General features: G+C 71.0%; 39 protein-coding genes and 3 pseudogenes (1 of these 42 only partly in view). 32 read left to right on the top strand and 10 right to left on the bottom strand.

What is annotated here, in order from left to right; translation table 11 throughout:
* Both betA and E4N62_RS42030 read left to right on the top strand, forming a co-directional pair.
* Positions 1-948: the 3' portion of a choline dehydrogenase gene (betA, locus tag E4N62_RS42025; RefSeq protein WP_230223331.1), read on the top strand. The gene continues 723 nt to the left of window position 1, outside the view; only the last 948 of its 1,671 coding nucleotides appear in the window; its start codon lies beyond the left edge, outside the window; it ends in the stop codon at positions 946-948.
* Between the two features lie 3 nt (positions 949-951).
* The gene (locus tag E4N62_RS42030) at positions 952-1,788 is read left to right on the top strand and encodes a 5,10-methylenetetrahydrofolate reductase (protein ID WP_230223333.1); all 837 of its coding nucleotides are present in this window, start codon (positions 952-954) and stop codon (positions 1,786-1,788) included.
* 80 nt (positions 1,789-1,868) lie between these two features.
* Here E4N62_RS42030 and purU read toward each other — a convergent pair whose 3' ends face one another.
* Positions 1,869-2,744: a formyltetrahydrofolate deformylase gene (gene purU, locus E4N62_RS42035; RefSeq protein WP_184902962.1), complete on the bottom strand. Its 876-nt coding sequence runs from the start codon at positions 2,742-2,744 to the stop codon at positions 1,869-1,871.
* A gap of 223 nt (positions 2,745-2,967) precedes the next feature.
* Here purU and E4N62_RS42040 point away from each other — a divergent pair, with 223 nt between their 5' ends.
* From E4N62_RS42040 to folP, 10 genes and pseudogenes are all read left to right on the top strand, one after another.
* Entirely contained in the window at positions 2,968-4,437 is a 1,470-nt protein-coding gene (locus tag E4N62_RS42040; RefSeq protein ID WP_230223336.1) for an aldehyde dehydrogenase family protein, read from the top strand.
* A gap of 20 nt (positions 4,438-4,457) precedes the next feature.
* Positions 4,458-5,546, top strand: coding sequence for a glycine betaine/L-proline ABC transporter ATP-binding protein (locus tag E4N62_RS42045; protein WP_230223337.1), 1,089 nt, complete (start codon positions 4,458-4,460; stop codon positions 5,544-5,546).
* A pseudogene (locus E4N62_RS42050) lies at positions 5,543-7,560 on the top strand (ABC transporter permease). The gene E4N62_RS42045 and the pseudogene E4N62_RS42050 overlap by 4 nt, the downstream one beginning before the upstream one ends.
* A 12-nt stretch (positions 7,561-7,572) precedes the next feature.
* Positions 7,573-8,550: an ABC transporter substrate-binding protein gene (locus E4N62_RS42055; protein ID WP_230223339.1), complete on the top strand. Its 978-nt coding sequence runs from the start codon at positions 7,573-7,575 to the stop codon at positions 8,548-8,550.
* A 236-nt stretch (positions 8,551-8,786) separates the two neighbouring features.
* On the top strand, positions 8,787-11,225 hold the full coding sequence (locus E4N62_RS42060; RefSeq protein ID WP_230223341.1) for an FAD-dependent oxidoreductase: 2,439 nt from the start codon (positions 8,787-8,789) through the stop codon (positions 11,223-11,225).
* 37 nt (positions 11,226-11,262) lie between these two features.
* Positions 11,263-12,123 carry a bifunctional methylenetetrahydrofolate dehydrogenase/methenyltetrahydrofolate cyclohydrolase gene (locus tag E4N62_RS42065; protein ID WP_230223343.1) on the top strand — a complete coding sequence of 287 codons (861 nt, stop codon included), beginning with the start codon at positions 11,263-11,265 and terminating at the stop codon, positions 12,121-12,123.
* Positions 12,124-12,181: 58 nt separating this feature from the next.
* Positions 12,182-13,414 (top strand): sarcosine oxidase subunit beta family protein, encoded by a 1,233-nt coding sequence (locus E4N62_RS42070; protein ID WP_230223345.1) that lies wholly within the window; start codon positions 12,182-12,184, stop codon positions 13,412-13,414.
* An 11-nt stretch (positions 13,415-13,425) separates the two neighbouring features.
* On the top strand, positions 13,426-16,707 hold the full coding sequence (locus tag E4N62_RS42075) for a sarcosine oxidase subunit delta family protein (RefSeq protein ID WP_230223347.1): 3,282 nt from the start codon (positions 13,426-13,428) through the stop codon (positions 16,705-16,707).
* The gene (locus E4N62_RS42080; protein WP_230223349.1) at positions 16,700-17,302 is read left to right on the top strand and encodes a sarcosine oxidase subunit gamma; all 603 of its coding nucleotides are present in this window, start codon (positions 16,700-16,702) and stop codon (positions 17,300-17,302) included. Before E4N62_RS42075 ends, E4N62_RS42080 begins: the two co-directional genes overlap by 8 nt.
* A gap of 167 nt (positions 17,303-17,469) precedes the next feature.
* Positions 17,470-18,318, top strand: coding sequence for a dihydropteroate synthase (gene folP, locus E4N62_RS42085; protein WP_230223407.1), 849 nt, complete (start codon positions 17,470-17,472; stop codon positions 18,316-18,318).
* Here folP and E4N62_RS42090 read toward each other — a convergent pair.
* Positions 18,306-19,103, bottom strand: a complete 798-nt coding sequence (locus tag E4N62_RS42090) for an IclR family transcriptional regulator (RefSeq protein WP_230223350.1) — start codon at positions 19,101-19,103, stop codon at positions 18,306-18,308. The genes folP and E4N62_RS42090 overlap by 13 nt on opposite strands.
* A gap of 323 nt (positions 19,104-19,426) precedes the next feature.
* Between E4N62_RS42090 and E4N62_RS42095 the strand changes: the two genes are divergently transcribed.
* The 7 genes from E4N62_RS42095 (at position 19,427) to fdhD (ending at position 27,282) form a co-directional block, all read left to right on the top strand.
* The gene (locus tag E4N62_RS42095) at positions 19,427-20,512 is read left to right on the top strand and encodes an S-(hydroxymethyl)mycothiol dehydrogenase (RefSeq protein WP_184902983.1); all 1,086 of its coding nucleotides are present in this window, start codon (positions 19,427-19,429) and stop codon (positions 20,510-20,512) included.
* Complete coding sequence (locus E4N62_RS42100; RefSeq protein ID WP_230223352.1) at positions 20,509-21,141, top strand: MBL fold metallo-hydrolase; 633 nt, start codon at positions 20,509-20,511, stop codon at positions 21,139-21,141. Before E4N62_RS42095 ends, E4N62_RS42100 begins: the two co-directional genes overlap by 4 nt.
* 40 nt (positions 21,142-21,181) lie before the next feature.
* Positions 21,182-22,315, top strand: a complete 1,134-nt coding sequence (locus E4N62_RS42105; RefSeq protein ID WP_230223354.1) for an aromatic ring-hydroxylating dioxygenase subunit alpha — start codon at positions 21,182-21,184, stop codon at positions 22,313-22,315.
* A gap of 103 nt (positions 22,316-22,418) precedes the next feature.
* On the top strand, positions 22,419-23,600 hold the full coding sequence (locus tag E4N62_RS42110) for an NAD(P)/FAD-dependent oxidoreductase (protein WP_230223357.1): 1,182 nt from the start codon (positions 22,419-22,421) through the stop codon (positions 23,598-23,600).
* A gap of 64 nt (positions 23,601-23,664) precedes the next feature.
* Positions 23,665-24,924, top strand: coding sequence for a serine hydroxymethyltransferase (glyA, locus tag E4N62_RS42115; protein ID WP_230223358.1), 1,260 nt, complete (start codon positions 23,665-23,667; stop codon positions 24,922-24,924).
* Positions 24,925-24,991: 67 nt separating this feature from the next.
* Positions 24,992-26,374, top strand: a complete 1,383-nt coding sequence (locus E4N62_RS42120) for an L-serine ammonia-lyase (protein WP_230223360.1) — start codon at positions 24,992-24,994, stop codon at positions 26,372-26,374.
* 50 nt (positions 26,375-26,424) lie between these two features.
* Positions 26,425-27,282 (top strand): formate dehydrogenase accessory sulfurtransferase FdhD, encoded by an 858-nt coding sequence (gene fdhD / locus E4N62_RS42125; protein WP_230223362.1) that lies wholly within the window; start codon positions 26,425-26,427, stop codon positions 27,280-27,282.
* A gap of 86 nt (positions 27,283-27,368) precedes the next feature.
* Here the strand turns inward: fdhD and E4N62_RS42130 are convergent, their stop codons facing one another.
* On the bottom strand, positions 27,369-28,178 hold the full coding sequence (locus tag E4N62_RS42130) for an SAM-dependent methyltransferase (RefSeq protein ID WP_374117217.1): 810 nt from the start codon (positions 28,176-28,178) through the stop codon (positions 27,369-27,371).
* A 246-nt stretch (positions 28,179-28,424) separates the two neighbouring features.
* On the opposite strand from E4N62_RS42130, the gene E4N62_RS42135 reads away from it, so the two are divergent.
* Positions 28,425-31,637, top strand: a complete 3,213-nt coding sequence (locus tag E4N62_RS42135; protein ID WP_230223366.1) for a glycoside hydrolase N-terminal domain-containing protein — start codon at positions 28,425-28,427, stop codon at positions 31,635-31,637.
* A 13-nt stretch (positions 31,638-31,650) separates the two neighbouring features.
* On the opposite strand, the gene E4N62_RS42140 is transcribed toward E4N62_RS42135, so the two are convergent.
* Positions 31,651-31,938, bottom strand: a complete 288-nt coding sequence (locus E4N62_RS42140; RefSeq protein WP_230223369.1) for a hypothetical protein — start codon at positions 31,936-31,938, stop codon at positions 31,651-31,653.
* A 180-nt stretch (positions 31,939-32,118) separates the two neighbouring features.
* Here E4N62_RS42140 and E4N62_RS42145 point away from each other — a divergent pair, with 180 nt between their 5' ends.
* Positions 32,119-33,141 (top strand): sulfotransferase, encoded by a 1,023-nt coding sequence (locus E4N62_RS42145; RefSeq protein WP_230223371.1) that lies wholly within the window; start codon positions 32,119-32,121, stop codon positions 33,139-33,141.
* Between the two features lie 187 nt (positions 33,142-33,328).
* Entirely contained in the window at positions 33,329-33,883 is a 555-nt protein-coding gene (locus E4N62_RS42150) for a hypothetical protein (RefSeq protein ID WP_230223373.1), read from the top strand.
* Between the two features lie 283 nt (positions 33,884-34,166).
* On the opposite strand, the gene E4N62_RS42155 is transcribed toward E4N62_RS42150, so the two are convergent.
* Positions 34,167-35,261 (bottom strand): protein kinase family protein, encoded by a 1,095-nt coding sequence (locus tag E4N62_RS42155; RefSeq protein ID WP_230223375.1) that lies wholly within the window; start codon positions 35,259-35,261, stop codon positions 34,167-34,169.
* 2 nt (positions 35,262-35,263) lie between these two features.
* Positions 35,264-35,947, bottom strand: a complete 684-nt coding sequence (locus E4N62_RS42160; protein ID WP_230223377.1) for a hypothetical protein — start codon at positions 35,945-35,947, stop codon at positions 35,264-35,266.
* Between the two features lie 184 nt (positions 35,948-36,131).
* On the opposite strand from E4N62_RS42160, the pseudogene E4N62_RS42165 reads away from it, so the two are divergent.
* Together E4N62_RS42165 and E4N62_RS42170 are read left to right on the top strand one after the other, a co-directional pair.
* A pseudogene (locus E4N62_RS42165) lies at positions 36,132-36,694 on the top strand (snapalysin family zinc-dependent metalloprotease).
* Between the two features lie 275 nt (positions 36,695-36,969).
* On the top strand, positions 36,970-37,404 hold the full coding sequence (locus E4N62_RS42170) for a cupin domain-containing protein (protein WP_230223379.1): 435 nt from the start codon (positions 36,970-36,972) through the stop codon (positions 37,402-37,404).
* A 6-nt stretch (positions 37,405-37,410) separates the two neighbouring features.
* On the opposite strand, the gene E4N62_RS42175 is transcribed toward E4N62_RS42170, so the two are convergent.
* Positions 37,411-38,205 (bottom strand): methyltransferase domain-containing protein, encoded by a 795-nt coding sequence (locus tag E4N62_RS42175; protein ID WP_230223381.1) that lies wholly within the window; start codon positions 38,203-38,205, stop codon positions 37,411-37,413.
* Positions 38,206-38,393: 188 nt separating this feature from the next.
* On the opposite strand from E4N62_RS42175, the gene E4N62_RS42180 reads away from it, so the two are divergent.
* On the top strand, positions 38,394-39,278 hold the full coding sequence (locus E4N62_RS42180; protein WP_230223383.1) for an LLM class flavin-dependent oxidoreductase: 885 nt from the start codon (positions 38,394-38,396) through the stop codon (positions 39,276-39,278).
* Between the two features lie 70 nt (positions 39,279-39,348).
* A complete protein-coding gene (locus E4N62_RS42185; protein WP_230223385.1) occupies positions 39,349-40,299 on the top strand; it encodes an LLM class F420-dependent oxidoreductase in 951 nt (316 codons plus the stop codon).
* Positions 40,300-40,349: 50 nt separating this feature from the next.
* Here E4N62_RS42185 and E4N62_RS42190 read toward each other — a convergent pair whose 3' ends face one another.
* Positions 40,350-41,555, bottom strand: a complete 1,206-nt coding sequence (locus E4N62_RS42190) for a hypothetical protein (RefSeq protein WP_230223387.1) — start codon at positions 41,553-41,555, stop codon at positions 40,350-40,352.
* 224 nt (positions 41,556-41,779) lie between these two features.
* Here E4N62_RS42190 and E4N62_RS42195 point away from each other — a divergent pair, with 224 nt between their 5' ends.
* A complete protein-coding gene (locus E4N62_RS42195; RefSeq protein WP_230223389.1) occupies positions 41,780-42,961 on the top strand; it encodes a hypothetical protein in 1,182 nt (393 codons plus the stop codon).
* A 33-nt stretch (positions 42,962-42,994) separates the two neighbouring features.
* Here E4N62_RS42195 and E4N62_RS42200 read toward each other — a convergent pair whose 3' ends face one another.
* Positions 42,995-43,375 carry a hypothetical protein gene (locus tag E4N62_RS42200; RefSeq protein WP_230223391.1) on the bottom strand — a complete coding sequence of 127 codons (381 nt, stop codon included), beginning with the start codon at positions 43,373-43,375 and terminating at the stop codon, positions 42,995-42,997.
* Here E4N62_RS42200 and E4N62_RS42205 point away from each other — a divergent pair.
* Both E4N62_RS42205 and E4N62_RS42210 read left to right on the top strand, forming a co-directional pair.
* Entirely contained in the window at positions 43,329-44,180 is an 852-nt protein-coding gene (locus tag E4N62_RS42205) for a sigma factor-like helix-turn-helix DNA-binding protein (RefSeq protein WP_374117215.1), read from the top strand. The two genes, E4N62_RS42200 and E4N62_RS42205, sit on opposite strands and share 47 nt — an antisense overlap.
* 118 nt (positions 44,181-44,298) lie before the next feature.
* Positions 44,299-45,577, top strand: a pseudogene (locus E4N62_RS42210) (IS701 family transposase).
* Positions 45,578-45,708: 131 nt separating this feature from the next.
* Here the strand turns inward: E4N62_RS42210 and E4N62_RS42215 are convergent.
* Positions 45,709-46,143, bottom strand: coding sequence for a VOC family protein (locus tag E4N62_RS42215; protein WP_184903024.1), 435 nt, complete (start codon positions 46,141-46,143; stop codon positions 45,709-45,711).
* A gap of 73 nt (positions 46,144-46,216) precedes the next feature.
* Here E4N62_RS42215 and E4N62_RS42220 point away from each other — a divergent pair, with 73 nt between their 5' ends.
* The 3 genes from E4N62_RS42220 to E4N62_RS42230 all read left to right on the top strand — a co-directional run bounded on the left by E4N62_RS42220 (position 46,217) and on the right by E4N62_RS42230 (position 48,877).
* Positions 46,217-46,678: a pyridoxamine 5'-phosphate oxidase family protein gene (locus E4N62_RS42220; protein ID WP_230223395.1), complete on the top strand. Its 462-nt coding sequence runs from the start codon at positions 46,217-46,219 to the stop codon at positions 46,676-46,678.
* A gap of 103 nt (positions 46,679-46,781) precedes the next feature.
* Complete coding sequence (locus E4N62_RS42225; protein ID WP_230223397.1) at positions 46,782-47,621, top strand: endonuclease/exonuclease/phosphatase family protein; 840 nt, start codon at positions 46,782-46,784, stop codon at positions 47,619-47,621.
* A gap of 77 nt (positions 47,622-47,698) precedes the next feature.
* The gene (locus E4N62_RS42230) at positions 47,699-48,877 is read left to right on the top strand and encodes an IS701 family transposase (protein ID WP_230223399.1); all 1,179 of its coding nucleotides are present in this window, start codon (positions 47,699-47,701) and stop codon (positions 48,875-48,877) included.
* The last annotated feature ends 406 nt before the right edge of the window (positions 48,878-49,283 follow it).

Genomic DNA, 49,283 nt, shown 5'->3' on the forward strand with positions numbered 1-49,283 from the left:
CGCGGCAAGGGCGCCCCGAAGCGGGTCCGCGCCAAGGAGGTCATCCTCTGCGGCGGCGCGATCAACTCCCCGCAGCTGCTCCAGCTCTCCGGCGTGGGCAACGCGGAGGAACTGCGGGCGCTGGGCATCGACGTCGTACACGATCTCCCGGGTGTCGGCGAGAACATGCAGGACCACCTGGAGGTCTACATCCAGTACGCCTGCAAGCAACCCGTCTCCATGCAGCCGTACCTGGCGAAATGGCGTGCGCCCTTCATCGGGCTCCAGTGGCTCTTCCGCAAGGGCCCGGCCGCCACCAACCACTTCGAGGCCGGCGGATTCGCCCGCAGCAACGAGGACGTCGACTACCCCAACCTGATGTTCCACTTCCTGCCGATCGCGGTCCGTTACGACGGCTCGGTGCCGGCGGGCGGTCACGGCTACCAGGTGCACGTCGGGCCCATGTACTCGGACGCCATCGGCTCGGTGAAGATCAAGAGCAAGGATCCGCGACAGCACCCCGCGCTGCGCTTCAACTACCTCTCCACCGAGCAGGACCGCCGCGAGTGGGTCGAGGCGATCCGGGTGGCCCGCAAGCTCCTCAACCAGCCCGCGCTCGCCCCCTACAACGACGGGGAGGTCTCGCCCGGACCGTCCGTCGAGTCGGACGAGGAGATCCTCGCCTGGGTCGCCAAGGACGGCGAGACAGCCCTGCACCCGTCCTGCACCTGCAAGATGGGCACCGACGAGATGTCCGTCGTGGACCCCACCAGCATGCGCGTGCACGGCGTGGAGGGTCTGCGCGTGGTGGACGCCTCCGTCATGCCCTACGTCACCAACGGCAACATCTACGCACCGGTGATGATGATCGCCGAGAAGGCCGCCGACCTGATCCTCGGCAAGGAGCCGCTGGCGCCCTCGAAGGCCGCGTACTACCGCCACCGCGACGTCCACAAGCAGGCGGAGTAGACGTTGGGCGCCGGGGGGCTGCGCACCCTGCTGAAGACGGTGCGCTACGAGGTGCTGCCCGCGAAGGCCACCGAGGAGAAGGTCCTCGCCCATGTCCCGCGCGACGTCGTCGTCACCGTGACGGCCTCGCCGGTCAAGGGCCTGGAACCCACCCTCGACCTCGCGGGCCGGCTCGCCGCGCACGGCTACCGGGTCGTCCCGCACGTCCCCGCCCGGCTCCTGCGGGACGACCTGCACCTGAAGGAGGTCGCGGGCCGGCTGCGCGAGGCGGGCGTGGACGACGTGTTCGTGCCCGCGGGCGACGCCGACCCGCCGGCCGGGCCCTACGGCGGGGCGCTGCCGGTGCTGCGCCGGTTGAGCGAGCTGGGCGGGCCGTTCAGCCATGTCGGCGTCACCGGCTATCCCGAGAGCCATCCGCTCATCCACGACGACATCACCGTCCAGGCGATGTGGGACAAGCGCGAGCACGCCACGTACATCGTGAGCAACCTCTGCTTCGACCCGCGGGTGCTCGGCGACTGGCTCGTCCGCGTACGGCGCCGGGAGGTGACCCTGCCGGTCCATGTGGGCGTCGCCGGGCCCGTGCAGCGCGCGAAGCTGCTGGCGATGGCGACGAAGATCGGTGTGGGGGAGTCCACCCGCTTCCTCACCCAGCACGCGTCGTGGTTCGTGCGCTTCGCCGCGCCCGGCGGCTACTCGCCCGAGAAGCTGCTCACGCGCGCGGAGAACGCCCTCACCGACCACGCCTCCGGGGTGGCGGGCCTGCACCTGTTCACCTTCAACCAGATCGCGGAGACGGAGAGGTGGCGGCGGTCCCTGCTGGACCGGCTGGACGCCTGAGCGCGCACCACCGAGGACGGAACGCCGAACGCCGGACGGGCTCTCAACCCGTCCGGCGTTCGTATACGGAGGCGGACCGCTCAGCGGAAGACGACCGTGCGGTTGCCCTCGACCATCACCCGGCTCTCGCTGTGCCACTTCACCGCGTGCGCGAGCACCTGGGCCTCCACGTCCCGCCCGACCGTGACCAGCGCACCGGGGTCCAGCGAGTGGTCCACCCGGACCACGTCCTGCTCGATGATCTGGCCCTCGTCCAGGTCCGACGTCACATAGTGCGCCGTCGCGCCGACGAGCTTCACACCGCGGTCGTAGGCCTGGTCGTAGGGGCGCGCGCCCTTGAAGCTGGGGAGGAAGGAGTGGTGGATGTTGATGGCTCGGCCCTCCAGCTCCTTGCAGAGGTCGTCGGAGAGGATCTGCATGTAGCGGGCCAGGACGACCAGGTCGATGTCCAGGTCACGGACGAGTTCGAGGAGTCGTGCCTCGGCCTCGGGCTTGGTGTCCCGGGTCACCGGCACGTGGTGGAAGGGGATGTCGTACGTCTCCGCGAGCTTCTCGAACTCCCGGTGGTTGGAGACGATCGCGGGGATCTCGATGTTGAGCGCGCCCGCCCGTTGGCGGAAGAGCAGGTCGTTCAGACAGTGCCCGAACTTGGACACCATGATCAGGGTCCGGGTCGGCGTGGAGGCGTCGCTGAGGGACCAGGAGATGCCGTAGGCCTGGGCGACGGGACCGAACCGGTACCGCAGGCCCTCCAGGTCGACGTTCGGGTCGGAGACGTCGAAGTGGACCCGCATGAAGAAGCGGCCCTGAAGTCGGTCGTCGAACTGCTGGCTTTCCAGGATGTTTCCGGAGTTCCTGACGAGATAGCCGCTCACGGCATGGACCAGCCCGGCACTGTCGGGGCAGGAAAGGGTCAGGACGAACTCACGGCCAGGTTGCGGTCGGGGGAACCTCATGGACACGGCGGCCTCCGTCGGTGCGTATTGCACAACATGGTGAGCGATACGCAACATGGTCGGGTCGCCGTGGCTTGCGGTCAAGGGTGGGTGGGTAAGTAGCAGCATGGCTAAATCGTCACCGGTCAACATCTTGACGTCCGTCTGACCAGCGGCCAGGGTGTTCCATCACAAGCAATCGGGTGCACGATGCGCAACGAATTTCGGTCGGAAGGCTCGGCGCGTGGCAGACCTGTACGTGAATGGCGAATGGCGGGCTCCGGTGGCCGGCGGGCACCGGGAGATCCGATGTCCCGCTGACGGCACGCTCACGGTGACCGTCTCGGAAGGGACGCGCCCCGACACCGAGGCGGCGATCGCCGCGGCCCGGGATGCCTTCGACACCGGCCCCTGGCCGGGCACCCCTGAGCGGGAGCGCGGCGCACTGCTGCTGCGCACCGCCGACATCATCGAGCGCGACACCAAGAGCTTCGCCCGCGCCGAGTCGCTCGACACCGGCAAGCGGGTGGTGGAGAGCGAGTACGACATCGCCGATGTCGTCTCCTGCTTCCGCTACTACGGCGGACTCGCCGGCACCGACGCCGGCCGGGTGATCGACACCGGCCGCGACGACGCCGTCAGCCGGGTCGTCTACGAGCCGGTCGGGGTGTGCGCACTGATCACCCCCTGGAACTACCCTCTCCTGCAAGCCAGTTGGAAGGTCGCCCCGGCGCTCCTGGCCGGCAACACGATCGTCCTCAAGCCCAGCGAGCTCACCCCCTCCACCTCCATCCTGCTGATGCGGGCGCTGGAGGAGGCCGGGCTGCCGGCCGGCGCCGCCAACCTGGTGCTGGGCGCCGGACCCGAGGTGGGCGCCCCGCTCGCCGAGGACCCCCGCGTCGACCTGGTCTCCTTCACCGGCGGCCTGGACACCGGCAGACGGATCATGGCCACCGCCGCCGCGACCGTGAAGAAGGTCGCGCTGGAACTGGGCGGCAAGAACCCCAATGTCGTCTTCGCCGACGCCGACTTCGAGACGGCCGTGGACTTCGCCCTCACGGCCGTCTTCCTGCACTCCGGCCAGGTCTGCTCGGCCGGCGCCCGGCTGATCGTCGAGGACTCCCTGCACGACCGCTTCGTCGACGAAGTGGTCCGCCGCGCCGGGCTCATCCGGCTCGGCGGCCCCTACGACGCCGAGGCCGAGACCGGGGCGCTGATCTCCGCACAGCACCGGGAGAAGGTCGAGGCCTATGTCGCCTCGGGCCTCGCCGAGGGCGCCGTGCTGCGCTGCGGCGGAGCCCGGCCCGAGGACCCCGCACTGGCGGACGGCCACTACTACCTGCCCACCGTCCTCGACGAGTGCAGGCAGGACATGCGCGTGGTGCACGAGGAGTCCTTCGGACCCGTGCTCACCGTGGAGCGCTTCACCGACGAGGACGACGCCGTACGCATCGCCAACGACACCGAGTACGGGCTGGCCGGGGCAGTGTGGACCGAGGACGCCGGCAAGGCCCAGCGGGTCGCCCGGCGGCTGCGCCACGGGACCGTGTGGATCAACGACTACCACCCCTATGTGCCGCAAGCGGAATGGGGCGGTTTCGGGCATTCGGGTGTGGGCCGGGAGCTGGGACCGACCGGCCTGAACGAGTACCGAGAGCCCAAACACATCTGGCAGAACATCCAACCCCGGCCGCAGCGCTGGTTCAGCGGCTGAACGCCGAAAGAAGGTCGAACATGACCACCCAGACCGAGGTGCCGCAGCGGCGCGGCACGCCTCAGGACTCGGGTCCCACCCCGGTCATCTCCGTGCGCAGGCTGTGGAAGGTGTTCGGGCCGAAGGCCGACCGGGTGCCGGAGTCCGAGGAACTGTGCGGGCTCTCCCGCCGCGAACTGATGGACCGCACCGGCTGCACCGCCGCCGTGCGCGACGTGAACTTCGACGTCTCGCCCGGCGAGGTCTTCGTCGTCATGGGCCTGTCCGGCTCCGGCAAGTCGACCCTGGTGCGATGTCTGACCCGGCTGATCGAACCCACCGCGGGCGAGGTCGTCTTCGAGGGCGAGGACATCCGCCAGGCCGACGACAGGCGCCTGCGTGAGCTGCGCCGCCGCAAGTTCTCCATGGTCTTCCAGCACTTCGGGCTGCTGCCCCACCGCCGGGTCGTCGACAATGTGGCCTTCGGGCTGGAGATCCGCGGCATGGGCAGGTCCGAGCGCGTCAAGCGGGCCCAGGAGGTCGTCGAGCTGGTCGGTCTCGCCGGTTACGAGAAGTCCTACCCCGACCAGCTCTCCGGCGGTATGCAGCAGCGGGTCGGACTGGCCCGCGCGCTGGCCGGCGACCCGGACGTGCTCTTCTTCGACGAGCCGTTCTCGGCGCTCGACCCGATGATCCGCCGCGACATGCAGAACGAGGTCATCCGGCTGCACCACGAGGTCGGCAAGACGATGGTCTTCATCACCCACGACCTCTCCGAGGCCCTCAAGCTGGGCGACCGCATCCTGATCATGCGGGACGGCAAGATGGTCCAGTGCGGCACCGGCGACGAACTGGTCGGCGCCCCGGCCGACGACTACGTGCGCGAGTTCGTCAAGGACGTACCGCGCGGCGACGTGCTCACCCTGCGCTGGATCATGCGGCCGCCGGCGGACGGCGACGCCCTGGACGGCCCCGAGTTGGGCCCGGACGTCGTGGTCAAGGAGGCCACCCGGGCGGTGCTCGCCGCCGACAAGCCGGTCAAGGTCGTCGAGAACGGCAAGCTGCTCGGCATCGTCGGTGACGAGGAGATCCTCGCCGTGGTCGCCGGGCAGGAAGGCGGCGCGAGATGACCGTCGTCGTGGAGAAGACCGAGCCGCCCGGCGGGCCGGAGAAGACCCGGCCCGCCGAGGAGCCCGCCCGGCCCCGGAACCCCGCCGCGTCAGCCGGTCCATGGTGATCGGCGCGATCCTGCTCGTCTGGCTGGTGCTCTTCGTCGTCCTGCGCGGCAAGCAGACCCTCGCCCTCGCGGCGGCGGACCTGACCGATCTGCACCGGTGGTTCAACGACGTCAACGACTCCGTCGGCGCGAACCGCAACTCCAACCCCCTGTTCCTGTACTTCTTCAACGAGATCCGCCTGGTCGTCGACACCCTGGTGACCTTCGTGCAGGAGCTGATCTCGCAGCCCTCCGCCGACCGCCCCCTGCCGCAGATCGGCTGGCTCGGCGTCGTCGGTATCGCGGGCTACGTCTCCTGGGCGTTCGGTAACTGGCGGGTCGCGCTGCTGGCGGTGGCCGGCTTCACCTTCCTCGGCCTCCAGGGCCTGTGGCAGGAGAGCATGGACACCCTGGCGCTCACCGTCTCCGCGGTGTGCGTGGCGCTGCTGTTCGCGATCCCGCTCGGTGTGTGGGCGGGGCTGTCCGACCGGGTCAACCGGATCATCACGCCCCTGCTGGACTTCATGCAGACGATGCCGACCTTCGTCTACCTGGCCCCGCTGACCCTCTTCTTCCTCATCGGCGGAGCCTCCGCCACCATCGCCACCGTGATCTACGCGGCACCGCCCGCGATCCGCATCACCGCGCACGCCATCCGGACCGTGCCGGAGACGACTGTGGAGGCCGCCGACTCCCTCGGGGCGACGCGCGGGCAGGCCCTGCTGAAGGTGCTGCTGCCCATGTCCAAGCGGACCGTGGTGATGGGCGTCAACCAGACCATCATGGCCGCCCTGGCCATGGTGACCATCGCGGCCCTGATCGACGCCCCCGGCCTCGGCAAGACCGTCGTCCAGGCGCTCACGTCGCTCGACGTGGGCACGGCCTTCAACGCGGGCCTGTCCATCGTCGTCCTGGCGATCGTCCTCGACCGGGTCACGACCGCGGCCAGCACCCGCGAGGAGGAGGCCCGGCGCTCGAAGAACCGGTTCCTCGCCTGGCGGCGGCCGCTGCTCGGCGCGGGCGCGGTGGTCACGGCCGTCCTGGTCTTCATGTCGCACACCTATGTGTGGGCGGCGGAGTTCCCCGGCGAGGGCGGTGTCGGCAGCTCCATCGCGCGCGTGGCCGACACCGCGACGACCTGGGTGCAGGACAACCTCTCGGGCGTCACCAACGCCGTCCGGGACGTCATCACCAACGGACTGCTCAACCCGTTCCAGTCGCTGCTGACCGACTCCCCGTGGTGGCTCGTCGGCGCCGTGCTGATCGCGCTCGGTGTCGTCCTCGGCGGCCGGCGGGCCGGTATCACCACGGCCGTGTGCGTGGGGCTGCTGGTCGCCACCGGGGTGTGGTCCGACAGCATGACGACGCTGGCGTCGACCGTGGTCGCCACCGTCCTGGTGATGCTGCTCGGCGTCGTCTTCGGCGTGTGGATGGGCCGCAGCCGGCTGGTGGACCGGATGCTGCGGCCGAGCCTGGACGCGGCACAGGTCATGCCGCCGTTCGTCTATCTGGTGCCGTTCCTCGCGCTGTTCGGCGCGACCCGTTTCACGGCGATCGTCGCCGCGATCGTCTACGCGGCCCCCGTCGCGATGAAGATCATCGCGGACGGGGTGCGGAACGTGCCCGCGACGACCGTGGAGGCGGCCACCTCCGCCGGGTGCAACACCTGGCAGATCATCACCAAGGTCCAACTGCCGATGGCACGCGGCGCCCTGACTCTCGCCACGAACCAGGGTCTGATCTACGTGCTGTCGATGGTTGTGGTGGGCGGCCTGGTAGGTGCCGGCGCCCTCGGCTACGACGTCGTGGCCGGTTTCTCGCAGGGCCAACTGTTCGGGAAGGGGCTCGCCGCAGGGCTCGCCATCGTCCTTCTCGGAGTCATGTTCGACCGCATCACTCAGGCCGCGGCGCGGCGAACCAGCGCATAAGGAGCACTGACCATGGCAAGGCAAGCAAGACGATGGAGAGCCGGCGCGGCCGGTATCGCGATCCTCGGTCTCACCCTCACCGCCTGCGGCGGTGCGAAGGTCGGTGACGAGTCCTCGGAGGCGGGCGGCTCGGGCAGCTCCGCCAAGTGCGGCACGTTCAACCTCGCGGTCAACCCGTGGGTGGGCTACGAGGCCAACGCGGCGGTCATCGCCTACGTGGCGGAGAACGACCTCGGCTGCAAGGTCACCAAGAAGGACCTGAAGGAGGAGATCGCCTGGCAGGGCTTCGGGACCGGTGAGGTGGACGCGGTCGTCGAGAACTGGGGCCACGACGATCTGAAGAAGAAGTACATCACCGACCAGAAGACCGCCGTGGACGCCGGTGCGACCGGCAACGAGGGCCTGATCGGCTGGTACGTGCCGCCGTGGCTGGCCAAGGCGCACCCGGACATCACGAACTGGGAGAACCTCAACAAGTACGCGGCCAAGTTCAAGACGTCCGAGTCCGGCGGCAAGGGCCAGCTCCTCGACGGCGACCCGTCCTTCGTCACCAACGACGAGGCCCTGGTGAAGAACCTCGACCTGGACTACAAGGTGGTGTACGCGGGCAGCGAGACCGCCCTCATCCAGACCTTCCGCAAGGCGGAGAAGAACAAGGAATGGGTGATCGGCTACTTCTACGAGCCCCAGTGGTTCATGTCCGAGGTGCCGCTGGTGAAGATCAAGCTGCCCGACTACAAGGCGGGTTGTGACGCCGACGCCGAGAAGGTCGACTGCGACTACCCCGTCTACACACTGGACAAGATCGTCAGCAAGAAGTTCGCCGAGTCGGGCAGCCCGGCCTATGGCCTGGTGAAGAACTTCAGCTGGACCAACGACGACCAGAACGTCGTGGCCAAGTACATCGCGGTGGACAAGATGACCCCCGAGGCCGCGGCGAAGAAGTGGGTCGAGGACAACCGCGTCAAGGTGGACGCCTGGCTCAAGTAGGGGTGCGGACCGGACGCGGGAATCCGGTCGGACCATGCCCGGTGGGCGGCGCGCGCGGAATGCGTGCCGCCCACCGGGCATCGCCGTGTCCGGGCCCTTTCCGCCCCTGTATTCCGAGGTCCCGGGACCCTTGACACCCACCTGCGCGGAAGGCACATTGAGTTGCGCAACCTGAATCGCGTTGCGTAAACAGCAACTCGATCGGCTCGACCGGTCAACAAGGCGGAGGTGCGGCGATGGCGGGACCCCGAGTGGTCATCATCGGAGCGGGAGTCGTGGGAGCGGCTCTCGCGGACGAGATCTCCGCGCGAGGCTGGACCGAGGTGACCGTGGTCGACCAGGGCCCGCTCCCCGCCACCGGGGGCTCCACCTCACACGCCCCGGGCCTGGTCTTCCAGACCAACTCCTCCAAGACGATGACCGAGCTGGCCCGGTACACCGTCGAGAAGTTCTGCTCCCTCGACGTGGACGGCAAGCCCTGTTTCCTCCAGGTCGGCGGCCTCGAAGTGGCCACCACCCCCGAGCGCCTGACCGAACTGCGCCGCCGCCACGGCTGGATCACCGCCTGGGGCATCGAGGCCCGCCTGCTCACCGCCGACGAATGCCTCGAACAGCACCCGCTGGTCAACCCCGACAAGGTCCTCGGCGGCCTCCTGGTCCCCACCGACGGCCTCGCCAAGGCGGTCCTCGCGGTCGAGGCACAGATCCGCCGGGCCACCGAGCGCGGCGTGACCTTCCTGGCCCGCCACGAGGTTCTCGACGTCCTGAAGGCCGACGGCGAGGTCACCGGGGTCCTCACCGACCAGGGCGAGATCCCCGCCGACATCGTCGTGTGCTGCGCCGGCATCTGGGGCCCGAAGATCGCCCGCATGGCCGGGATGAACCTCCCGCTGACCCCGCTCGCCCACCAGCTCGCCTGGACCGGCCCGATCCCGGCCCTCGCCGGTCAGACCGAGGAGGCGATCCGGCCGATCCTGCGCCACCAGGACGCCGACCTCTACTACCGCGACCGCTTCGACGGCATCGGCATCGGCTACTACGGCCACCGCCCGATGCCCATCACCGCCGACGAGATCCTCTCCGTGGACGAGGCCGACACCATGCCGTCGGTCCTGAAGTTCACCGAGGACGACTTCGCCGACGCCTGGACCGAGACCCAGTCGCTGCTCCCCTCCACCAAGGAGGCGGACATCGAGGAGGGCATCAACGGTCTGTTCTCCTTCACCACCGACAACTTCCCGCTGCTCGGCGAGTCCCCGGACGTCAAGGGCTTCTGGGTCGCCGAGGCGGTCTGGGTCACCCACTCCGCCGGCGTCGGCCGGGCCATGGCCGAATGGCTGGTCGACGGCCACTGCTCCTCGTTCGACCTGCACGAGTGCGACGTCAACCGCTTCGAGCCGCATCAGCTCTCCCCGGAGTACGTCCTGGCCCGCGACTGCCAGAACTTCGTCGAGGTCTACGACATCCTCCACCCCCTCCAGCCGTCCGGGGACCCGCGCCCGATCCGCACCAGCCCCTTCCACGCCCGGCAGAAGGAGCACGGCGCCTTCTTCCTGGAGGCGAACGGCTGGGAGCGCCCGCAGTGGTACGAGGCCAACGCCGGCCTGGTCGAGGGCCGTTCCATTCCCACCCCGGGCGACTGGGCCGCGCAGTACTGGTCCCCGATCGTCGGCGCCGAGGCCCAGGCCACCCGCGAGACCGTCGCGATGTACGACATGACGGCCCTCAAGCGCCTGGAGGTGAGCGGCCCCGGCGCCGCCGACCTCCTGGAGCGCCTGTGCACCGGCAAGGTCGCCAAGTCCGTAGGCTCGGTCACCTACACCCTCTTCCTCGACCACGACGGCGGCATCCGCAGCGACGTCACCGTCGCCCGGCTCGCCCGCGACACCTTCCAGATCGGCGCCAACGGCAACCTCGACCTGGACTGGATCACCCGCCACCTCCCCGCCGACGGCACGGTCCAGGTCCGTGACATCACCCCCGGCACCTGCTGCGTCGGCCTGTGGGGCCCGCTGGCCCGCAAGGTCCTCCAGCCCCTCACCGACGCGGACTTCAGCAACGACGGACTGAAGTTCTTCCGCGCCAAGCAGGCGTACATCGGCTCGGTGCCCGTCACCGCGATGCGCCTGAGCTACGTCGGCGAACTCGGCTGGGAGATCTACACCACCGCCGACCAGGGCCAGAAGCTCTGGGACACCCTGTGGGAGGCGGCCAAGCCGCTCGGCGGCGTCATCGCCGGCCGCGGCGCCTTCAACAGCCTCCGTCTGGAGAAGGGCTACCGCTCCTTCGGCACCGACATGACCTACGAGCACGACCCCTACGAGGCCGGCGTCGGCTTCGCCGTCAAGCTCGACAAGGACGACTTCATCGGCAAGGACGCGCTGCTGCGCCGCAAGGAGAACGTCCGGCGCAAGCTGACCTGCCTCGTCATCGACGACCCCCGGTCGGTCGTCATGGGCAAGGAACCCGTCCTCGACGGGGACCGGACGGTCGGCTATGTCACCAGCGCCGCCTACGGCTACACCATCGGCAAGGGCATCGCCTACGCCTGGCTCCCCACGGAACTCAACGAACCCGGGACCGTGCTGCACATCGGCTACTTCGACCAGCGCGTCGAGGCCGTCGTCACCGAGGAGCCCCTGTTCGACCCCACCATGTCCCGCCTCCGTGGCTGACCCCCGGCCACGACCGCAGAGGGAAGGAACACCGCCGGTGAACGCACAGCTGCTCGACGGCAAGGCGACCGCCGCCGACATCCGCCGCGAACTCACGGAGCGCGTGGCCAAGTTGACCGCCATCGGCGGCCGTCCGCCGGGCCTCGGCACCGTCCTGGTCGGCGAGGACCCCGGCAGCCACGCCTACGTCGCCGGCAAGCACCGTGACTGCGCCCAGGTCGGCATCGCCTCCCTCCGCCGCGACCTGCCCGCCGACGCCTCCCAGGAGCAGGTCGAGGACGTCATCGACGAGCTGAACGCCGACCCGGCCTGCACCGGCTACATCGTCCAGCTCCCGCTGCCCCGCCACCTCGACGCGAACGCCGTGCTGGAACGCATGGACCCGGCCAAGGACGCCGACGGCCTGCACCCGGTCAACCTGGGCCGGCTCACCCTCGGCGTCGACGCCCCGCTGCCCTGCACCCCGCGTGGCATCGTCGAACTCCTGCGCCGCCACGACGTCCCGCTCGCCGGCGCCCGCGTCTGCGTGGTCGGCCGGGGCATCACGGTCGGCCGTCCCATCGGCCTGCTGCTCACCCGCCGCTCCGAGAACGCCACCGTCACCCTGTGCCACACCGGCACCAAGGGCCTGGCCTGGCACACCCGCGAGGCCGACATCGTCATCGCGGCGGCCGGTTCACCCGGGCTGATCACCAAGGACATGCTGCGCCCCGGCGCGGCCGTCCTGGACGTCGGCATCACCCGCACCGACCAGGGCCTGGTCGGCGACATCCACCCGGACGCCGCCCAGGTCGCCGGCTGGATCGCGCCGATGCCCGGCGGGGTGGGCCCCATGACCCGCGCGATGTTGCTGGCCAACGTCGTCGAGGCCGCCGAGAGGAACGCCACCGCCGTATGAACGCCCACGTCCCCCCGTACCCGCAGCATCCGCACCTTTCGGAAGACGGAGACGTCCGATGAGCCCCCGTACCCCAGGCGCAGACCTCCCCGAGCACCCCGACTGGCTGTGGCGTGACCCCGAGCCGAAGAAGTCGTACGACGTGGTCATCGTCGGCGGCGGCGGCCACGGCCTGGCCACCGCCCACTATCTGGCGAGGAACCACGGCATCACCAATGTCGCGGTGCTGGAGAAGGGCTGGCTCGGCGGCGGCAACATGGCCCGCAACACCACGATCATCCGCTCCAACTACCTGTGGGACGAGAGCGCCGGCATCTACGAGCACGCCCTCAAGCTCTGGGAAGGACTGGAGGAGGAGCTCGACTACCCGATCCTCTTCTCCCAGCGCGGTGTGCTGAACCTCGCGCACAGCCTCCAGGACGTCCGCGACAGCGTGCGCCGAGTGGAGGCCAACCGCCTCAACGGCGTCGACGCGGAATGGCTCGACGCCGACGGCGTCAAGGACGTCTGCCCGATCGTCAACATCTCGCAGGACGTGCGCTACCCCGTCCTCGGCGCCACGTACCAGCCGCGCGCGGGCATCGCCAAGCACGACCACGTGGCCTGGGGCCTGGCCCGCTCCGCCGACGCGGCCGGCATCGACATCATCCAGAACTGTGAGGTCACCGGCCTGGACGTGGTCGACAACCGCGTCGTCGGCGTGCAGACGACCCGGGGCCGCATCGCGGCCGGCAAGGTCGCGCTCTGCTCGGCGGGCCACACCTCGGTCCTCGCCGCCATGGCCGGCATCCGACTCCCGGTCCAGTCCCACCCGTTGCAGGCCCTGGTCTCCGAACTCCTGGAGCCGGTGCACCCCACGGTCGTGATGTCCAACGCCGTCCATGTGTACGTCAGCCAGGCGCACAAGGGCGAGCTGGTGATGGGCGCCGGCATCGACGCGTACAACTCGTACACCCAGCGCGGCGCCTTCCACATCATCGAGGAGCAGATGGCCGCGGCCCTGGAGCTCTTCCCGGTCTTCGCCCGCGCCCACGTGCTGCGCACCTGGGGCGGCATCGTCGACGTCAGCCCCGACGCCTCGCCGATCATCGGGCTCAGCCCCGTCGACAACCTCTATCTCAACTGCGGCTGGGGAACGGGCGGTTTCAAGGCCACCCCGGGCGTCGGCTGGGTCTACGCCCACACCATCGCCCACGACACCCCGCACGCCCTCAACGCCCCCTTCTCGCTCGACCGTTTCACCACCGGCGCGCTCGTCGACGAGCACGGCGCGGCCGCGGTGGCCCACTAGGGAGCCCAACCATGCTGCTCATCACCTGCCCGTGGTGCGGGCCCCGCGACGAGGCCGAGTTCCACTACGGCGGCCAGGCCCACGTGGCCTACCCCGAGACCCCCTCGGCCCTCACCGACGAGGAGTGGGCCCGCTACCTCTTCTTCCGCGACAACACCAAGGGCCCCTTCGCCGAGCGCTGGAGCCACGCGGCGGGCTGCCGCCGCTGGTTCAACGCGGTCCGCGACACCTCGACGAACGAGATCCTGTCGGTGTACCGCTCGGGCGAGGAACGCCCGGCGACCCGGGATCGGAGGCCGGCGCTCTCAGCGAGTCCGGTCTTCGAGTCGAAGCCGCTTCCGGTCACTTCTGAGCCGAGCCCGCCCCATTCAGCCCGTCCGGCGCTTGAGGACGAGGCCCTTCAGGCCGACGGGGGGTCCGGGGGCGCAGCAGCCCCCGGGGACGGGACGGTTAGGGGCGGCGGGGGCGAGACGACCCAGCCCTTCCGCCACCCCACCCGAGGCCGCGTCGACCGCGACACGACCCTCACCTTCACCTTCGACGGCACCGAGTACCAGGGCCACCGGGGCGACACCCTCGCCTCCGCCCTCCTCGCCAACGGCGTCATCCAGGCGGGCACCAGCATCAAGCTCGGCCGCCCCCGCGGCATCTTCTCCGCCGGCGTCGAGGAACCCAACGCGGTCATCCAGATCGAGGAACCCTTCCCCGAGCCGATGCTCCCCGCGACCACCGTCGAGCTCTACGGCGGCCTGGTCGCCACCAGCCTCCCCGGCCAGGGCCGCCTCGCCACCGAACCCGACCCGGCCCGCTACGACGCCGTACACGCGCACTGCGACCTGCTGGTCGTCGGCGCGGGCCCGGCCGGCCTCGCGGCGGCCGCCGCGGCGGCGAACAGCGGCGCCCGCGTCATCCTCGCCGACGACCAGCCGGAACCCGGCGGAAGCCTCCTCGGCACCGCCGAACACCTCGACTGGGTCGGCGAGACCGCCGCACTGCTCGACGCCGCCCCCGAGGTCCGCGTCCTGCGCCGCACCACCGTCTTCGGCTACTACGACGACAACCACCTCCTCGCCGTCGAGCGCCGCACCAACCACCTCGGCGGCGCCGCCCCCGGACACGTCTCCCGGGAACGCGTCTGGCGCATCCGCGCCCGCCGCGTCGTCCTCGCGACCGGCGCCCACGAACGCTCCCTGGCCTTCGCGGACAACGACCGCCCCGGTGTGATGCTGGCCTCCTCGGCCCGCACCCACGTCAACCGCCACGGCGCCCTGCCCGGCCGCCGCGCGGTCGTCCTCACCACCAACGACAGCGCCTACGAGGCGGCCCTGGACCTCGCCTCGGCGGGCCTGGCCGTCACGGCGATCGTCGACACCCGCCCCGAACCGGGGGAGTGGGCCGAACGGGCCACGGCCGCCGGCATCGAGGTCCTGGCCGGCCACGCCGTCACCGGCACCGAGGGCGAGCCCCGCCTCACGGCCGTGACCGTCGCCCCGTACGGCGAGTCCACCGGACAGCGGGAGTTCGCCGCCGACCTGCTGCTGGTCTCCGGCGGCTGGAACCCGGTGGCGCACCTGTTCAGCCAGTCGGGCGGCAAGCTCCGCCACGACGAGACGCTGGGCTCCTTCGTGCCCGACACCGGCCGCCAGGCGGTCGAGGTCGTCGGCAGCGCGAGCGGTCTCCTCGACCCGGCCGACGTCCTCGCCCAGGGCGCCGCCGCCGGTGCCCGCGCGATCGAGGCCGAGGGGTACACGGCCGAGGCACCCCGCCTCCCGGCGGTGGCCGCCCGGCCCGCCCCGACGCCGCCGATGCACGTGTATGTCGTCCCGGGCGAGTCGGACGCCCCCAAGTTCGTCGACCTCCAGCGCGACGTCACGGTGGCCGACCTCGCCCGCGCGACCGGCGCAGGCCTCCGCTCGGTGGAGCACACCAAGCGGTACACCACGGCCGGCACGGCCAACGACCAGGGCAAGACCTCCGGCGTGCTGGCGAGCGGTGCCGTCGCGGAACTGCTCGGTGTGGACGTCTCGGCGCTCGGCACGACGACCTTCCGCCCGCCGTACACCCCGGTCTCCTTCGCCGCGCTCGCGGGCCGCGACCGGGGCGTGCTCAGCGACCCGGTCCGCACGACCGCCCTGCACGAGTGGCACGTCGGGCACGGCGCGCTGTTCGAGAACGTCGGCCAGTGGAAGCGCCCCTGGTACTACCCGCAGGACGGCGAGGACATGGAGACCGCCGTGCTGCGCGAGTGCGCCGCCACCCGTGAGGGCGTGGGTTTCATGGACGCCTCCACCCTCGGCAAGATCGACGTGCAGGGCCCGGACGCCGGTGTCTTCCTCGACCTGCTCTACACCAACATGATGAGCACCCTGAAGGTCGGCATGATCCGCTACGGCGTCATGTGCCGCCCGGACGGCATGGTCTTCGACGACGGCACGGTCATCCGCGTGGCCCAGGACCGCTTCCTGGTCACCACGACGACCGGCAACGCCGCCACCGTGCTCGACTGGATGGAGGAGTGGCTCCAGACGGAGTGGCCCGAACTCAAGGTCCACTGCACATCCGTGACCGAACAGTGGGCAACGGTCGCCCTGGTCGGCCCGAGGTCCCGCGAGGTGATCGCCTCGCTCGCACCGCAACTGGCCGTCGCCAACGAGGACTTCCCGTTCATGGCCTGGCGCGAGACCACCGTCGCGGGCATCGGGGCCCGGGTCTGCCGGATCAGCTTCTCCGGTGAACTCGCCTACGAGATCAACGTCTCGCCGTGGGAGGCCCTCACCCTCTGGGAGGCGCTGTACGAGGCCGGCGCCCCGTACGGCATCACCCCCTACGGCACCGAGACCATGCACGTCCTGCGCGCCGAGAAGGGCTACCCCATCATCGGCCAGGACACCGACGGCACCGTGACCCCGCAGGACCTCGGTATGAGCTGGGTGGTCTCGAAGAAGAAGCCGGACTTCGTCGGCAAGCGGTCCTACACCCGCCCCGACACCGTCCGGCCCGACCGCAAGCACCTGGTCGGACTCCTCCCCGAGGAGCCGGGCGACTTCCTGCCCGAGGGCACCCACCTGGTCGCCGACAGCGTGCTGCCGGCCCCGCCCGTCCCGATGCTCGGCCATGTCACCTCCAGCTACCGCAGCGCCGCCCTCGGCCGGACCTTCGCGCTCGCCCTGGTCAAGGGCGGCCGGGACCGCATCGGCGAGCGGCTGTACGCCCCCGTGGGCGACCGACTGGTTCCCGTGACCGTCGCCAGCCCCGTCCTCTACGACCCCGAGGGAGCCCGCCGCGATGGCTGACACCGCCCTGACCTCCCGGCTCCGCAGCCCCCTGTCGGGGGCCGCCGACCGGCTGGCCGCCGCCACCCGCACCTCCGGGGGCACGCTCAGGTTCGCCGAACTGCCCTTCCTGACCCAGCTCGACGTACGTCTCGACGCCAAGGGGGCCGCGGCGGACGCCGTCGGCCTCGCGCTGGGCCTCCCGCTGCCGCTGGAGCCCGACACCGTCGCCCGCGCGGGGGAGTTGACCGCGCTGTGGCTCGGCCCCGACGAGTGGCTGCTCGTGGGCCCGCCGGGCGGTGCCCGCGAGCTGGAGGGCCGGATCCGGGAGGCCGTCGGAGAGGAGCACGTCTCCGTCACCGACGTCTCAGCGCAGCGCACCACGGTCCTCGTCGCGGGCGCCGCCGCCCGTGACCTGCTGGCCCACGGCTGCGCGCTGGACCTGCACCCGAGGGCCTTCGGGCCCGGCCGCTGCGCACAGACCACCCTTGCCCGCGCCCAGGTCGTCCTGGTCGCGCGGGAGGAGCCCGGCGACGGTTTCTGGGTCCTGGTCCGTTCGTCGTTCGCCGGCTATCTGGCGGACTGGCTGCTCGACGCGGCGACGGAGTACGTCTGAGCCATGCGAGTCCCTGTCAGCGCGTCGAGAGCCGGACGATCGCAGGCCGGACCGTCGAAGGCCGGCGGCCGGTGACCGTCGCGGCCCGCGCCCCCGGCACGCCCGCGCGCCCGGGCACGCCGGACCCGCAGCCGCCCGGGCTGCCGAGGCCCGGACGGACGCTGGTCATGGGCGTCGTGAACGTCACGCCCGACTCGTTCTCCGACGGCGGGCTCGCTTTCGCCGCCGAGGCGGCCCTGGCCCACGGCCGCGCCCTGCTGGAGCAGGGCGCGGACATCGTGGACGTGGGAGGGGAGTCGACCCGGCCCGGCGCGGTGCGTCCACCGGTCGAGGAGGAGTTGCGACGGGTGCTGCCCGTCGTCCGGGGCCTCGCGGCGGCGGGCGCCGTCGTCAGCGTCGACACCATGCGGGCCGAGGTCGCCGCCCGGGCGCTGGACGCGGGCGCCCGGCTGGTCAACGACGTGTCGGGGGGTCTCGCCGATCCCGCGATGCTGCCCCTGATGGCCCAGGCGGGGGTGCCGTACGTGCTGATGCACTGGCGTGGGCACTCCGCCGGGATGCAGGCGAACGCCGTCTACGGCGACGTGGTCGAGGAGGTGCTCCACGAGCTGCGGCTGAGGATCGACGCGGCTCTGGAGGCGGGCGTGCCGGCCGGTTCGCTGATCGTCGACCCCGGATTGGGCTTCGCCAAGCGGGCCGAGCACAACTGGGAGCTGCTGGGACGGTTCGGGGAGGTCCGCGCGCTGGGCCGTCCCGTCCTGGTGGGCGCGTCCCGCAAGGCGTTCCTGGGGCGGCTGTTGGCGGACCCGGCGACGGGGGAACCGCGCCCGGCGCGGGAGCGTGACGCCGCGACCACCGCCGTGTCCGTGCTCGCCGCCGCACAGGGTGCCTGGTGTCTGCGGGTGCATGACGTCGCCTCGACGCTGGACGCCGTACGGGTGACGGCCCGTTGGGGCACCGAGGCGGCGCGCGCCCCTCTGGGGGCGCCGTCCCTCGTGGGCGGTCAGCCCAGATAGCCCATCCTGCGGCTGATCTCGTCCGCGCCGCGCGTCAGCACGGGCACGAGGTCGCGGATGCGTTCCTCGGTGAAGCGATAGGCCGGGCCGGACGCGCTGAGCGCGGCGACGACCTCGCCCTCGCGGGAGCGGATCGGCGCCGCCATGGCGTGCAGTCCGATCTCCAGCTCCTCCAGCGTCACAGCGTACCCGCGCTCGCGCGCCTCGGTGAGCGCCTCCTCCAGCTCCGGCCTGGCCGTCAGCGTGTGCGGCGTCAGCTTGCGCAGTCCGGACGCCTCCAGCACCTCGGCCCGCTCCCGCTCCGGGAGGTGGGCCAGCAGGATCTTGCCGCTGGACGTGGCGTGCACGGGGGTGAGCTGGCCGACCCAGTTGTGGGTGCCGACCGCCCCCGGGCCGCGTACCTGGTGGAGGTTGACCGCGTAGTGCTCCTGGAGCACGGCGATGTTGACGGTCTCGCCGATCTCCTCGCTGAGCCGCTCGCAGACCTGCCGGCCCTGCTGGGTGATGTCGAGCCGGCCCGTGACGGCGCCGGCGAGCCGCACGATGCCGAAGCCGAGCCGGTACTTGCCCCGCTCGGCCGTCTGCTCGACCAGTCCGCGTGCCTCCAGCGCCCCGAGGAGACGGAACGCGGTCGACTTGTGGACGTCGATCTCGGCGGCGACCTCGCTGACCCCGGCCTCGCCGCGCTGGGCGAGGATCTCCAGGACGCTGACGGCACGGTCGACGGACTGCACGCCGTTCACCGCGGGAGCCGTTGTTGCGCCCTCTGCCGCATAGTTGCTCATGGTGCAACTATACGCAGTCGTCCCGGCGGTTCCGAGGGGTTCGCCGAGTGCGGCGACCTTGGCCGGAACCAGTCGCCCGCATGCTCGCACGGACCCTCCCGGTCAGGGAAGGGGGAGGCGGCGAGGGGGAGCGGACAAGTCGGCGCGACCAACCTCTTGACAGTGGGTGTCCCCAAGGAGACAGTTTGGTCGTCGTTGCTCATGGCGAAGATAGTTGCGCTATATGGAACGCGATGATCGAAGGTCCGGCCACGGTCTCCGTCCGGACCCGGTGAAGTGCCTCCCCACCCCCTCCACTCCCTTCCTCGACGAGGAGATCGACCGTGACACACGAGGTACGCGCCGTCGTCGCCCGCAAGAAGGGCGCCCCGGTCTCGGTGGAGACCGTGCTGGTGCCGGACCCCGGCCCCGGTGAGGCGCTGGTGCGGGTGCAGGCCTGCGGTGTCTGCCACACCGACCTGCACTACCGGGAGGGCGGGATCAACGACGAGTTCCCGTTCCTGCTCGGTCACGAGGCGGCGGGCGTGGTGGAGTCGGTCGGCGAGGGCGTCACCGACGTCGCCCCCGGCGACTTCGTCATCCTCAACTGGCGCGCCGTCTGCGGCACCTGCCGGGCCTGCCGCAGGGGCAGGCCCTGGTACTGCTTCGCCACCCACAACGCCACCCAGCCGATGACCCTGGCCGACGGCACCCCGCTCTCCCCGGCCCTCGGTATCGGCGCCTTCGCCGAGAAGACGCTGGTCGCCGCCGGACAGTGCACCAAGGTGGACCCGATGGCCGCGCCCGCCGCCGCCGGCCTCCTCGGCTGCGGTGTGATGGCCGGCTTCGGCGCGGCGGTCAACACCGGCGGCGTGGGACGCGGTGACTCCCTCGCGGTGATCGGCTGCGGCGGGGTGGGCATGGCCGCGATCGCGGGCGGCAAGGTCGCCGGCGCCGGCCGCATCATCGCCGTCGACGTCGACGAGCGGAAACTGAAGTGGGCCGAGCGGTTCGGCGCCACCGACACCGTCGACGCCTCCCGGACCGACGCCGTCGAGGCGATCCGCGAACTCACCGGCGGCTTCGGCGCGGATGTCGTCGTGGACGCGGTGGGCCGTCCCGAGACCTTCGAGCAGGCCTTCTACGCCCGCGACCTGGCCGGCACCGCCGTCCTCGTGGGAGTCCCCACGCCCGAGCTGAAGCTCGAACTGCCCCTCCTCGACGTCTTCGGCCGCGGTGGCGCCCTGAAGTCCTCCTGGTACGGCGACTGCCTGCCCTCCCGCGACTTCCCCGCCCTGATCGACCTCTACCTCCAGGGCCGCTTCGACCTCGGCGAGTTCGTCACCGAGACCATCGGCCTGGACGACGTCGAGGCCGCGTTCGCCAAGATGCACCACGGCGACGTCCTGCGTTCGGTGGTGGTCCTGTGACCGCCCGCGTCGAGCGCCTCGTCACTTCCGGCACCTTCGCACTGGACGGCGGCACCTGGGAGGTCGACAACAACGTCTGGCTGATCGGCGACGACGAGGAGGTGCTCGTCGTCGACGCCGCCCACGACGCGGACGTCATCTCCGCCGCAGTCGGCGACCGCCGCCTGGTCGCCATCGTGTGCACCCACGCCCACAACGACCACGTCAACGCAGCCCCGGCCCTGGCCGCCCGGCACGACGCGCCCATCCTGCTCCACCCCGCCGACACCGTCCTGTGGAAGATGGCGCACGGCGAGGAAGCTCCCGAGTTCCGCGAACTGGCCGCGGGCGAGACCCTGGGCGTCGCCGGCGTCGAGCTGACGGTGCTGCACACCCCCGGCCACTCGCCCGGCGCGGTCTGCCTCCACGCGCCCGCGCTGAACGCCCTGTTCTCCGGCGACACCCTCTTCCAGGGCGGTCCCGGCGCGACCGGGCGCTCCTTCTCGGACTTCGGCACCATCATCGCCTCCATCCGGGACCGGCTGCTGGCGCTCCCCGCCGACACCACCGTCCACACCGGTCACGGCGACACCACCACGATCGGGGCCGAGGCGCCCCACCTCGACGAGTGGATCACCCGCGGCCACTGAACCGCCCGCCCCGCTTCCCGAATTTTCCGAAGGTGACTCGATGACCCTCACGAATCTGCCGCCCAGCTTGATCCCCACACTGTCCGGCGAGTACTACACGGACCCCGGAGTCTTCGCCCAGGAGCAGGAGCTGGTCTTCGAGGCCATGTGGTTCTGTGTGGCCCGCGCCTCCGAACTGGCCAAGCCCGGCGCCTTCCGCACCTACCAGGTCGGCCGCGAGAGCGTCCTCGTCTCCCGCTCCCGGGACGGCTCGATCAAGGCCTTCCTCAACATCTGCCGGCACCGCGGGGCCAAGCTCTGCACCGAGGAGTCGGGCGAGGTCAAGCGGGCCTTCCAGTGTCCGTACCACGCCTGGACGTACGGCCTGGACGGCAAGCTGATCGCGGCGCCCAACCTGACCTCGATGCCGGACATCGACCGCACCGAGTACGGCTTGGTCAACGTCCAGGTGCGGGAGTGGCTCGGCTATGTGTGGGTGTGCCTGGCCGACGAGCCGCCGTCCTTCGAGGAGGACGTCATCGGTGAGGTCGTCGAGCGGCTCGGCGACGTGGAGTCGATCGAGCGGTACGGCATCGGCAACCTGTCCGTGGGGCGCCGGATCACGTACGACGTGAAGGCGAACTGGAAGCTCATCATCGAGAACTTCATGGAGTGCTACCACTGCGCCACGATCCATCCCGAACTCACCGAGGTGCTGCCGGAGTTCGCGGACGGGTATGCCGCCCAGTACTACGTGGGCCACGGCGCGGAGTTCGGTGCGGAGGTCCAGGGGTTCACCGTCGACGGCTCCGAGGGGCTGGACCGCATCCCGGGCGTCGCCGAGGACCAGGACCGCCGCTACTACGCGATCACCGTCCGGCCGCAGGTGTTCATCAACCTCGTGCCCGACCACGTGATCTTCCACCGGATGTACCCGATGGCGGCCGACCGCACGATCGTCGAGTGCGACTGGCTGTACCTGCCGCACGTCGTCGAGAGCGGCAAGGACGTCAGCCGGTCCGTGGAACTCTTCCACCGGGTGAACCAGCAGGACTTCGACGCCTGTGAGCGGACTCAGCCGGCGATGAGCTCGAAGGCCTACGCCAAGGGCGGTGTGCTGGTGCCCAGCGAGCACCACATCGGCGAGTTCCACACCTGGCTGCAGAACAAGCTCGACGTGGGCCCCGCGCACTGACCCCGTCCCTGGCCCCCTTGACACCCCGGAAATCCACCGAAACCATGTTGCACATAACGCGCGTCGTTGTGCGATGTGAGACATCCCCTCGTCTGGAGCCCGCATGAGGAGCATCACCGTCGTCGGAGCGTCGCTGGCGGGCCTGAGCACGGTCCGCGCGCTGCGCGCAGAGGGCTACGACGGCGAGATCGTCGTCGTGGGGGAGGAGCGCCACGCTCCCTACGACCGTCCGCCGCTGTCCAAGGACTTCCTCAAGGGCGAGCTCGACGCCGACGCGCTCGCCCTCGGCGACCCCGACGAGTACGACGACCTGGACGTGCACTGGCTGCTCGGGGAACGGGCGGTGCGCCTCGACCCCGCCGCCCGGACCGTCACACTGACCGGAGGTCGTCAGGTGCGCACCCACGGGGTGGTCATCGCCACCGGCGCGAGCCCGCGCACCCTTCCCGGCTCCGACGGGCTGGCCGGCGTCCACACCCTGCGCACCCTGGACGACGCCCTGGCCCTGCGCTCGGAGCTGCTGAACGGCCTGCCCCGGCTGGTCGTCATCGGCGCCGGCTTCATCGGCGCCGAGGTGGCCTCCACCGCCCACCGGCTGGGGTTGCACGTCACCGTCGTCGAGGCGGCCGAGGTACCGCTGGAGCGGCAACTCGGCCGCGAGATGGGCCTGGTCTGCTCCTCCCTGCACACCGACCACGGCGTCGACCTGCTGTGCGGCACCGGCGTGGCCGAACTCCTCGGCGAGGACCGAGTCACCGGTGTCCGGCTGGCCGACGGACGAGTGCTGCCCGCCGACATCGTGGTGGTCGGCGTGGGCGTCCGGCCCAACACCGACTGGCTCGCCGGCTCCGGAGTGCTGGTGGACGACGGCGTGGTGTGCGACACCGGCTGCGCGACCACCGTCCCCGGTGTCGTCGCCGTCGGCGACGTGGCCCGCTGCCCCCACCCGTTCACCGGACGGCACGCCCGTGTCGAGCACTGGAGCAGCGCCACCGAGCAGGCGAGGACAGCCGCCCGCACCCTGCTGACCGGCGTCTCCGCGCCCGCCCCGCTCACCGCCCCCTACTTCTGGTCCGACCAGTACCGCACGCGCATCCAGCTCGCCGGGTACGTCGCCCCGGGCGCCGTCCCCGAGGTCGTCGAAGGCGATCTGGACAGCCGTACCTTCACCGCCGTCTACCGCCACCAGGGCGACCCGGTGGCCGTCCTCTCCCTGAACCAGCCGAAGTTCTTCAACCGGCTCCGCCGCACCCTCGTCCCCGTCGCCGCGGTCGCCGTGTCCTGAGCGCCCCGCTCGTGAGCGTCCCGCCCTCGCCTCCTTCCTCCGGAAACCGCACAGGAGACCGCCGATGACCTCGTTCAACCAGTCCCTGCACGACCTCGACCCCGAGGTCGCCGCCGCCCTCGACGCCGAGCTGCACCGTCAGCAGTCCACCCTGGAGATGATCGCATCGGAGAACTTCGCTCCGGTGGCGGTCATGGAGGCGCAGGGTTCGGTCCTGACCAACAAGTACGCCGAGGGCTACCCGGGCCGCCGCTACTACGGCGGCTGTGAGCATGTCGACGTCGCCGAGCAGATCGCGATCGACCGGGTGAAGGAGCTGTTCGGCGCCGAGTACGCCAACGTGCAGCCGCACTCGGGCGCCTCGGCCAACCAGGCGGCCCTGTTCGCCCTGGCCCAGCCCGGCGACACCATCCTCGGGCTGGACCTGGCGCACGGTGGCCACCTCACCCACGGCATGCGGCTGAACTTCTCGGGCAAGCAGTTCAACGTCGTCCCGTACCACGTGGACGACTCCGGGCTGGTCGACATGGACGAGGTCGAGCAGCTCGCCAAGGCCCACAACCCGAAGGTGATCATCGCGGGCTGGTCGGCCTACCCGCGTCAGCTGGACTTCGCGGAGTTCCGCCGGATCGCCGACGAGGTCGGCGCCCATCTGTGGGTCGACATGGCGCACTTCGCCGGTCTGGTCGCCGCTGGCCTGCACCCCAACCCGGTGCCCTACGCCGACGTGGTCACCTCGACCACCCACAAGACGCTCGGCGGACCGCGCGGCGGCATCATCCTCGCCCGCAGCAAGGAGTTCGCGAAGAAGCTGAACTCCTCGGTGTTCCCCGGTTTCCAGGGCGGTCCGCTGGAGCACGTCATCGCGGCGAAGGCGGTGTCCTTCAAGGTCGCCGCGAGCGAGGAGTTCAAGGAGCGGCAGTGGCGCACGGTCAAGGGCGCGCGGATCCTCGCGGAGCGGCTGACGGCACCGGACGCCCGCGAGGCCGGTGTCGACGTGCTCTCCGGCGGCACCGACGTGCACCTGATCCTGGTCGACCTGCGCAATGCGGAGCTGGACGGACAGCAGGCCGAGGACCGCCTCCACGAGGTCGGCATCACCGTCAACCGCAACGCGGTCCCGGGCGACCCGCGTCCGCCGATGGTCACCTCCGGCCTGCGCATCGGCACGCCCGCCCTGGCCACCCGCGGCTTCACCGCCGAGGACTTCACCGAGGTCGCCGACGTCATCGCCGAGACGCTCAAGCCGGCCTACGACGCCGAGGCGCTCAAGACCCGGGTCAAGGCACTCGCCGACAAGCACCCGCTCTACCCCGGCCCGTAAGAGACAACCTCCCGCAGCGGGCGTGCCGGCACCGGTCGGCACGCCCCTCCAACCCACGGAGCGTGGCGTGGCAATCAGCGTCTTCGACCTGTTCTCCATAGGCATCGGCCCGTCCAGCTCGCACACCGTGGGCCCGATGCGCGCCGCCGGGATGTTCGTCAGGCGGCTGAAGCAGGACGGAGCGCTGGCCCAGACCGCCGCCGTGCGGGCGGAGTTGTTCGGTTCCCTCGGTGCCACCGGCCACGGCCACGGCACCCCCAAGGCGGTGCTGCTCGGCCTGGAGGGCAACGAGCCGCACACGGTCGACGTCGCCGGGGCCGATCTGGACGTCGAACGGATCCGCGCCACCGGGCGCCTGCGTCTCCTCGGTGCCGAGATCGGCCCCGCGCACGAGATCGGCTTCGACACCTCGGCGGACCTGGTCCTGCACCGCCGGCGGTCACTGCCGTACCACGCCAACGGCATGATCCTCTTCGCGTACGACGCCGACGGCGCACCCCTGCTGGAGAAGACGTACTACTCCGTCGGCGGTGGCTTCGTGGTCGACGAGGAAGCCGCGGGCGCGGACCGGATCAAACTCGACGACACCGTGCTGCCCCACCCGTTCAGCACCGGTGACGAACTGCTCCGGCTCACCCGGGAGACGGGCCTGTCGATCTCCGCGCTGATGCTGGAGAACGAGAAGGCCTGGCGCACCGAGGAGGAGATCCGCGCGGGCCTGCTGGAGATCTGGCACGTCATGGAGGCCTGCATCGCACGCGGCCTGGGCCGCGAGGGCATCCTCCCCGGTGGCCTGAAGGTGCGCCGCAGGGCCGCCGCGGCCGCGCGCGCCCTGCGCAGCGAGGGCGACCCGCTGGCCCGCGCCATGGAGTGGATCACGCTCTACGCGATGGCCGTGAACGAGGAGAACGCCGCCGGCGGCCGGGTCGTCACCGCGCCGACGAACGGCGCGGCCGGCATCATCCCCGCCGTCGTCCACTACTTCCTGGAGTTCGTGCCGGGCGCCGACGACGACGGCATCGTCCGCTTCCTGCTCGCCGCCGGTGCCATCGGCCTCCTCTTCAAGGAGAACGCCTCCATCTCCGGCGCCGAGGTCGGCTGCCAGGGCGAGGTCGGCTCCGCCTGCTCCATGGCGGCCGGAGGACTCGCCGAAGTCCTCGGCGGCAGCCCCGAACAGGTCGAGAACGCCGCCGAGATCGGCATGGAGCACAACCTCGGCCTCACCTGCGACCCCGTCGGCGGCCTCGTCCAGATCCCCTGCATCGAACGCAACGGCATGGCGGCGGTGAAGGCCGTCACCGCCGCCCGTATGGCGATGCGCGGCGACGGACGTCATCACGTCTCCCTCGACAAGGTCATCAAGACCATGAAGGAGACCGGCGCCGACATGAAGGTCAAGTACAAGGAGACCGCCCGCGGCGGCCTCGCCGTCAACGTCATCGAGTGCTGAGCGCGGCGGCGCACCGGCCGCGGCCCGACGGCAGAACTGGGAGTGAGGCCATGGGACGGGTCACCGAACGGCGGCGCGTGCTGCGGATCCGGGACGGGGTACCGAGCACCCGCCCGGACACCCTGGTCGCCGAGGAGCCGATGGAGATCCGCCTGAACGGCAGACCTCTGGCCATCACCATGCGCACACCCGGCGACGACTTCGCCCTCGCCGCCGGATTCCTGGTGAGCGAGGGCGTGGTGAGCCGGGCCTCGGACGTGGCGAACATCGTGTACTGCGCGGGCGCCACCCAGGGCGGCCGGAACAGCTACAACGTCGTCGACGTCCGGCTCGCCCCCGGCGTGCCGCTGCCGGACATCACGCTGGAACGCAACGTGTACACCACGTCCTCGTGCGGCCTGTGCGGCAAGGCCAGTCTCGACGCCGTACGGACCATCGCGGCCTGGCCCCTCACCGACACGCCGCCGGTCCGCGTCACCCCCGAGCTGCTGGCCCTCCTGCCCGACCGGCTGCGGGCCGCGCAACGGGTGTTCGACCGGACCGGTGGCCTGCACGCCGCCGGGCTGTTCTCGTCCGACGGCGAGCTGTTGGACCTGCGGGAGGACGTCGGCCGGCACAACGCCGTCGACAAGCTGGTCGGCCGCGCCCTCCGGTCCGGTCGACTGCCGCTGTCCGGGAGCATCCTGCTGGTCTCCGGCCGGGCGTCCTTCGAACTCGCCCAGAAGGCCGTCATGGCGGGCATCCCCATGTTGGCGTCCGTCTCCGCGCCGTCCTCCCTCGCCGTGGACCTCGCCACGGAAACCGGGCTGACGCTCGTCGGCTTCCTGCGCGGCGGCTCCATGAACGTGTACGCGGGCGAGCACCGCCTCGACCTGAGAGCCGGCGTCAGGACAGGAGCCGGCACATGAGCGGGCCGGACGACCGTCCACGTCGTCGAACTCGCCCCTGGCGTCCTGGTCGGCTCGCCCGGCCCTGACACCACGGGCGGCGGGGGTCACGGCTTGCGCGCCACCGCACCCAACTGCGGTACCACCGTGGGCTCGTCACCAGGGTCGGGGCGCCACAGCGAACAGGGGACGAGGCCCGGCTCCAGCAGGGTGAGACCGTCGAAGTACCGGGCGATCTCCGCGCTGCCGCGGGCGGTGACCGGTGGCTCGGCGTGGGTGTTCCAGAACTCCATGGCCTCCAGCTGCAGGTCGCCGCCGAGGTCGGGCTCGGTCGTGGGGTGCGTCAGCACGAGGAAGCTGCCGGGGGCGAGTGGTTCGAGGAGCCGCCGGGCGATGGCGCGGGCCTCGGCGTCGTCGAGGACGAAGTTGAGGATGCCGAGCAGCATCAGCGCGACGGGCTCGCCGAAGCCGAGTGTCTCCCCGGCGATGCGCAGGATCGTGTCGGGGTCATGGGCGTCGGCGTCGATGTAGACCGCGGCGCCTTCCTCGGTGCTGGTCAGCCGGGTGCGGGCGTGGGCGAGAACCAGCGGGTCCTTGTCGACGTACACGATCCTCGACGAGGGGGCGACTCGCCGCGCGATCTCGTGGGTGTTCTCCAGCGCGGGCAGTCCGGTGCCGATGTCCAGGAACTGGCGTATCCCGTGCTCCTCGGTCAGTCGACGCACCGCGCGGACCAGGAACCGCCGGTCGGCGGAGGCGATGTCCCGGATGACGGGGATCATCCCGGCGACGTGATCCCCGACCTGCCGGTCGACCTCGTAGTGGTCCGTGCCGCCCTGCCAGTAGTTCCAGACGCGGGCGTTGTGCGCCCTCGTGGTGTCCGGGGTGCCTGGGGCGTCCGGGCGCGCACGCGCGATGTCGGCGGCCTGATCCTCGCTCACGTGGTCCTCTCCTGACACGCCCAAGGATCCGATGACGGCGGGCAGTTGGGGCCCATGTGGCGTGACATGGCGTCATTGTGCCGCTGCCCTCTCCCTGGTGTTGGCGCACACCTCTAGACATCCGATGTATGTTCCGGCAACGATGATCGAGCCCCCGACCGAGGTCGATGCGGCGCCGAAGCTTCCGTGAAAGAGCCGATGAATGGGCCGGGAGATCCCACCGTGATCGATGCATCCCCACCGCAGCGACGAAGCCTTCTCAAGGTCGGCGGTGCCCTCGCGTTCGCACCTCTGGCCACCGGACTGACGGGCACCACCGCCACGGCACAGCCCGCCACAGTGACACGCGACACGCAGTCCGTCCGCCGGCCGGCCCTCGCCCGGGACGCCCTGAGCTACACCGTCCCCGCCGTGAACTGGGAGGCGCAGGCCCTGCCGATCGGCAACGGCCGGCTCGGCGCCATGCTCTTCGGCGACCCCCACGAGGAGCGCGTCCAGTTCAACGAACAGAGCCTGTGGGGCGGGGTGAACGACTACGACAACGCCCTCGCCGGCAGACCGGACAGCGACTTCGACACCGGCATGAACGGCTTCGGCTCGTACCGGGACTTCGGCGACCTGGTGATCACCTTCGCCGGCGCGCCCCGGGCCGAGGTCACGGCTCCGGGCGGACCGTACGGAAGCTCCCCGTCCGAGGGCGTCGACAGGACGTACGACGGCGAGACGGCCACCAAGTGGTGCGTCGAGAGTCCCGGGGCGAAGGTGCTGTGGCAGGTCGAGCTCCCCGCCCCCGTGGAGGTGCCGTCGTACCGGCTGACGAGTGCCCACGACGTACCGCAGCGCGACCCGCAGGAGTGGACGCTCTCCGGTTCCGCCGACGGCGACGCCTGGACCGTGCTGGACAGCCGCACGCTCGCGGCGCCCTTCGAGAGCCGCTTCCAGACGAAGTGGTTCACCTGCGCGACCCCGGCGGCCTACCGCTTCTACCGGTTCGACTTCGTCCCCAAGGCCGGCGTCAGCCACTTCCAGGTCGGCGAGATCGGCCTGACCGGTGTCGACCTCGGCGCGTCCGGGGCGGTGTACCTGTCGTCGCCGGGCGCGGAGACCGAGGGGTCCTCCCACGGGTCCGGCTCCGGCGCCCGGTCCGCGGACATCTCACGTTCCGTGGACGGCGACCCGGCCACGGTCTGGCGGGTCGCGGGGACCTCACCCGCGCTGGTCTGGCAGGCCGACCTGCCCCGCGCGGTCGCCGTCACCTCGTACACCCTGACGGCGGCCCCGGACCGCCCCCAGGAGGACCCGCGGCACTGGACGCTGGAGGCGTCGAAGGACGGGAGCACCTGGGCCACCCTCGACACGCGGCGGCCCGGCGGGCCGTTCGCCGACCGGGGCGAGACGCGCACCTACCGGTTCACCAACACCACGGCCTACCGCGTCTACCGGCTCACCCTGACCCCCGACGCATCCGCCGGCGCCTGCCGGATCGCCGAGATCGCCCTGGCGGGCGAGGACTTCGACTCCCGCACCCGGCGCACGGTCGTCGACTACCGGCGCGCCCTCGACTTCGTCGACGGCGTCCACGTCACCCGCTTCGGCGCACCGGGGCGGCGCGTCGTCCGGGAGGCCTTCGCCGGCCGCGCCGCCGACGTCATGGTCTTCCGCTACACGACGGAGGCGCCCGAGGGACTCTCCGGAGCGCTCTCGCTGACCTCCGGTCAGGAGCAGGCCCCGACGACCGTGGACGCCGGCGCCCGCCGGATCGCCTTCAAGGGCGTCATGGGCAACGGCCTCAAGCACGCGTGCACCGTCCGGGCCGTACACACCGACGGAGACTTCAGCGCCGACGGGTCGGTCCTCCGGTTCAGCGGTTGCACGACGCTGACCCTGCTCCTGGACGCCCGCACCGACTACCGGCTCGACGCCGCCGCCGGGTGGCGCGGAGCTGATCCACAGGCAGCCGTCGACCGGGCGCTCGACAAGGCCGCCGCCCGTTCCTACGCCGCACTGCGCAAGCGGCACACCACCGACACCCGCGCCTTCATGAAGCGCGTCTCGGTCGACTGGGGCACATCCGAGGACGCCGTCCTCGCCCTGCCGACCGACGCCAGGCTGGCGCGCTACGCGGCGGGCGGGGAGGACCCGACCCTCGAACAGACGATGTTCGACTACGGCCGCTACCTGCTGATCAGTTCCTCCCGCCCGAAGGGCCTGCCCGCCAATCTCCAGGGCCTGTGGAACGACAGCAACCAGCCGGCGTGGGCCGCCGACTACCACACCAACATCAATGTCCAGATGAACTACTGGGGAGCGGAGACGACGAACCTGCCGGAGTGCCACGAGGCGCTCGTCGGGTTCATCGAGCAGGTGGCCGTGCCCAGCCGGGTGGCCACCCGCAACGCCTTCGGTGCCGACACCCGGGGCTGGACCGCCCGCACCAGCCAGAGCGCCTTCGGTGGCAACGCCTGGGAGTGGAACACCGTCGCGAGCGCCTGGTACGCCCAACACCTCTACGAACACTGGGCGTTCACCCAGGACCTGACCTACCTCCGCACTCTCGCACATCCGATGATCAAGGAGATCTGCCAGTTCTGGGAGGACCACCTCAAGGAGCGCGCGGACGGACTCCTCGTCGCGCCGAACGGCTGGTCCCCGGAGCACGGGCCCCGCGAGGACGGCGTCATGTACGACCAGCAGATCATCTGGGACCTGTTCCAGAACTACCTGGACTGCGAGGCGGTCCTCGACGCGGACCCCGAGTACCGGGCCGAGGTCGCGGACATGCAGGCCCGTCTGGCGCCCAACAAGGTCGGCGGATGGGGGCAGTTGCAGGAGTGGCAGGAGGACATCGACAGCCCCACCGACATCCACCGCCACACCTCGCACCTCTTCGCGGTCTACCCGGGCCGCCAGATCACCCCGAGGACGCCCGACTTCGCGGCCGCGGCACTCGTCTCCCTCAAGGCGCGCTGCGGAGAGAAGGACGGGGTCCCGTTCACGGCCGCGACCGTGTCGGGCGACAGCCGCCGCTCATGGACCTGGCCGTGGCGCGCGGCCCTCTTCGCCCGCCTCGGCGACGGGCACCGCGCCGGGATCATGCTGCGCGGCCTGCTGAGCTACAACACGCTGCCCAACCTGTTCTGCAACCATCCGCCGTTCCAGATGGACGGCAACTTCGGCATCTCGGGGGCCGTCGCGGAGATGCTCCTGCAGAGCCACGACGGAAGCATTCACCTGCTGCCCGCCCTGCCGGACGCGTGGAAGGCCGAGGGGTCCTTCACCGGTCTGCGCGCCCGGGGCGGTTACGAGGTCGGCTGCGAGTGGCGCGACGGCAAGGTCACGTCCTACGAGATCGTGGCCGACCGGGCGCGGAGCCGGGGCAGGGTCACCGTCCGGGTGAACGGCACCGACGTCAGGGTGCGCCCGCGCAGGCCCTGACGGCGACGCGGGCTCAGGATTTGGCGGCCTCGGCCGGGGTGTCGGCGTCGTCCGCCTCGCTGCGGGCCATGTGCAGAAAACGCCGGATCGCCTCGACCGACATGTCGAGCGCGTCGGACGCCGACTGCTCGTCCCCGAACACCTGCACCGCCTCGGTGACGGCCACGGCGAGTTCGGCCTCCGCCTTGCGGACCTTGCCCTCCGCCTTGTCCACGGTGTCGACGACCGACAGCTGGCGGCGCTGCTTCTCCTGGAGCCGCTGTTTACGGGAGAGGGTTCTGTCAACGTTCTGCACAGTCATGCCGAAGATCATAAGGGTCCGGGCACGCCCCCACCGAACCGTCAACTCCTGATGCTCGCAGCTGCGTTCGTCTCACACTGCGGTGGCGGCGTGACCCTCGTGGGCGTGCGACGCTACCCCGGTCAGCTCGGAACCGGCCGGGCCACCCGCCGGGGCCGGCCTCCACCCCGAAAGAGGAACATGCGTTCTCTGACCTTCGTCTTCGGTACGGGACGCAGCGGCTCGACGGCGCTGTCACGCATCCTCAACGCCCACCCGGACGTCCTGAGCCTCAACGAGTACATGGCCTCGGTGGGCGAGGCGGCCTTTCCCCCTGGGCGGGTGGACGGCGAGGAGTTCTGGCGGGCGCTCTCCCGGCCCGCCCCGCATTTCGAACGGATGATCCGCAGCGGGCTGCCGCTGCCGGAGTTCCTCCACACCCGGCGCCCCGGCCGGTACTCGACGCGAACCTCCGGCATCCCCGCGCTCTCCCTGATGGTCCTGCCCCACCTCACCGACGACCCGGACAGCCTCCTCGACGAACTCGGCGCGGCGGTGGTCCGGTGGCCGGAGCGCCCCGCCGCCGAACATCACCGGGCCCTGTTCGATCTGCTCTGCGCCCGGTTCGCACGCACCGCCGTCGTGGAGCGCTCCGGCTACTCGACCGGCTGGGCCCCAGGTCTGCGCGAGACCTTCCCGGAGGCCAGGTTCGTGCACATGTTCCGCGACGGCCCGGACTGCGCCCTGTCCATGAGCCGCCACCCTGGGTACCGCGCGATCTCCCTGTTCCGTGAGATCAGGACCCGCTCCCGTGTCGACAGCTTCGCCGACCTGACCCCCGAGCACGTCCGCGCGCTGCCCCCCGACCTCGCGCCCCTGCTCGACGACCGCTTCGACCCGTCCCTCGTGCGCGACCGGCACATCCCCCTGCGGGCCTTCGGCACCCTGTGGTCCGAACTCGTCATCGAGGGCACGGAGTTCCTCCTCCGACTCCCCGCCGGCCGGCGCGCCACCCTCTCCTACGAGAACCTCCTGGACCACCCCGTAGAAGAGCTGACCCGCCTGGCCGGGTTCATCGGCGTGGCACCCGACCCGCGGTGGTTGCACGCCGGATCCGCTCTGCTCGACCATGGCCGACGCGGCTCCGCCGCCACCCTGCCCGCCACCGAACGGGCCGTCCTGCGGGACACCTGCGCCCCGGGTGCGCGCGCCCTGGAGTCATAGCGTTCACTTTCAATTGTTGCAACGATGCGAGCCAGCTCCGTTGCGTTGATCGTAGGATCGTTGCAATGAAATGTAGCCTTTGAGCTGCAACTATCGTGTCCCCCCGCAGTAACTGTGTTGCTGAAATAATAAACGCAACTTAGCGTTTCCGTATCGAGAAACGGTGGGGCGATCGAGGGGGCAGGTCATGGAGGCAGCGCACAGCCGACGGCAGGCGGCACCTGGCGCCCGCACCGCCTTCGCCCGCTTCGTGCTCTGCGGCGGGGGAGTGGGGCTCGGCTCCAGCTTCGCCGTCGCGGCCCTGGCCTCCTGGATCCCCTGGGCCCTGGCCAACGCTCTGATCACGGCCGCCTCCACGCTGCTCGGCACCGAGCTGCACGCGCGCTTCACCTTCGGGGCGGGCGGGCGCGCCACCTGGCGCCAGCACGCGCAGTCGGCCGGTTCCGCGGCGGCCGCGTACACGGTCACCTGTGGGGCGATGCTCGTCCTGCACCAACTGGTGGCGGCACCCGGCGCGGTGCTCGAACAGGCCGTCTACCTGTCCGCCTCCGCCCTCACCGGCGTCGCGCGCTTCGCGCTGCTGCGCCTGGTCGTCTTCGCCCGTACTCGCCCAGCCGGATGGGATCGCCTCAGCCGGGCGGGTGCAATGCCGCAGCAGGCGTCCGTCCGCGTGTGCGAAGGACGGAAGGCTGTCGCACATGCTCACACCTCTTGCGCGACCAGTGTGGCGGCGATCTGGTGAACGCCCCCGCCGGTCCTCCCCGGCCCGGGTCGGCACCGTCGCCGCTGCCGTCCTGGCACTCCTGCTGTCCTTCCCCGGCACCGCCTCCGCGGCCCCGGGCGACCTGGACCCCAACTTCAGCGGCAACGGCAACGGCACCCTAACGCGGGGCCCGGCACGGACAACCTGATCGGCAACTTCGGCACCGACAACCTCAACACGGTCGACCAGGTATCCGGCAACGACACCGCCAACGGCGGTCCCCACACGGACACCTGCACCACGGACGCGGGCGACACCCGCCTCAGCTGCCCCTGACCCGCCCAACCGACCCCGGGCCCCGCGCGTCGCCGTGCGGGGCCCGGCTCAGTTCCTCCAGCGGATACGGGGTGGTCCTGCTCTGGTGGCGGAAGCGGTGGTGGAAGTCGCCCATCACCACGGCGACCGGCGCGTGACGACGGAGGACCGCCGCGATCGCCGGGGGCATGCCCGTCGGGAACTCGCCCCGGGCACAGGCGCGCACGAACTCCTGACGTTCCTCCGGGGCGCACCCGTACAGGGCGACGACCAGCCAGTTCACCAGATGGGTGACGGTGTAGTGCCGGTCGTAGGTGCGGTGCGCGTCGTAGAAGTCCGCCTCGGCCCGGGTGAGTTCGAAGCTCGACGCGAGGGAGAGGCCGTAGTCGGCGAAGTAGAGCCGTCGGCCGTCGGTGAGGATGTTCTGGAAGTGCGCGTCGAAGTGCAGGAGCCCGTGGTCGTTCATGAACGACACGCCCGCTTCCAGCTCCCCCTCCACCATGGCGCAGGCCCGCTCGGCAGCCTCGTCGCCGGCCCCGATGCGAACGCCCAGCCATTCGTGCAGGTTGTGCGGGATGTACTCCAGGAACAGCGTGAGGCTCGCCGAGGAGTGCCGCAGTTCCTCGATCCGGCGTCGTATGCCCGGACCGCCTCCCCAGTAGGCCACGGCCCGTTCCACGTCCGCCAGTTCCTCGGGGAGCGGCCGACCGGCGTCGGGGAGGACGCGCCAGTGATGCATCAGGGGGAAGCCTTCGTGGTCTCCCGCGATCACCCAGTTCGTGGTCATGGTGTGTACGGCCAGCTCGCGCCAGGCCCCGAACCCCGGTCCGCCGACGCTGCCGACACCGTACTGGCAGTGGACCGGCAGCCCGAAGAGGTTCGCCGTGGACCGGGCGTGCTCCGGGCGCCGTTCCAGATCGGTCAGGCGCACCTGCTTGACGAAGACGGGTGTCGCGCCGACATGCAGCAGTACCGACGTTCCTCCGATACCGGAGCCCAGCGGGGTTGCGGCGTCGACCAGCTCCCGCAGTTCGCGGTCGCCGCACCGCGCCAGCGACGCGGCGACGGCGCCGTGCGCGGCCAACCGGGCTTCACGGGACATGTCTACGTCCGGTCCAGTCCCGCCAGACGCAGGGCTCTGGTCATCGCGGGCCGGTCCAGCTCGCGCCAGTCGGGTTCGTCGACGAGCGACATCAGCAGGTCCGGCGTCAGCCGGTAGTTCTCGGCGTGCTCCAACAGTGTCTCGGCGTCCTGCGTGGGCATGGCGCCGTGGTCCTCGTCGGCGATCGTCCTGAGCACGTCCTTCCGGTCGACGAAGCGGCTCATGCCGCAGTCGAGCCCGTCGTCGCCGAGACTCGCCGGATAGGGGGCGCGGGCCCAGCCGCCGTTCTCGAACCAGTAGACACAGCCCAGTTGATGACCCGACAGCGGATCCCGTAGGTGCTCGTGGGGGAGCCAGTCGGGTGCGCCGACGAACATGTCGACCGGCGGCTCGTGCCACTTGACCCCGCTCGACTCGTCCTCGCCGTAGAGCACGTACCGGCCCTCACCGCGCGGCTCGAAGCCCCACCACGTACAGCCGCAGTCATCCAGATGGAGTCCCTCCTCGTCCACCCAGGTCCCCGTGCGGTGGATCCCAGCTCCCTCGTCCGCGGTGGTCGCCTCCAGCACGGCGATCAGGGCCCACCGCGCCCACAGCGCCTCCGCCGACGGCAGATCCTCGCCCAGCCCCGGCCGGTTGATGGCCATGTCCTGTCCTCCGGCCTCGACACCGATCGATCCATCCATGATCGGAGCAAGGCTCTCACGGACCGGGCGACCCCGGTGCACCGCCCGCCCCTCCCGTCCGCCTGACACGCCACGCGACAACTCCACGCGTGGGCGGCCGGATTGACGGATTCATCGCCACCCCGGGCGGGCAGCTCCATTGATGTCATGAGCACGACTAACTTTCCCCACAAGGAGGTCGATCATGCACATCCGTACGCTGACCGGCGGCCTGACAGCAGCCCTGTTGGTGTCCCTGTCCCTCGTCGGCGGCCCAGCGGTCGCCGCCGCCCCCGACGCGGCCCCCGCCCCTCGGCCGCCCGGGTCCTCACCTACGACGCGAGTGGCTCCGCGGAGTTCAGGAGCGCCGTCGACCGGGGCGCCGCGATCTGGAACGAGAGCGTCGACGCCGTCGAGCTGAGGCCGGCCGCGGCCGGCCAACGCGCCAACATCCGGGTCCTCGCGGACAACGGCTGGCCGCGCGCCCTGCCCACGACCCTCGGCAACGGCACCGTCTACATCGGACGCCAGGCCGTCGACCAGGGCTACGACACGATCCGGATCTCCGCCCACGAACTCGGCCACATCCTGGGCCTGCCCGACCGCAAGCCGGGACCGTGCTCCAGCCTGATGTCCGGCTCCACCGCGGGCACCGCGTGCAAGAACCCGTATCCGAACGCGGCGGAGAAGGCTGAGGTCGAGGGCGACTTCGGCGGCCTGCTCGTCGGACGGACCCCGCAGGCGCTCCCCGACGTGATCGTGGACTGACGCGCCCACTCGCCGCCCGGCCGTGTCCGCTCGGCCGAGTCCGCCCGGCCGGACGGCGAGTTGCTCACCGCTCGGCGTCAGTCGGCCCGGCGACCCCGCATGGCCGACGCCCGTCGACGAGAACGCGTCGACTTTCGCCAGGACGTGTGCGGATTCACCGGAGGCGGGCCCAACAGCCCCTGAAACGGCCTATGTTCACGGCGACGACCATGTCCTCACTGTCTTCACCGCCTTCATTGCCCTCACCGTGCTCACTCGCCTTGCAGGAGGCCCGCATGCGCCGCACGTTCCGTACCGCCGTCGCCGGGGCGGTGACGGCCGCCGCCCTCGTATGGGGCGGCACCGCGCATGCCACGCCGGCGGGACCGGGTGTCAGCGGCCGGGTCCTCAGCCGGACCACCGTGAACGGCACCGACTACGTCCTGCGGGAGGTCACGATCCCGCCCGGCCAGGCCACCGGCTGGCACTACCACGACGGACCGCTGTACGGCGTCGTCAAGCAGGGCACCCTCAGCCACTACGACTCCACCTGCGAGACCGACGGCGTCTACCGCACCGGCGACCGTATCCAGGAACCGGCAGGTCCCGACTACGTCCACATCGGCCGCAACCTGGGAGACACCCCGCTCGTCCTGGTCGTCCTGTACGTCCTGCCCCATGGCTCCCCGTTCTCCGAGGACGCCCCCAACCCGGGCTGCTCCTTCGAGTGACCCGCCTCAGGCGCGGCGGCCGAGCGCGACATAGGTGTTGCCGAAGAACCGCAGGCCGCTCAGGTCCTGCCCGATGTCGGCGAACGCGTCGTCCCAGCGGGCGATGTCGTCCGCAGTGACCAGCCCCTCGGAGAGCAGGGCGTCACGTGCCGCCCAGGCGGGACCGTGCATACCGGGCGGAGGAGTCATGACATTGATGTGGCCCTCGTAGGCGATGACGTCGAGGCCGGCCGAGGCGAGGAGTTCGTCCAGCCGCGTCCCGACCGCGAGGTCGTTGCCCCGCCGCCGGTGCAGTTCGCGGTAGCGCTCGTGCATCTCGTCGTACGCGGCGGGCGCGCCCCGCAGCCGGAAACCGGTCGCGTCGACGTCGACGAGGTACACCACGCCGCCGTCGGGCCTGGCCAGCTCGGCGAGATGGTCCACGATCGCCTGCTCCCGGCCGCCGTTGTGGGCCAGCACATGACGGAGCATCACCACGTCGAAGGTGCCCTCGGCCAGGCCGGTGGCGTCGGCGGATCCGGTGCCGGTGTGCACGCGGACGCCCGTGCGCTCGGCGAGCGCGCAGGCGACGGCCAGCGCGTCGGCGTCGCGGTCCACCGCCCACACGCCCCCCTCGGGCCCGACGATGTCCGCCAACCGCACGGACAGCGCACCCGGCCCGCATCCCACGTCCGCGATCCGTGCCCCGGGCGCCACCCCGGCGGCCGCCCACAACTCGCGTTCGCGCCGCTCGGCGAGGTCGGCCATGAGCCGGTAGCGCGCGATCTCCGAGTCGTCGAGGGTCAGTGAGTAGTCGGCCACTGCGGTTCCTCCCAGGTTCGTCGGTGGCTCATTGTGTGCGGTGGGACGCCTCCGCGGACCCAGTAGGACGCACACGGCGTTTCGCCGGTTGTGGGTGTGGGTGTGGGTTGTCGGTTGCCGTCCACGGTCCGGGCGCGGGGCGGATACGCCGTTGATCCGCTCGCCTGACGCCACGTAGGTTCGCCCGTATGACGAACGTACGGATCGGTGTGATGTACGACCGCGACTGGGCCCCTGAAGGATTGCCGGAGTTCGCGCGGCGGGCCGAGGCGCTCGGGGTGGACGACCTGTGGGTGGTGGAGGACCTCGGCTGGAACGGCGGCGTCACGGCGGCCGCCGTGGCCCTGGGCGCGACACAGCGTCTGCGGGTGGGCATCGGCATCACTCCGGCCCCGCTGCGCAGCCCGGCGCTGCTGGCGATGGAACTGGCCACGCTGGCCCGGGTGTTCCCCGGTCGGCTGGTGGCCGGCATCGGGCACGGCGTACGGGAATGGATGGCCCAGGTCGGTGTCGCGCCCCGCTCCCCGCTGGCGCTCCTGGAGGAGACGATCACCTCCGTGCGCGCGCTGCTGCGCGGTGAGCGAGTAGCACTGGCGGGGCGTGAAGTACAGCTGGACGGAGTCGAGTTGGTGCACGCACCGACCGAGGTCCCGCCGGTCGTCGCGGGCGTGGTGCGTCCCCGTTCCCTCGAACTGTCCGGCCGCGTCGCCGACGGCACACTGATCGCCGAGGGCCACGGGCCGCGCGACCTGGAGCACACCCGCGAGCTCGTCGCCAAGGGGGGCGCGACAGCCGACCACACACTCACCGTCTTCGCCTTCGCGTGCGTCGGTGACGACCCCGGCGAGGTCGCCCGTACCCTCCACCCCCACACCGAGGGGCACGGCGCCTGGCTGGGCCGTCCCCAGGAGGAGGTCTTCACTGTCTCCGGCGACGCCGCCGGGGCCTCCGGCGCCGCCCGGGCGCTCGCGGATGCCGGCGCCGACACGGTCGTCCTGCGCTTCGTGGGCGAGGACCCGCTGCGGCAGCTGGGGGCCGTGCTCGAAGCGTGGCGCGCGGCACCCACCACCTGACCTTCCTGTCGGCTGTTTCTGATCCGCTCAGGCGGGGACCCGGCCGATTATGGTGTAAATCGGCTACACGATGATGACCGAGCAGGCAGGCCCCCGTGACCTCGTCGACCACGTGGTGCGGGCGGAGGCCGCGGGGTTCGACTTCTCGGTGACCTCCGACCACTACTTCCCGTGGCTGCGCTCCCAGGGTCACTCACCGTACGCGTGGAGTGTCCTCGGCGCGGCCGCCCAGGCCACGTCACGCATACCGCTGATGACCTATGTGACCTGTCCCTCGTTCCGCTACCACCCGACGGTGGTGGCTCAGAAGGCGGCGACGATGCAGTTGCTGTCCGAGGGGCGGTTCCGGTTGGGGCTCGGCTCCGGGGAGAACCTCAACGAACATGTGGTGGGCGGCGGTTGGCCGTCCGTGAACGTCCGGCACGAGATGCTCGAAGAGGCGGTGGAGATCATCCGGGCGCTCTTCGGTGGCGGCCATGTGAACCACCACGGCACGCACTACGACGTGGAGTCCGCCCGCCTCTGGGACCTGCCGGACGACCCGCCGCCCCTCGGCATCGCCGTCTCCGGCGAGCAGTCGTGCTCCCTCGCGGGCAGGCTCGGCGACCTGGTCATCGCCACGGAGCCCGAGGCCGGGCTGCTTCAGGCGTTCGACCGGCACGGCGGCACGGGCAAGCCGCGCGTGGGTCAGCTTCCCGTCTGCTACGACCCCGACCGCGACACGGCCGTACGGCGCGCGCACGAGCAGTTCCGCTGGTTCGGCGGCGGCTGGAAGGTCAACTCGGAACTGCCGCACCCGGATTCCTTCGATGCGGCCACGCAGTACGTCACGCCCGACGACGTCGCCGCGTCCATCCCGTGCGGCGACGACCCCGACGCGTTCGTCGAGGCCGTACGCCCGTACGCCGAGGCCGGGTTCACCGAGATCGCCCTCGTCCAGATCGGCGGCGAGTCCCAGCCCGCGTACCTGGACTGGTCGGAGAAGACCCTGCTGCCCGCCCTGCGCGAAGCCTTCGCCTGACACCCGTCACCGGGGCCTCGCCCCGAGACCCGAGACCGTAGACCCGGGGGCTACGCCCCGTCGCTGCCCCGCCGCTCCGCGCCCGGTTCCGAGCCGAGTTCCGTGCCGGTGGACGGGCCGGTGGACGGGGCGCCTTCCGCGGATTCCTCTCCGTGATCGGTGGCGGCGGGACGCGAGGAGGCCTTGGGGCCGCCCTTGAAGCGCTCCAGCGTGCGCGCCAGCTGTTGGAACGGGGACACCGCCGGCTTCCCGGACGGCGGCTGCGCGGCGGGGGCGGCCTCGGCGGACTCACGGTAGGCGGCGAGCGCCTCATGGGCGCGCTCGGTCGCCTCCCGGTACAGGTCCCGGGAAGCGGTCATGGCCTCCAGCGCCTCCGCGTACATCGCCACCCGCTTCCGCTCCCGCGCGAGTTCCTCCTCGAGAGTGAGCAGGTGCCAGTCGTCCCGCAGCGCCGTGAGGGCCTCGCCGGCGCCGTCGGGCAGCGGGCGCGACAGCGCGGCGAACCGCGTGACCGCCGCGACGAGGTCGACCGGCTCCGAACCGTCCAGGAACACCGTGCGTACGGTGAAGTCCTCGGCGTCGTAGCCGGAGGGGGCCGGAGTGCCGGGCAGCACCACGGCACCGCCGCGCGGTACCTCGGCGTCGAACTCACGCAGCGCCCAGTTCACGACCCGTACCTGGTGCGGGGCGGCACGGTGCTCGACCACGCGGTGGCGCAGACTCGGCGACAGCCAGCGCGCCAGGGGCAACTGCCCGCGCTCGTCCGTGGTCATCGCCTCATGGACGACGACGTGCACGCACCACCCTCCGCGCCCCGCGTCCCGGAGCACGCGCCGTACGTCCTTGTCGTCCTCGGGGAGGGCGTTGATCCTGCTCAGCGACAGGCCGGTGACGGCGTCGTGGTCCCAGTCGCCGTACTCCGGCCAGAACCGGGTGACGGGGGAGGGCCACGCCGGATCCCACGGCTGTTCCGCCTCCGCGAGGAGAGTCCATTCCCGGCCGCCGCCCTGGTCGGGCGCGAGGGCGAGCCGGGCACGCACGGTCACGTCGTCGGCGACCCGCCAACGGGCCTCGAAGACCCGCTCCGGGGACTCGCCCCCGGGGTCGGGTACTTCGAGGAAGTCGTCGATGACCTGACTGTCCTTGAGCTGCCGCAGAGTACGACGGAGGACGTCCTCCGCGTCGGGTCCGATGTGGCGGCCGCGAGCCGGCCACACCGTCGGGGGAGTGGGACGAGCTGTGGGGGAGGTCGGCATAGTTCCATCGGGAAGCAGGGGCACGTGCGTCCACCAGTATCCCCGCCGCACCCACCCGCAGCTCACGCGGGGGTCCCGCCGCGTCCTCAACCCGCCGAAGCTCCGCCGTCCCGGGGCGCCGGGGCGTCAGGGCGGCGCCTCTGTAGCGCCGCTCACGGAAAACACGTTGGTCTGTCGTCGCTGTACTGCGACGATGCCATTCTGAATTTTCCAGCGGAGGACGGTTGTTCGTTTTTGAGTGTGTGGGGTGCGGTGCCGCGCTGACCGTCCCACTGTCCCGGGTCACCCTGCCGGTTCACGCCCATCAGAAGTACGGGAACGGGATTCAGTTGCCGGTGCTCATGGAGTCGGGGACCTTCGCCGTGGAGGCGGAGCCCAGCGGCCCACCGTGGCGGTTGTGGGAGGAGGTCGACCCGGAGGAGGCGGCGGCCCGGGGCATCCACGCGCCGGTCCCCGCCCTCTCCGACGGCCCGCCCGGCGCGGTCGTCATCGCCCCCGGAGACGCCCGCGGCACCCTGCTGATCCCAGAGAAGGCCGGCGGCTACTGCTGCGGGCTGGACGGGGCCGACGGCCCCAACATGGCCTGCGAGGCGTGCGGTCTGCCCGTGGCGAGCCGGATCGACGACTGCTCGCTCTGGCAGGCGGTGTGGCTCTCCCCGAACGCCGTGCGCCGCCGCCGCGTGGGCGACAGCCCGCCGCTGTCCTGGCCGGAGCTGATGGAGACGGCGCAGATCACGCGGCCGTTCGAGCTGATCGCCGCATGGGGTTCGATCTCGGGCACGTACCACTGGTGGTCGTGGAGCCCGGAGTGGGAGGCGGCGGCCGGCAGGGCGCTCGCACACCTGCTGGCGGCCTCGGAGGGCCGGCCGGTGACCGTCCCGGACGGCCTGACGGCGGAGGTCTTCCGACGCGCCCTCGACGCGTTCCTGCCGGCCGGCCCGATGCGGCCGCCCGCCGACCCGCCGACGCTACGAGTCGTCCTCGCAGGGCCGGAGTGCCCCGCCCCCGACTCCGGCGCCGACTTCCTCCTCGTACCGGTCCATCCGCAGACGGGGGAGCTGTGGACACGCCCCGGCGGCCGGTCCGGCGCGGCCACGGTGGCACCCACCCAGTCATCCACGCAGGCACCCACCCCGGTGACCCCGGCCGCCCGCCCGGTGCCGCTGCCGTTCGGGGTGTGGCGGTGGCTGGTCTTCCCTGAACCATCGCCGCCCCTCCTCATATCGGGCGGAAAGCACGCCGACATCCTCCGCGAGGATCCGCCCGTACCGCGTCCCGGCCGGCCGTTTCGGATGGACCCGGGCGCCTTTCGGCACACCCTGGCCCGGTTGCCGGCCGCCCGCAGCCCGTGGCTCCGCGAGATCCTGGCCGACCTGGTACGCCACATGCAGGCCGGCATCTTCTAGCCGGTCGGCGGAGGCAGGGGTGGCATCCGGGTCTCAGCGCCGCGCCAGTGCCAGCACGCTCAGGCCGAACATCAGGACTCCCAGGGGCAGATGGACCGCCGGGACATGGGCGATGCCGACCACAACCTGCACCGAGGCGAGGGCGAGGAAGCCGGTCGCGTGCAGGACGGGCCGGGGCGAGCCGCCGCCCGGCTTCGACGCCAGCACCGCCGCGAGCACGTACAGCATCGACGCCCCGTACATCACCCGCGCGCCGACACTGTGCAGCGTCGCGCCGTACGTCGAGGTCAGCAGCAGTCCGGCGGAGATCGCCTGGAGGAAGATCGTCAGGGTCTGCAGCGCGATCGCGGTCCGCAGGAATGAGGAAGTGCGCTGGGTGTCCGCCGTCGGCGTCGTCGTCACCTGGGTGGCCAAGGAGATCGAGTCACCCGGCGCGTGGCTGACGACCGTCACCGGCCGTATCTGCCTGGACCTGCTGCGCTCGGCGCGAGCCCGCCGTGAGCGCTACGTCGGCGTGTGGTTGCCCGATCCGCTGCCGGACCGCACCGAGTGGGAGCACGCGGCCCGTGGCGTCCACGCCGCAGGCCCTGCCGACCCCGTCGGCCCCGCGCGTCCCGCTGATCCTGCCGACCAGATCGTGCTGGACGAATCGGTGGGCATGGCCTTGCTCGTCGTCCTGGAGTCCATGACGCCGGCCGAGCGGGTGGCGTTCGTGCTGCACGACGTCTTCCGGTATCCGTTCGCCGAGATCGCCGACGTTCTCGGGCGGAGCTCCGGGGCCTGCAAGCAACTGGCCGCCTCCGCCCGGCGACGGGCGGGCGCCGCACGTGCTCCGGAGCCGACGGCCGAGCGCGCGGAGGTCGTCAGACACGTCAGGCAGGCGTGGGAGAGCAAGGACATCGCCGCCCTCGTCGGCCTCCTCGACCCGGGCGCCGTGATGACCGCCGACGGCGGCGGCGTGGTCGGCGCCGTGCTGCACCCCGTCGAGGGCGGCGCACGGATCGCCCAGTACATGGTCGCCATCGCCGACAGGGCGCCCGGACTCGAACTCCTGGAGCGGTCGGTCAACGGTGCGCCGGGCCCGGTGGCCCGGCGCGACGGCGTCGTCATGACCGTGGCCGCGTTCGACGTCACCGACGGCCACGTCACCCGCGTCTGGGCGATCCGAAACCCCGAGAAGCTGCGCCCGTGGGCGTCAACGCGGAGCGTTGGCAACTGACGACAACGCCGCAGATGTGCGTACCAAGCCCCGCGGCCCAGGCGTGATCCAAACGACAGGCCCTAGTAGGGCTCCGTTACGTCTGTCTGTCGGTCCTGTTTGGGGGAACGCTGAAGGTGTGGACGCACATGAAGTGAACCGGGCTCGGGCGACGTTGGCGTTATTCGTGGCTGACGTGTTCGCGTCGGTGCCGCGTAAGGATCAGCGGGCGAAGGGCGACTGCTACCTGCGGGGACTGATGCTGGACGGACGGCGGAAGTCGATCCAGCCGATGGCGGAACGGCTGCCCGACGGCAACGAGCAGAACCTGCAGCAGTTCGTGAACCAGTCGACGTGGGATCCGGTGCCGGTGCGGCGGCGGATCGCCCAGCGGATGGTGCCGAGAATCGGCCCGGAGGCGTGGGCGGTCGATGACGTGTCGTTCCCCAAGGACGGGAAGATGTCGGTGGCGGTCGCGCGCCAGTACTGCGGGGGCGCTGGGCAAGCGGGCCAACTGCCAGGTCGCGGTGAGTGTGCACGCGGTCTCCGACACCGCGTCCTGTCCGCTGCAGTGGCGGCTGTTCGTGCCCGAGGAGTGGGCGGACGATGCGGTGCGGCGGCAGAAGACCGGGATACCGCAGGAGGTCGGGCACCGGGAGAAGTGGCGTCTGGCCCTGGACATCCTCGACGAGCTGGCCGGGTGGGGTCTGGTGCCGCCGGTGGTGGTGGCCGACGCCGGCTACGGGCAGAACGCCGACTTCCGCGACGGTCTGAGCGAGCGGGGCATCGGCTATGTCGTGGCGGTCCGTTCGGACGTGACGGTCCACCCGCACGACGTGCGGCCCACCGCCCCGGCCTGGTCCGGGAACGGTCGCAGGCCGCAGCCCCGCTACCGGGACAAGCCGTCCTCGGTGGCAGCGCTGGCTCAGGAGCACGGACGGCAGGCGTTCACCGAGGTGACCTGGCGTGAAGGCTCCCGCGGGCCGATGCACTCACGCTTTCTGGCGCTGCGGGTGCGGCCGGCCGGGGTGAGGGCCCGCCGTCTGGCCCAAGCCGCCGCCACTGCCGAGCACGGCCACTGGGACGGTGTCCTGCCCGAGGTGACGCTGCTGGTCGAATGGCCCCAGGACGCCGAAGCACCCACCGACTACTGGCTGTCCAACCTGCCCGCCGACACACCGATCACCGAACTGGTCCGCCTGTCCAAGATCCGCTGGCGCATCGAGCACGATTACCGGGAACTCAAGCACGGCCTCGGCCTGGACCACTTCGAGGGCCGCTCCTGGAACGGCTGGCACCACCACGTCACCCTGGTCACCGCCGCCCACGCCTTCCTCACCGAACAGCGCCTGTCCCCAAAAGCCGATACAGCGGACTCACCCTCTACCAGATCCTCGACGCCATCCAGGACCTGCTGAACTGCTGGACCGGCACCTGCACCACCTGCCACCGCCCGCTGCCCAGAACATCCACCACCAGCCAGAACCCAAGAGCCAGAGCAACCTAACGGAGCCCTACTAGGGGCGCCGCTCGACCGGACCCGCCAAGCTCAGTCGAGGCAGAACTCGTTGCCCTCGATGTCCTGCATCAACAGGCACGACTCGTTGTACTCGTCGGCGCGCAGCAGGTGTACACGTACCGCGCCGAGCGCGACCAGCCGTGCGCACTCGGCCTCGAGCGCGGCCACCCGCTCGTCCCCCACGAGCCCGGTGCCCACCCGCACATCGAGGTGCACCCGGTTCTTGACGACCTTTCCCTCGGGAACGCGCTGGAAGTACATCCGGGGCCCGACCCCGGAGGGATCCATGCACACGAACCCCGCACCCTGACGCTCGGGCGGCAGGGAACGGTCGTACTCGTCCCAGGAGGTGAACCCCTCCGGCGGCGGCGGTACGACGTACCCCAGCACCTCGCACCAGAAGCGAGCGACACGCTCGGGTTCCGCACAGTCGAAGGTGACCTGGACCGTCTTGATCGATGACATCGGCGCACCATAGCAAGGGCGTCGGCCCGCCTGCCCGGGAAATATCGGCGGGCCCCGCGAAGTTGATCAGAGCATGACTCAAGGACCGGCCCCGCGCCCGCTGTCCGACGAGGCCCTCTCCGGTCTCCTCGGCACGCACCAGTTCGGCACGCTCGCCACCGTCAAGCGCGATGGCCGACCCCACCTGACCACCATGGTGTACAGCTGGGATCCCGAGGCTCGCCTCCTGCGGTTCTCGACGACCGCCGACCGGGTCAAGGTCAAGCACCTGCGGCACAACCCGCGCGCGACCCTGCACGTCCAGGGCGGCGACGTGTGGTCGTTCGCCGTGGCCGAGGGCGAGGCCGAGGTCTCGGAGGCCACCGCGGTCCCCGGTGACGCCGTGGGGCGGGAACTCCTCGGGCTCATCCCGAAGGAGGCGAAGCCCGAGGACGAGGACGCCTTCCTGGAGCAGTTGGTCGCCGAACGCCGCGTGGTCGTCCGGCTGCGGGTGGACCGGCTCTACGGAACGGCGCTCGACATCTCCGGCCAGTAGCGGCCGCTCTCCGGCCGACGGCGGTCGTGTGCCGCTCACAGGCTCGTCCCATAACCTCGTGCAGGGACAAGCAGGTTGCCACCGGAATCCACCCAGGGAGGCGATGGTGTTCGGAAAGGGAACGCGGTTGCTCACCGGCGCCGTCGCCGTGGTCTGTGTGGTGGTGCTGGGCTCCAGCTCGCCCGGCGACGACCTCTTCGCCCCGTCGCAGCCCCTCGACCCCGTCAAGGACGTCGTACCGAACCGGGTGATGACCTGGAACATGTGCAACCCCTGCAAGGAGAGCAACGTCGACCGGGCGGCGGAGATCGCCGAGTACGCGCCGCAGGTCATCGGGCTGCAGGAAGCGTGCGCGCGTGACGTCGAGCGGATCCGGGAGTACCTGGAGAGCCTGCACGGGCTGGTCTACCACGTCGAGTACGGGACCGTGCTGCGGAACTGGAACCGTTGCGGGGGAGTGCCGTGGAGCCCGGGCGGCTACGGCCAGGCGATCCTCTCGGCGGCGCCGATGACGGACCGCGTCAACGTGGAGTACCCCGACGGCGGATCCGAGGACCGGGGCTACATGGCGGTCACCACGAAGGTCGACGGCCGGTCCGTCCGGGTCTTCAACACGCACCTCGCCCAACGGCAGCAGCCGGAGGCCCGGGCGCGGCAGGTCCGCGTGCTCGCCCCGGTCGTGGCCCGGTACGACCGTGCCGTCGTCGTCGGCGACTTCAACGCGGTGCCGGACACCCCCGAGCTCGCCCCGCTGTGGAAGCTGGCCACGGACACCGATCCCGAGTGCCGTCCCGCACTGGTCGGCGACTGCGAGGTGACCACCGACTGGCAGAGTAAGTTCGACTACGTCTTCCTGCGCGGCATCACCGCGCTCCGGCACGAGGTACGGCTTTCGGAGATCTCGGACCACCACCTGTTGCACACCGACCTGGACATCGGCTGAAGCCGCCGCCCCGACACCCCCTAGTACTGCAACGGTCTTTGCCGTGACTGCTGGCCAGCTCTGTCGTTGGTGTGGTCATGGGTGGGGACCTTGCTGATGTCAGGTTGTGGGCGGGTGAACTGGGTGCTCTGCATGAGCGGTTCGTGCACCGGTTCAACCGGGAGGAGCCGCGTCAGTCGGCGCTGGCTTACATGCGTGGGCTGGTTGCGCCGCTGCAGCGCAAGAACGGCTGGACGCTGGCGGAGGAGGCAGGACACGCGGGTCCCGATCGCATCCACCGGCTGCTGAACCGGATTGAGTGGGACGCCGACGAGGTCCTGAACGACGTACGCGACTACGTGGTGGAACACCTCGGAGACAGCGATGCCGTCCTGATCGTCGACGACACCGGCTTTCTGAAGAAGGGCGTCCGTTCGGCCGGGGTGCAAAGGCAGTACTCCGGCACCGCCGGCCGCACGGAGAACTGCCAGATCGGCGTGTTCCTCGCCTACGCCACCGGCCGCGGACGCACGTTGATCGACCGCCGTCTGTATCTGCCCACGTCCTGGACGGACGACCGGGAACGCTGCCGCCGGGCGGGCATCGACGACCACGTCGCCTTCGCCACGAAGGTGGCCATGGCCAAGGCGATGGTCCGCCGGGCCATCGCCGACAAGATCCCGTTCGCCTGGGTCACGGCGGACGCCGCCTACGGCTACAGCAAGGGCTGGCGGTTCGAGCTCGAGCAAGCGGACGTCTTCCACGTCATGGCCACCACCCGGCACGACACCGTCGTCACCCGCTGGTCCATCGACCACCCCGTCCACGACCTGTTCCCCGGCCTGCCCCGGCAGAAATGGAAACGCCGTTCCTGCGGCGAGGGAGCACATGGCCGACGGATCTACGACTGGGCCCGCGTCGAAGTGAGGCCCTGGCACCGCGAGGACCGCCGGCACTGGGTCCTCGCCCGCCGCAGCGTGAGCAGGCCCGAGGAGATCTCCTACGCCTACTGTCCCGCCGACACGACGCTGGACGAGCTGATCCGCATCGCGGGCAGCCGCTGGGCGGTCGAGGAATGCTTCCAGACCGCCAAGCAGGAATGCGGCCTGGACGACTACCAGGTCCGCCGCTACCCCGGCTGGCACCGCCACATGACTCTGGCCATGGCCGCCCACGCCTGCCTGACCGTCCTGCGGGCCCGACAGCTGGACACGGACAAAGCAGAAACGGATCCTCCCAGCTCATCCACCTCAGCCTCGCCGAAATCCGACGCCTGATAACCCGCCTCACCAACCGCCGACCAGCACCGGTCGACCACATCCTGCACTGGTCCCACTGGCGCCGCCGACGCCAGCACCAAGCCCGCATCAGCCACTACAAACGACGCGGACACAGCCCTGAACTGCCCAGTACTCAGAACAAGCACCGTTGCAGTACTAGGGGTGTTTCGAAAGTCTTGTGCGGTGCCCGCGGTGTCCGGTGCGTGCTCTCGGCGTGCCGGACGATCGTACTGGACGTAGGGGTTTCGGCCGGTGCAGCAGTGCGGTGCCGGGCGCCGTGGGTGCTGTGCGGGACTTCGAAACACCCTAGGGCGTCTGCCACGCGGGCGCGAAGGCGGCGCAGCATGCGGGCGTCCTCGAGAGACCGAGCGGGCGGGCGTCGACCGTCGCACCGTGGCTGATC

It is taken from the genome of Streptomyces sp. MNU76, from assembly GCF_020982545.1.
GTDB lineage: Bacteria > Actinomycetota > Actinomycetes > Streptomycetales > Streptomycetaceae > Streptomyces.

Coding starts and splice junctions, on each gene's coding strand:
- E4N62_RS42185 (WP_230223385.1), top strand. CDS start 39,349: ATGATGACCGAGCAGGCAGGCCCCCGTGACCTCGTCGACCACGTGGTG.
- E4N62_RS42220 (WP_230223395.1), top strand. CDS start 46,217: ATGACTCAAGGACCGGCCCCGCGCCCGCTGTCCGACGAGGCCCTCTCC.
- glyA (WP_230223358.1), top strand. CDS start 23,665: ATGACCTCGTTCAACCAGTCCCTGCACGACCTCGACCCCGAGGTCGCC.
- purU (WP_184902962.1), bottom strand. CDS start 2,744: ATGAGGTTCCCCCGACCGCAACCTGGCCGTGAGTTCGTCCTGACCCTT.
- E4N62_RS42060 (WP_230223341.1), top strand. CDS start 8,787: ATGGCGGGACCCCGAGTGGTCATCATCGGAGCGGGAGTCGTGGGAGCG.
- fdhD (WP_230223362.1), top strand. CDS start 26,425: ATGGGACGGGTCACCGAACGGCGGCGCGTGCTGCGGATCCGGGACGGG.
- E4N62_RS42105 (WP_230223354.1), top strand. CDS start 21,182: ATGACCCTCACGAATCTGCCGCCCAGCTTGATCCCCACACTGTCCGGC.
- E4N62_RS42090 (WP_230223350.1), bottom strand. CDS start 19,103: ATGAGCAACTATGCGGCAGAGGGCGCAACAACGGCTCCCGCGGTGAAC.
- folP (WP_230223407.1), top strand. CDS start 17,470: ATGGGCGTCGTGAACGTCACGCCCGACTCGTTCTCCGACGGCGGGCTC.
- E4N62_RS42055 (WP_230223339.1), top strand. CDS start 7,573: ATGGCAAGGCAAGCAAGACGATGGAGAGCCGGCGCGGCCGGTATCGCG.
- E4N62_RS42180 (WP_230223383.1), top strand. CDS start 38,394: ATGACGAACGTACGGATCGGTGTGATGTACGACCGCGACTGGGCCCCT.
- E4N62_RS42145 (WP_230223371.1), top strand. CDS start 32,119: ATGCGTTCTCTGACCTTCGTCTTCGGTACGGGACGCAGCGGCTCGACG.
- E4N62_RS42140 (WP_230223369.1), bottom strand. CDS start 31,938: ATGACTGTGCAGAACGTTGACAGAACCCTCTCCCGTAAACAGCGGCTC.
- E4N62_RS42155 (WP_230223375.1), bottom strand. CDS start 35,261: ATGTCCCGTGAAGCCCGGTTGGCCGCGCACGGCGCCGTCGCCGCGTCG.
- E4N62_RS42070 (WP_230223345.1), top strand. CDS start 12,182: ATGAGCCCCCGTACCCCAGGCGCAGACCTCCCCGAGCACCCCGACTGG.
- E4N62_RS42045 (WP_230223337.1), top strand. CDS start 4,458: ATGACCACCCAGACCGAGGTGCCGCAGCGGCGCGGCACGCCTCAGGAC.
- E4N62_RS42225 (WP_230223397.1), top strand. CDS start 46,782: ATGGTGTTCGGAAAGGGAACGCGGTTGCTCACCGGCGCCGTCGCCGTG.
- E4N62_RS42110 (WP_230223357.1), top strand. CDS start 22,419: ATGAGGAGCATCACCGTCGTCGGAGCGTCGCTGGCGGGCCTGAGCACG.
- E4N62_RS42215 (WP_184903024.1), bottom strand. CDS start 46,143: ATGTCATCGATCAAGACGGTCCAGGTCACCTTCGACTGTGCGGAACCC.
- E4N62_RS42075 (WP_230223347.1), top strand. CDS start 13,426: ATGCTGCTCATCACCTGCCCGTGGTGCGGGCCCCGCGACGAGGCCGAG.
- E4N62_RS42080 (WP_230223349.1), top strand. CDS start 16,700: ATGGCTGACACCGCCCTGACCTCCCGGCTCCGCAGCCCCCTGTCGGGG.
- E4N62_RS42160 (WP_230223377.1), bottom strand. CDS start 35,947: ATGGATGGATCGATCGGTGTCGAGGCCGGAGGACAGGACATGGCCATC.
- E4N62_RS42150 (WP_230223373.1), top strand. CDS start 33,329: ATGGAGGCAGCGCACAGCCGACGGCAGGCGGCACCTGGCGCCCGCACC.
- E4N62_RS42190 (WP_230223387.1), bottom strand. CDS start 41,555: ATGCCGACCTCCCCCACAGCTCGTCCCACTCCCCCGACGGTGTGGCCG.
- E4N62_RS42170 (WP_230223379.1), top strand. CDS start 36,970: ATGCGCCGCACGTTCCGTACCGCCGTCGCCGGGGCGGTGACGGCCGCC.
- E4N62_RS42230 (WP_230223399.1), top strand. CDS start 47,699: ATGGGTGGGGACCTTGCTGATGTCAGGTTGTGGGCGGGTGAACTGGGT.